Genomic DNA, 55111 nt, shown 5'->3' on the forward strand with positions numbered 1-55111 from the left:
TCACCGTCCCCGCGGCGCACGCCGAGATCGCCCTCGGTGCCATCGGCCACGGCAAGCACGTCTACGGCGAGAAACCACTGGCCGCCGAACTCACCGACGCCCGCACCGTCCTGGAGTCCGCGGCGAAGGCGGCGGTCGCAGTGGGATGCGCGCCGGACACGGTCCTGGGCACCGGCGTCCAGACGGCACGGGCGGCGGTGGAGGCCGGGGCCGTCGGCCGCCCGATGTTCGCCTCGGCCGTCATGGTCACCCCCGGCCACGAACGGTGGCATCCCCACCCGGACTTCTACTACACCGCCGGTGGCGGCCCCCTGCTGGACATGGGGCCGTACTACCTGTCCGCCCTGGTGCATCTGCTGGGTCCGGTGCGTGCCGTGATCGGTGCGTCCAGCCGGCTCCGCACCGAGCGGGTCATCGGGTCCGGCCCGCGTACGGGCGAGCGGATACCGGTCGAAGTGGACAGCCATGTCTCCGGGGTCCTCGAACACGAGGGCGGGGTCCTGACGACGATCACGACGAGCTTCGACGGCGTGGCCGCCACGGCCGCGCCGATCGAGGTCCACGGCGAGAGGGGCACTCTCACGGTCCCGGATCCGAACAACTTCGACGGCGAGGTACGGCTCCTCGAACTCGGCGAGGGCGAGAAGGGGTGGCGCACGCTGTTGCCGTCCGCGGGCTACGTCGGCGCCGCCCGGGGCGTCGGTCTGCTCGACTTCGTCGCCGCCGACGGACCGCGGGCACCGCGCGCGAGCGGTGAACTCGCCCTGCATGTACTGGAGACGATGACCGCCCTGCTGCGTTCGTCGGCCGAGGGGCGGCGGATCGAGCTGTCGACGTCGGTGGAGCGGCCTGTTCCGGTGCCGCTGACGCCTCCCCAGGAATGGCGGTGATCAGTCCACGGGCCAGGTGTGCACGGGTGCGTTGAGGTGCATGTAGTCCATGTATGCCGTCGTCATCCGCCGCAGCGCCTCATGACGGTCGCCCGCGCCTGCCTTCTCCAGGTGGTGGACCGTCTCCGCCTGCCACAGGGCGCCGTTGCGGGCGGTGACGCAGCGCTGCTCGATGACGCCGAGCAGGGGCTCACGCCACTGAGCGTCCATGCCGGCCAGCTCCAGGCCCCGGTGGGCCAGGGGCAGCAGTCGTCGCAAGACCAGTTCCGTGACCGGCACTTCGCCCGCTCCCGGCCAGTACAGGCGGGCGTCGATGCCGTCACGGGCGGCGGTGTGCAGGTTCTCCTCGGCGACCGAGAAGGACATGCGCGTCCACACCGGCCGGTCCTCGTCGACCAGGGCGCGCGTCAGGCCGTAGTAGAAGGCGCCGTTGGCGATGATGTCGGCCACCGTGGGCCCGGCGGGCAGGACCCGGTTCTCGATGCGCAGATGCGGGCCGCTGTCGGTGACGGCGTAGACCGGGCGGTTCCAGCGGTAGATCGTGCCGTTGTGCAGGGTCAGTTCGCCGAGTTCCGGAACACCGCCGCTGTCCAGTGCTTCCTGCGGGTCCTCGTCGTCGCAGATCGGCAGGAGCGCGGGGAAATAGCGCACGTTCTCCTCGAAGAGATCGAAGACGCTGGTGATCCACCGTTCCCCGAACCACACCCGGGGCCGTACGCCTTGTGCCTTGATCTCCTGGGGGCGGGTGTCGGTGGCCTGCTCGAAGAGCGGGATGCGGGTCTCGCGCCACAGCTCCTTGCCGAAGAGGAAGGGCGAGTTGGCCGCGAGGGCGATCTGCACGCCCGCGACGGCCTGTGCCGCGTTCCAGTAGTCCGCGAACTCCTTGGGGGCGACCTGGAGATGGAACTGCGTGCTGGTGCAGGCGGCCTCGGGAGTGATCGCGTCGGCGTACATCGCGAGGCGGTCCACGCCCTCCACCTTGATGCGCAGGTCCTCACCGCGCGCCGCGAAGATCTGCTCGTTGAGCAGCCGGTAGCGCGGATCTCCCGACAGGGCGGCCTCGCCGACGTCCGCCTCGCCCAGCGTCGGCAGGATGCCCACCATGATCAGGTGCGCGCCGACGGCCGAGGCGCGTTCCTCGGCGTGGTTGAGGGCGTCACGGATCTCCTGCTCCCAGGAGCCGGGCCCGCCGGACAGGAGCCGGCGCGGCGGAATGTTGATCTCCAGGTTGAAGCGGCCCAGCTCGCTGGACCAGGCGGGGTCGGCGATCGCCTGGAGCACCTCGGTGTTCCGCATCGCCGGGAGGCCGTCCTCGCCCACCAGGTTGAGCTCGATCTCCAGCCCCACCTGCGGCCGCTCACTCTCGAAGCCGGACTCGCGCAGCATCTGCGCGAGGACGTCCAGGCAGGTGTGCATCTTGTCCCGGTACCGTCGGCGGTCCTCCCGCGTGAACACCAGGGCCGGCACGTCACGTCCCATCGGGCCCTCCCGAGTCCCCTCGGCGGATGCCTCTCCCGTCCCAGAGTCCCACCTCGGAAGCGCCCCGGACAGTCGGCGCACGCCGCCGGGGCGGTGTGCGACCTCTTGCTCACGGAACGTGCGCCCCGGCCCGTAGCCAGAGCGGGGCGGCGGTGAGGGGGATGCGGACCCGACGCCAGGCAGGGCCGGTGATCGGCCCTCCGGAGCCCGCGTACGGCAGCCACTCCCCCGGCGGGAACCACACCTGTCTGCGTCCACCGGGCGCGTACAAGGGGGCGACCAGCAGGTCGGGGCCCAGCAGGTACTGGAGGTCGGCCGCGTGGGCGTCCGGGCGGTCGGCGTGGTCCAGGGCCATGGGGCGGGCGAGCGGTTCCCCACTGCGGACCGCGTCGGCGGCGGCACGGCGGACGTACGGCAGCAGGCTCGTGCGCAGCCGGGCCGCGTGCAGGACGGCCGTGTACGCCTCCTCGCCGAAGTCCCAGGGCAGCCGGGAGGTCATGCCGTGGAACCGGCTGAGGGGTGACAGCAGGCCGAACTGCGCCCAGCGGACGAAGAGTTCGGGATCCGGTGCGCCATGGAAGCCGCCGATGTCGTGGCTCCAGAAGGGGTGACCTGAGAAGGAGAGCGAGAGGCCCGCGCGCAGGGTCGACGCCAGGTCCTGCCAGCTCGCGTTGGAGTCGCCGGTCCACTTGGCGCCGTGTCGCTGGCCGCCGGTCCAGGTGGAGCGGCCCCAGGTCAGGCCGTGGCCCGCGGTCTCCTGGGTGACCTCGGCGACCAGGTCGTTGAAGAGCAGGGGGTAGAGGTTGTGCAGCCGGTCGCCGGTCATGCCGTCGTATGCCACCGCCTCCGCGGGAACCGCCTCACCGAAGTCGGTCTTCAGGACCGAGACTCCGGTGGCCAGGACCTGGCGGACGCGCTCCTGGAACCAGTCGACGGCGCCGGGATGGGTCAGGTCGAGGACGGCCGAGTCCGGGTGTGCCCCGCCCCAGAGCTGACCGGTCCAGGTGGTGCCCGAAGGGGAGTGCAGGAACCAGCCGTTGCGGTCCGCCTCGGCGAAGTACGGGCTGTCGACGCTGATGTACGGGTTCATCCAGAGCGAGACGTGGAAGCCCTGTCCGGCCAGGTGGGTCATGAGCCCGCGGGGGTCCGGGAACGCCTCGGTGTCCCACTCCATGTCCGACCAGCAGCCGGGCCGCTGCCAGTAGGTGTCGATGTGCAACACGTCGCAGGGGAAGTCGAGTTCGCGGATACGGCGGGCTCGTTCGCGTACTTCGGCCGCGCTGTCCGGGCGGAATCCGCCGGAGATCCAGGGGCCGAAGGCCCAGTCCGGGGGCAACAGGGCGGGGCCTGTCAGGTCGTGGTAGGTGCGCAGGCACTCGGCGGGGGTGCCGGTGATCAGGTAGTAGTCGAGTTCCTCGTCGGGGACGGTCAGCGACCAGGCGCCGGTGTTGCTGTGCGCGAGGTCGAAGGAGGCCGCGGTCGTGGTGTCCACGAGGATGGCGTAGCCCCGGCTGGAGAGCAGGAACGGGACGGCCTTGTAGGAGCGGGTGCCGGTCGAGCCCTGGGCGTCCTCGACCCAGCAGTCGACGCGTTGGCCGCGCAGGTCGGGGCCGGTGAAGCGCTCTCCGAGGCCGTAGAAGTGCTCGTCGGGTTCGGCGAACCAGCTGTCGTGGTAGGCGAGTCGGCCGTCCGCGAGTTCGGTGACGCCGAGGGGCAGGACGGTCCTGCGGCCGCTGGGGTCGCTCACGTCGGTCGCCTGTCGTAGGTGACGATCCGTCAACTCCATTGCGAACGGCGTCAGACGGGCTTCGAGACACAGCGACTCGAGGTGCAGGGTGAAGGCGTCCGGTGACTGCTCGACCGTGCAGCGGGTGTCCGTCGGCGCGGTGACGACGGACACCCGAGGGGCCATCGGTACGCCGTCCAACCGCAGCGTGATCCGTAGGCAGTTGCCCGTCGCGGGGCGCAGCCGGAGGATGCCGGTACGTCCGGCCGCGGTACGTACGTCGAGGGTCACGCCGTCCTTGTCCGCGGCGGCGACGGAAGCGCCGGCCAAGGGATCCGGCGCGGCCGGGACCAGGGGTGGGGGCGGTGCCACCCAGGGCGCGCGGTCACGGGGATGCATGGCGTTCAGCCCCTCACGCTGCCCGCGGTGAGCCCGCCGACGATGAAACGCTGGAAGAGGGCGAAGACGCAGACCACCGGGATGCTGATGAGGGTGGCGGTGGCCATCAGGGCGCCCCACGACGTCCCGTGCTGCCCGATGAAGGCGTTGAGCAGGACGGTGACGGGCTGGACGCCGGGCCCCTCGGCAAGCGTGAGCCCGAACAGGAACTCTCCCCAGCCGATCAGGAAGGACAGTCCGGCCGCCGCGACCACACCGGGCACCATGAGCGGCAGGACGACTCGCAGCAGCACACCGGGCAGTCCGCAGCCGTCGACCAGGGCCGCCTCCTCCAGCTCCGGGGACACGCTGCGCATCACGGGACGCAGCACGATCACCGTGAAGGGCAGCGTGAGCGTGGTGTCGGCGGCGATGAGGCCCAGGTAGGTGTCGGTGAGACCGGCCCGGCGTTCGAGGATGAACAGCGGGGCCGCCAGCACGATGGCGGGCGGGAGCTGGGCGACGAGGAGGGCGAGCACCATCGCGCCCGAGCCCCGCATCCGGACGCGGGCGAGGGCGTAGGCCAGCGGGACGCCGAGAAGCAGCGTGAGCGCGACCACCCCGCAGGAGATGACCAGACTGTTGAGCAGGGCCCGGGTCAGGCCCTCGTACCCCAGGGCGGTCGAGTAGTTCTCGCCGGTGACGGGGCTGGGTGCCCACTGCGGGTCCGGCGTCTGGATGCGGTCCGGCCGGGTGAGGCCGGTCTTCACCATCCAGTACACCGGCAGCAGGAAGGCGGCGGTGATGAGCGTGGCGGTCGCGGTCAACAGCCAGGGGTGGCGCGGTGATCTCATGCGGCGCCTCCCGCCTGCGCCTCGTCCTCGCGCCGCAGCCGTCGTACGTACCAGACACCCGCCAGCAGGGGTACGACGAGCAGCAGCAGGCCGGCCGCGGCTCCCTGGCCGAACCGGAAGAACGTGAAGAACACCTCGTAGACGTAGAGGGAGAGCACGCGGGTGGCGTCGACGGGGCCGCCGCCTGTCATCACGAAGACGAGGTCGAAGACCTTGAAGGTGTAGAGAAGGCCGAGGAGGAGGACGGTCACCGAGACGGGCCGCATCAGCGGGAGGGTGATGTGGCGGAAGCGCTGCCAGGCGCTCGCTCCGTCGATGGCGGCGGCCTCGTGGAGTTCGGGGTCGACGGTGTGCAGTCCGACCAGGAGCAGCAGCATGTTGAAGGGCACGCCGACCCAGACGTTGGCGAAGACCACCCCCGCCATCGAGGTGGACGGGTCGGTGAGCCAGTCGTGGGAGAGACCGCTCAGGCCGACGGCTTGGAGCAGGGCGTTGTAGGCGCCGGACTCCGCGTCCAGCATCCAGCGGAAGAGGGTGCCGCTGACCACCGGGGGCAGCAGCCAGGCGACCAGCAGGAGGGAACGCAGCAGGCCGTTGAGGGGAAACGGGCGGGCGAAGAGCAGGGCCAGGGCGAAGCCGATCGTGAACTGGAGCAGCAGCGAGGCGAGGGTGAAGACCAGGGAGAGGCGCACGGAGTGCCAGAAGCCCGGGTCGTCGGCCACGGCACGGTAGTTGTCGAGCCCGTTGAACCGCTCGGCCCCGCCGAGGAGTTGGCCCAGGTCGACGTCGTGGACGGACGTCCACACGTTGTAGAGGAGCGGGTAGGCCAGGAAGAGGGCGAGGAAGGCCATGCCCGGCAGGCAGAAGAGGTAGCCGGTGCGGCGGCGGCGCGCGGAGGGCTGGTTCATTGCTCGCTCAGAGCTTTGTCGATCTTCCCGGCCGCGGTCCTCGCAGCGGCGGACGGGGACGCGGATCCGGTGAGCACGGCCTGCTCCGCCTCCGCGACAGCCTGCGAGGCCTCGGCGTAGTGGGCGCCGTACTGGCGCGGCCGGGCCAGGGGCAGCTGGCTGAGGAAGAGCCGCAGGGCCGGGTCCGAGGCCCAGCTGCCCCGGTCGGCGAGGTCCTTGCGGGCAGGGAGTTCACCGAAGGCCACCAGGTACGGCACCAGGACCGAGGGGCGCTGCGTGTACTCCAGGACCTCCCACGCCTTGTCCACGTGCTTGCTGTTCGCCATCACGACCCAGTTCTCCCCGCCCAGGCAGGTGGCGGCCTCCTTGTCGCGGGGCAGGGCGACGACGTTCCAGTCGAAGTCGGCCTTCTTCAGGGTGGGGATCTGCCACGGGCCGTTGATCTGCATCGCGGCGCGCTGGTTGAGGAAGCGGGTGTTGACGTCCTGCTGGGTCCAGCCCACGCACTGTTCGGACAGGGAACCCTTGGCGATCAGTTCGTCGAGGAAGGTGAGCGCGGTGGCGCCGTACGTGCTGAAGGTGTCCAGGTCGCCGCCCGCCTGCCAGAGGAAGGGCAGGAACTGGAAGACACCTTCCTCGGTCTTGATCGCGCTCAGCGCCAGGCCGTAGCGGTCGCCGCTGGTGAGTTTCTGGGCGGTGGAGGCCAGTTCGTCCCAGGTGGTGGGGGGTTCGACGCCGGCGGACTTGAGCATGCGGGTGTTGCAGTAGAGGGCGAGGCAGTTGCTGTTGTTGGGGATTCCCAGAGTCTTTCCGCCCACCTGGCAGCCTTCCCAGGGCCCCTTGTAGTACTGGTCGGCCTGGCCCCATTTCTCCACTCTGGCGGTGAGGTCGGCCAGCAGATGGCTGCCCCCGAGGGTGTTCATGGCGACGTTGTCGACGATGGCGAGGTCGGGCAGGTCACCGGAGATCGCGCCCAGGGTGATCTGCCGGTCCAGCTCCGCGAACGGGAAGGTCCGCCGCTCGATCCGCACGTCCGGGACGCCGGCCTCGATGTCCTTGATCAGGCGGTTCATTCCGGGCTGGAAGTTGTCCAGAGTGAAGTAGTCCCACCAGGTGAGGGTCACCGGGCCCGACGTGTCCGAGCTGCAGGAGGTCAGAGCCGCGCCTGCGCCGAGGGCGGCAGCGGCCGCTGTCGCGCCCGAGGCGCGGAGAAAACCGCGGCGGTCGAGGGGGTACGACATGTTCTGCTCCCAGGGTTCGGTGATCGGGTCACAGAAACGGACGTATCAGAAGTCCAGGTCCAAATCGGGGAAATCAGGGAGTTCATTCTCGGGTTCCGAGCCCGGCACCGGCCGGCAGCGTCCCGTGCTGCCGCGCAGGGTGATCAGCGGCTTCAGCAGGACGTGCCGGGGAGGCGAGTCCGGTGAGCGCAGCCGCCGCATCATCAGGTCGACGGCGACCCCGCTCATCTCCTTGGCGGGTATCTCGGCGGCGGTCAGGGGCGGGTTCACCTGTTCGGCCCAGGGACTGGCCGCGACGCCGACGACAGAGAAGTCGCGCGGCACGCTGAGGCCGTGCCGGGTGAGTCCGCGGTAGACGCCTTCCAGGGCCGCTTCGTTCATGGTGACCAGCGACGTCGTCGCCGGGTCCTCGCTCAGGATCCGCTCCACGACCTCCTCTCCCGAGGCGAGGTCGTCGCCGCAGAGGTAGGCGTGCGGGGTGAGCAGCAGTTTCTTCATCATCTCGGTGTAGCCCTCGTCCCCGAGCCGCGCGAAGCCGTAGCCGCTGCTGAAGAGCTGCTCGGACCGGTTGACGAAGGCGATTCTGCGGTGACCGAGGTCGGCGAGGTGCTGGACGCAGCCGCCGGCCAGGCCGGCGAAGTCCAGGTCGACCCAGCCGGCCACGTCGGCCCGGTGGTTGCGGCCGATGGCCACGAAGGGGAAGCCCGCCTCGGCCAGGCGCTCGACGCGGTCGTCCTCCCGGCGGATCTCCATGACGATCACGCCGGCCACCCGCCGGTCGTCGATCATCCGCAGGAAAGAGGGGTCGTCATGGGTGCCGGCGGGGGCGAGCAGCAGGTCGTAGCCCTGCTGGGCCGCGGCCTCGGCCACCCCGCCCACGAAGGAGAGCTGCATGGTGGTGTAGTCACGGAGGCGGCCGGCGGGCGGGTAGAGGAGCCCCAGCGTGTGCGTGCCGCCGCCGGAGTCGTCGGTTCTGGGTCGCGCTGCCATGGTCAGCCGGCCGGGAGGGATTGTTCGGCCCAGATGGTCTTGCCCAGGGGGGTCTGGCGGGTGCCCCAGCCCTGGGTGAGCTGGGCGACCATGTGCAGCCCGCGGCCGCCCTCGTCGTACGTACGGGCGCGGCGCAGATGCGGGGCGGTATTGCTGGCGTCGGAGACCTCGCAGATCAGCGTCCGGTCGCGGATGAGCCGGAGGCCGATCGGAACGGCGCCGTAGCGGATGGCGTTGGTGACCAGCTCGCTCACCACCAGCTCGGTGACGAACGCCGCCTCCTCCAGCCCCCACGCCGTGAGCTGGCGGGTGGTCTGGGCGCGGGCGTCGGCCACGATCGACGGGTCGGAGGGCAGGGACCAGGCGGCGACCTGGTCTGCGTGCAGGGCCCGGGTGCGAGCGAGGAGCAGGGCCACGTCGTCGGAGGGGCTCTTGGGCAGCAGGGCCTTGAGAATGGTGTCGCAGGTCGTTTCCAGCGAGGCGACCGGACCGGCCAGGGACTCGCAGAGCCGGTCGAGCCCGAGGCCGACGTCGCGGTCGCGCGCCTCGACCAGACCGTCGGTGCAGAAGGCCAGCAGACTGCCCTCGGGCAGCTCCAGCTCGGTGCACTCGAAGGGCAGCCCTCCGACACCGAGCAACGGCCCCGGCGTCAGCTCCACCACCCGGGCCGTGCCGTCGGGGAGCAGCACGACGGGCGGGACGTGACCTGCGCTGGCGAAGGTGCACACGCGGGAGACCGGGTCGTAGACGGCGTACAGACAGGTCGCACCGATCTCGCCGCTGACGACGTAAGGCTCGTCCGGAGCGATGTCCTCCTCGTCCGTGGACAGGTGGGTGACCAGATCGTCCAGGTGGGTGAGGAGTTCGTCCGGGGGAAGGTCCACGTCGGCGAGGGTGCGCACGGCGATGCGCAGCCGGCCCATCGTGGCGGAGGCATGGATGCCGTGCCCGACCACGTCCCCCACGACCAGGGCCACGCGGGTGCCCGACAGGGGCACGACGTCGAACCAGTCGCCGCCCACGCCCGCGCCGGTGCCGGCCGGCAGATAGCGGTACGCCACCTCGACGGCCGCCTGTTTGGGCAGGTCCCGGGGCAGCAGGCTGCGCTGGAGGGTGAGGGCGTTGGTGCGCTCACGGGTGTAGCGGCGGGCGTTGTCGACGCCGACCGCGGCCCGGCCCGCGAGTTCCTCGGCGAGGATCAGATCGTCCGGTTCGAAGGGCGGGGAGCCGCTGCTGCGGGTGAAGACCGCGACGCCGAGGGTGATGCCCCTTGCCCGCAGGGGGGTGGCCATGACCGAGTGGAACCCGTACTCCGCCACGCGTGCGGTGCGTGTCTCGTGTCCGGCGATCCAGGCGGCGAAGTCGGGGTCGTCCGCGCCGCTGAGCACCGGTTTCCCGTCGGCCAGACAGCGGGCGGGCGGCGAGAACGGCGGGTAGGTGTCCATCCCGCCGAGGTCGATGGCCGCCTCGGGGACGTCCTCCCCCTCGGCGGCGGACTGGTGGGCGACCCTGCGGAGCACCACGGCCGCGTCGACCGGTCCCGGCACGGGTTCGTCCCCGCGCAGCACGGAGTCGAGGAGGTCCACACTGACGAAGTCGGCGAGGCGCGGGACGGCGAGATCGGCGAGCTCCTGGGCGGTGCGGGTCACGTTCAGGGTGGTGCCGATGCAGCTGCCGGCCTCCTGCAGCAGGGCGAGCCGCTGCCGGGCCGCGTGCTGGTCGCTGCTGTCGAACGCGGCGGTGCCCACGCCGACGACCTCACCGGTCGCGGGGTCGCGGACGGGCCAGAGCTCGATGACCCAGGCGCGGTGGTGGGTGGAGCCCCGGGGGGCGGCGGCGCCGGGGGCGCAGGCCGGCTCCGGGGCCAGACACTCGTAGCGCATCGGGGCGCGTTCTTCGGCGACTCGGCGGACACACTGGAGGAAGCCTTCGTCGGCGGGGGCGGGCGCCTGCGGTTCGTATCCGGTGTCGAGAGGCACCTCGCGTACGGCTCGGCGAACCACCGGTTCACCCCCGCCCCTGGCGGCCGGCTCGTCTCCACCCCATGCCGACGGCTCCTCGCCCTCGGCTCCAACGACCCGCGCTCCGCCGTCGCCCCCTACTGCTCGCTCCTCGGCTCCTACCGCTCGCGCTCCACCCTCGACCCCAGCCGATCGCGCTCCACCCTCAACCCCAGCTGATCGTGCTCCGCTGTCGGCCCCAGCCGATCGCGCTCCACCCTCCACCCCAGCCGATCGCCCTCCACCCTCAACCCCAACCGGTCGCCCTCGGCCCTCGGAACCAACCGGCCGCGCTCCACCCTCGCCCCCTGTCCCCCGCTCCCCACTCTCCGCCGTCGCGTTCCGGCGCCACGAGCCGGATGTCACGCTGTGGGTGGAGAGCGCGATCGAGGCCTGGTCGAAGGCCCACTCCACCATGGATCGGTCGGGGCCCGGGGAGAGGGCCACGACGAAGGAGTGGGCCGTGCCGTCGCCGCCCAGCGACGGCTGGGCGTGCAGGGCCGTTTCGACGCGGTGGCCGTCCCGATGCCGCAGTGCCGCCGTGCCCCTCCATTCCTGGGAGCCGGCGAGGGAGAGCCCGGTCGCCCCGGGAGCTCCCTCACCGAGGAGCAGATCCGTCGCGGCGCGCCCTACGACCTCCGGGGCTCGGTGGCCCAGCAGTCGTCGAGCGCCCTCGCTCCACCCGGTGACCACGCCGTCCAGGCTGAGGGTGACCGTCGCGACATCGGATGACCACCCACTGCGACCGTTCCCTTGATCAAAAGTGGCCATTCTTGCTCAATTCACGCGGTGAGGTGCCTCACAGACCCAGAGTGCGCGCCGCACAGGAATCGGACAAGTCAGACCCAGGGGCCCGTAGGCGTCCAGCCGTCAGACCCGCGTCGCTCCGTATCTCTCACAGCGCGGTCCCCGGATCACAGCATCCCTCACGCCGCATCTGTTCGCTCACCCCGAGCCATTCCGCCTCGGAGGACGCGTCGGAGGTCGCCTCGGAGGACACGCCGGAGCGCCGCACGGAGTCGAAGGCGTCCACGAGGTCCGCCTGCTCGAAGGGCACCCCTCCGCGCAGTACCGCCACCGTGCGGATCAGGGTGTCGAAGTCGGTGAAGGGGTCACCGTCCACGACCGTGAGATCGGCGAGCTTGCCCTCCTCCAGCGTCCCCAGGTCGGCATCGGCGCCGAAGACACGGGCGGGCAGCAGGGTGGCGGTGCGCAGGGTCTCTGCGGGAGACAGCCCGCCGCGGTGCAGCGCCCGCAGGGCGAGGTGCAGATGCAGACCGACCGGCACGAGCGGCTGGTCCGTGCCGAGCGCGATCTGACCGCCGTCGGCCAGGATGCGCCGGTACACGGCCAACTCACGGTCGAGAGTGGCCAGTTGGGAGGCCGTGGGCGGCTGTCCGGCCTGCTGGCGGACCAACACGGTGTCCCACGGCGGCATCAGGGAGGTGACACGGCGGTCCTCCGCGAGCGCGGGGTCCGTTCCCAGCAGGACGAGCGCCGTGAACGGGGTGGCGACGAGATGGAAGCCCGCCTTGGTGTAGATCTCCTGGACGTCCTCGTGGACACGGCCCGTGGCGGTCGTCGCGTGCCCGAACTCCAGCCGCTGCGTGGCCTGCAGATGGGTCGTCAGGTCCTGCCCGAGCTGCACGCCCGGTGTACAGAGATGGCTGCCGCTGCGCACACCGAGCCGCTCGTGCGCGAAGTCCGCGGCCTCCTTCATCACCCAGCCAGGGGCGCGGACGTACGTCTTCACGAAGTCCCAGTCCAGCGCCGCCCCGCGCTCCAGCGAGCGCCGCAGCCCCTCGGGGGTGCGGTGCGCGCGGCCCATGCTGTAGGCGACGCGGGCCCCGTCGAGCAGTTCACCGGTGGCCAGCAGCCGCGGCCCGGCGAGTGCTCCGGCGGCGACCGCCTCCCGGATCCGGGCCTGCTCGTAGGCGAAGCCGCCCAGGGAGACGGCGGTCGTGATGCCGTAGGCGAGTTGGAGCGCGGTCTGGCGTCCGCCGTAGGTGCTCTGCCAGGGGTGGGTGTGCGCGTCCCAGAGTCCTGGGAGCACGGTACGGTCGCTCGCGTCGATTCGGCGTGCGGCCGATCGCCCGGTGCGGTGCGGGGAGACCTCCGCGATACGACCGTCATGGATCAGGATGTCGATGTCCTCGCGGACGTCCGGTCCGGTGCCGTCCCAGAAGCGGCCGGCGTGCACGAGGGTGTCGGCGGGGCGGGGACGCCGGTAGTCCAACGGCACCTTGACGGTACGGGCCTTGCCGCTGCGGACGTCGATCAGGCGCAGGGTGCCGGCGGAGAGGTAGAGCAGGGTGTGGGCGTCGGCGGACCAGGAGGGGTGGTCGGCGGGCTCGGTGGTGAGGCGGCGCGGCTCACCGTCGGGGGCACCGTCCGAGCGGACCGGCAGCAGCCACAGAGCGGACTCGGCGACCACGGCCATCCAGCGGCCGTCCGGCGACCAGACCGGGCCGGAGTCGTAGCGGTCGGAGAGGGAGGTGTGCGGGGCGAGGGCGTGCAGGGCGGCGGTGCCGGTGGTGGTGTCGACGACCCGGATGAGGTTGTAGCCCTCGCGGAAGCGCTGGTTGAGCCGGTTGCGATCGCACAGGGCGATGTACCGCCCGTCGGGAGACCAGCTGGGGCGGCCGGGCAGTCCGCCCGCGCCGAGCGGTGCGACGAGGGACCGTTCGCTGCCATAGGGCAGGTCGCGCACGACCAGGTTGCCGGACATGTCCAGGCAGGCCAGCCGGGTCCCGTCGGGCGAGAGGGCGGGGAAGACCCGGCCGCCGTCGGCGAGCACGGTCTCCTCGCCGGAGTCGAGGTCCCGGCGCCGTACGGCGAACAGTCCGTCCCGGTCGTCGGCGAAGATCAGCCCCGTGCCGTCGGGTGTCCAGGTCGGGCCCAGCACATAGCGGGTGCGCGGGACTTGGAGCTCCTTGCGTGGTGCGCGCCCACCCGAAGTCCCGGCGGTCCACAGGGAGTTGAGCGCGGCGAAGGCGACACTGCGGCCGTCGGGCGAGAGGGCGGGCAGATGCAGGGCGCGCACAGGCCGGGGGCCGGCGCCCTCGAAGTCGTACGCCTTGCCGCGGTAGCGGGGCCGTTGCACGGGCATCGCGGCCGTGAACGGGATCTTCTCCCCCGCCGCGGGCGCCTCGGGGTCCACGACGCGGAAGTGGCCGTCCACCGCGAGCAGGAGGAGTTCGCCGTCGGTCCAGCGGGGCGGCGCCGGAAGGACGTCTCCGTCGACGGCGATCGGCGTGCCGTCCACGACGAGGGTGCACGAGGCGCTGGGGGCGGGCGTGGTGCGCAGATACGCGAGGCGGCCGCCGGGTGAGACGGCCGGGGTCATGAGCTGGGCGCCGGAGTCGTCGGTGTGCTCGACGGTGACAGGTCCCGAACCGTCGGCGGCCACCGAGGCGACGGTGTCGGCGCGCAGCGTGCCCGTGGCAGTGACCGCCGCGCGCACGAACAGCACGCGCTCGCCGTCCGCCGACCAGGTGGGGTCGAAGTCCTCCCAGGCACCGCCCTGCGCCGGGCCCTGCTGGGCGGCGCGTCCGGTGAGCCGGGTCAGCGCGCCGGAGCGTACGTCGACGACCCAGATGCGGTACGGGCTGCCGGTCACGGTGTCGCCGCCGCGCTCGGAGGCGAACGCGATCCGGGTGCCGTCCGGCGACCAGGCGGGGCCACGGTCGTCCCAGGGCCCGTCGGTGAGCTGCCGTACTTCAGTGCCGTCGGACCGCAGCGTCCAGAGGTGGAAGCCACCGCCGCGGTAGGCGCACACGACGAGGCGGCCGCCGTCGGGCGAGAACTGCGGGCGGGTGGGTTCGAGGCCGGGCGAGGTGAGCGCGACGGCGGTGCCACCGGCACGCGGAATCGACCAGAGCACGTTCTGTACTTCGGCGACGAGCCGGTCGCCGGCCGGGGAGAGCGTCGCGGAACCGCCGGTGGCGGCGGTCAGGGAGAGGGTGACCGACTGGGAGGGGGCGGCCGAGGCAGGTGTACCGGCGGCCGCGACGGCGGTGGCGGTGGCAGTGACACCGGCGGCCTGGAGGAATCTGCGGCGGGAGAGCGGACCGGGCCGGAAGGTGTCATGTGTGCCGTGGGCGTCCAAGGGAGCCTCCAGTGCGCGGGAGAGGTGCCGGTCGACAAGGGCCCTTCCCCGCAGGGGACGGTCCTGCGCCCGAACACCGTGTCCGGGAGCGGTTTTTCGCCCCCGGACACCAGCCCCTCAGCTCACAGACCGTCACGCACCATCGCGGCGACGATCTGCACGTGGCGGTCGGCCGCCGTGCCGGAGAACTCGTTCTCGTAGTTGAGGCCGTACGGCCAGAAGTGCCCGCCGCCGGTGGACAACTTGGCCGAGGAACCGTCGAACTGCCGGACGAGAGCGGTCGCCTGAGCACCCGTCCAGGTGCCACTGCCACCGAGAGTGGACCAGCCCGAGCTCGTGCCCACGCCGATGGTGTGGGCTATCTCGTGCAGAGCGGTCCGCTCGGTCATGTAACTGCGGTTGCTGCCGAAGCGGATGGTTCCGTTGAGGTTGCCGTCCGCGGTGGGCACGCTCGTGTCGTAGCGGACGGTGATGGACTTCCCCAGGTCGCTGAGGTTGTTGTAGCGGGTCACCGCGGCGTTCATCGCCGAGGTGATGAGGGTGTACGCCGCCTGCTGGTCCGCGGTGGGGTTGCTCGCCCGCTCCAGGGTCCAGGTGATGGTGGCCGCCGCGACCTGTTCCTGGGGTGCGGGCGCGGCGGGCGGGGCGGCCTGGGCGACGCCGGGGCCGGCCAGCAGCAGGGCGGCGAGCGCTGCTGCCACTGCGGTCTTTCGTGGGTTCATGTGGGGGTCCTCTTGTGGGGGTGGATCCTGTGGGGGGTGGATCCCGTGGGGGGAAGTCGAGGCATGAACTGGAAAGCGCTTTCCAAGGCGTCACGGATGCTAATGAGCTGTCTTGACCATGTCAACGACTTCGGCGCGCGCGGAACTCAGCGCCCGGCAGTCAGCGCACGCGGGACTCAGCGCACCAGGCACGGACGCTTCGCGTCGAACGTCCAGCCCTTGATCAGGTACTGCATCCCGGCGGCATCGTCACGGCCCGCCGAGGCCACCTCCTCGTGCAGTTCCTGAGCGGCCCGGAGCCGGTCGCGGTCCAGGCGAACCCCGAGGCCGGGCGTGTCCGGGACGGCGACCTCGCCGCCGGTGATCCGCGGCGGTTCGACGGTGAGCCGTTCCAGGCCTTCCTGCCAGATCCAGTGGGTGTCGAGGGCGTTGTACTCGCCCGGGGCGGCGGCACCGCAGTGCGCCATCATCGCGAGCGAGATGTCGAAGTGGTTGTTGGAGTGGCAGCCCCAGGTCAGCCCCATGGCATGGCACAGCTGGGCGACCCGGACCGAGCCCTGCATGGTCCAGAAGTGCGGGTCGGCGAGCGGGATGGACACCGACTGCAGGGCCAGGGCGTGGGTCAGCTGCCGCCAGTCCGTGGCGATCATGTTGGTCGCGGTGGGCAGTCCGGTGGCCCGGCGGAACTCGGCGAGGATCTCCCGGCCCGAGTAACCGCCTTCCGCACCGCACGGATCCTCGGCATAGGCGAGCGTGCCGACGAGCGGACGGCACAGCTCGACCGCCTCGCGCAGGGACCAGGCACCGTTCGGATCGAGGGTGATCCGGGCCTCGGGGAAGCGCTCCTTGAGCGCGTGTACGGCCTTCACCTCCTCGCTGCCCGGCAGGACACCGCCCTTGAGCTTGAAGTCGCGGAAGCCGTAGTGGTCGTAGGTGGCCTCGGCCTGGCGGACGATGGCCTCGGGGGTCAGGGCCTCCTCGCGCCGGATGCGGTACCACTCCGCTTCCGCGCCGGGCTCACGGACGTAGTCGAGGTCGGTACGACCCGGGTCGCCGACGTAGAAGAGGTAGCCCAGGACCCGTACGGCATCGCGCTGTCGGCCGTCGCCGAGCAGCGCCGCGACCGGGACGTCGAGATGCTGTCCGAGCAGGTCCAGAAGCGCCGACTCGACGGCGGTGACCGCGTGGACGGTCGTCCGCAGATCGAAGGTCTGGGCGCCGCGGCCGCCCGAGTCACGGTCGGCGAAGGTGTCGTGGATGGTGCCCAGGACGCGCTTGTAGTCGCCGACGCGGGCACCGACGACCAGGCGCTCGGCGTCGCGGAGGGTCCGTGTGATGCCGTCGCCGCCCGGCACCTCGCCGAGGCCGGTGCGTCCCTCGGAGTCCTCGAGGACGACGACGTTCCGGGTGAAGTACGGGGCGTGGGCGCCGGAGAGGTTCAGGAGCATGGAGTCCCGGCCGGCGACGGGGTGGACGGAGAACTTCGTGACGACGGGTTGGCTCATGGCGAGCAGTGTCCTTCTGATGGGTGATGAGGGGAGGTCAGACCTTCAGGGCGTCCAGCACCTGCTCCAGGACCAGGACACCGCCGAGGCCCAGGATCGCGAGCACCGTCGTGTACGTGGTGCGAGCCTTGATCGCGTCGATGACGGACAGGTTGAAGTACTCCTTGAACATCCAGAAGCCCGGGTCGTTGACGTGCGAGAAGGCGATCGACCCGCAGGAGACGGCGAGCACCATGACCTCGGCGTGGACCCCGCTTCCCGCGAGCAGCGGCAGTGCCACGCCGGAGGCGGTGACGACGGCGACGGTCGCGGAACCGAGGGCCACGCGCAGGATCGCGGCGATCAGCCAGGCCAGGATGATCGGCGAGATGGACCAGCCGTCGGTCGCGTCCTTGATGTAGTCGGATATCCCGCCCTCGACGAGGACGTTCTTGAAGGCCCCGCCCGCGCCGATGACCAGCAGGATCATCGCCATCGCCTGGGCGGCCTCCTTGCACGAGGTGCTGACCTCGGCCAGGCTGCGCCCCATGCGCGGTCCAAAGACCCAGACGGCCACGAGCAGCGTCAGCAGCAGGGCGATCGGCGCGGAGCCGATGAAGGCGACGAAGTGCAGCCCGGCGTTGTCCCCCGAGGTGGCCAGGTCGGTCACCGCGGCACCGGCGATCAGCACGACGGGCAGCAGGGCCACCGCCAGCGACCAGCCCATGCCGGGCATCTCCTCCTCCTCGAAGACCCGTTCGCTGACCAGGCCCTTGGGGATCTCGGGGTTCATCCGCCGGACGAACGGCAGACGCGGCCACAGCAGCGCGATGAACGCGCCGACCGGGACCGCGATGAACAGGCCGTAGAAAAGGGTCAGCCCGACGGAGGCGTGGAAGGTGGCGGCCACGGCCGTGGGGCCCGGGTGGGGCGGCAGGAAACTGTGCATGGTGGACAGGGCGATCGACATCGGCAGCCCCACCCAGAGGAGGTTCACCCGGGTGACCCGGACGAGGGTGAAGGCGACCGGCACGATGATCACGAACGCGACCTCGTAGAACATCGTCACGCCGATGAGCATCGCGGACAGCACCATGGCGACCTGCACCCAGCGCGGGCCGCACACGTCGAGGAGCTTGCCGGCGATCCGTTGCGCGGCGCCGGAGTCCCCCATCACACGGCCGACCATGGCGCCGAGCCCGATGGTGAGCATCGTGTCGCCGATCTGGTCCCCGATGCCCTCGGAGAGCACGTCCGGGATGTCCTCGAGGCCGATGCCGCGTACCAGGGCGACACCCACGGCGACCAGGAGGAGGGCGGCGAAGCCGTTCAGTCTCAGCTTCGTCATCAGAAAGAGCAGGACGAGGACGCTGATCCCGACCACGACGAGCGGCATGTGTCAGTTCTCCTTTGAACTGGCAGTGCGGTGAGGTGAGTTCACCGGAGCACCCCTACGAGTCACTCCACTGAACGCGATCCTCATACAAAGACGTTGTCTACATATGAGGACGGAGGCTAGATCTAGAGAGCACCGGGGGTCAATGGGGTACGCACGAATCGCCTTACGATCGGCCCATGTCGCAGCGCGCAGGCGTACCCGAGGTGAAGTCGGCGGTCCGTACCGTCGCGGTGCTCGAACTGCTCGCCGCGCGGGGCGAGCGGCCTGCGCGGCTGCGTGAACTCTCCGAGGCGTTGGGGGTGCCGCGCAGCAGCATGTACGCCCTCCTCCAGACCCTCGTGGAGTGCGGCTGGGTCCGCACCGACGCGACCGGATCCCTCTACAGCGTCGGGATCCGCGCCCTGCTCACCGGGACCAGCTATCTGGACAGCGACCTGTACGTCCGCGCGGTACGGCCATACCTCGACGAGGCGTCGGACGCGCTCGGTGAGACCATCCACCTTGCGCGACTGGACGGTTCGGACGTGGTCTACCTGGCGACACGGGAGTCGCACGAGTACCTGCGCACGATCAGCCGCGTGGGCCGACGGGTGCCCGCGCATGCCGGGGCGCTGGGCAAGGCCCTGCTCGCGGAGCGCGCGGACGACCAACTCCCGCTCGTTGAAGAGCCGTTGAGGACACTCACGGCCAACACGCATACCACTCGGGCCAGTCTGCTGGCCGATCTCGCGGAGGTACGGGCGCGCGGTCACTCGGTCGACCGGGAGGAGACGGTCGTCGGTATCGCCGGCTTCGGGTTCGCCCTGCGGTACGACGCGCCGGCCACCGATGCGATCAGTTGCTCGGTGCCGGTGTCTCGGCTCACAGCGGAACATGAGCGGGTCATTGTGGCGGTGATGCGGGAGGTTCGTTCGAAGATCGAATCGGCGGTGCCGTTCCGCGGGTAGGGGGTGCCCGTTGACTGCGCTCGTCTTCGCGCAGGACGCCTTACGGCCTCCGTGGTCGGCACAGTGAACGCCTGCACGGGTTCTCAACCGCCCCGCTGTCACAGGGCGATGGCGATCCGTAGCGGCCTCTCGGGAGTTGCCGTACGACGATCGGGCGATGGCGGCGGTCACATCACCGTACGCCGAGAGCCCGCCGGGCAGGATCTCGTCGTCACCCGTCCCCAGCAGGTCCTGACCCACACCCCGCAGCCCGCGAGGAACTCGGGACGACCGGCGGAGCTTGTCGATACGTCCTGACAAATCTATTGACATCACCTGCGGGGCATTTCATAGTACGACCACCTAGCGCGCACTAGTAACGCGCTCTAGTAACCCGATGCGCGGTCCACACCCACAGCTGCCGCGACCACATCTCCCGCCGCACAAGGCGCTCCAAGCCGCCTGCCCGCGCTCTCCGGACCGGGCGGAACCCTTTGTCGACGCCGGATCCTCATTCCCATTCGAACAGCACAGCGAGGTGCAAGGGACATGCACAGAAACCACCGAGCCGCCGCCCTGGCCGCGACCGTCCTGGCGGGCGCCCTGCTCGCCGCCGGCTGTTCCAGCAGCTCCGGCGGCAAACAGTCCGAGGACAACAGCGCGGACGGCGCCTCCGCGGGCAAGGCGAGCACCCCCAGGATGACCATCGCCATGATCACCCACGCCGAGCCCGGCGACACCTTCTGGGACATCGTCCGCAAGGGCGCCCAGGCCGCCGCCGCCAAGGACAACATCAAACTCGTCTACTCCGCCGACCCCAGTGCCGGCGCCCAGGCCAACCTCGTCCAGAACGCCATCGACCAGAAGGTCGACGGCATCGCCCTGACCGCCGCCAAACCCGACGCCATGAAGGCCGTCGTCGCCAAGGCCGAGAAGGCCGGCATCCCGGTCACCGGCTTCAACTCCGGCCTGGACGACTGGAAGAAACTGGGCATGCTGGAGTACTTCGGCCAGGACGAGAACATCGCCGGCCAGGCCTTCGGCGAACGCCTCAACACCCTCGGCGCCAAGCACGCCCTGTGCGTCGTCCAGTCCCAGGGCCAGGTCGCCCTGGAATCCCGCTGCGCAGGCCTCGCCAAGGGCTTCACCGGCAAGACCGACAAGATCTACGTCACCGGCACCGACATGCCCTCCGTGCAGTCCACCATCACCGCCAAACTCCAGCAGGACTCCAGCATCGACCAGGTCGTGACGCTCGGTGCCCCCTTCGCCCTCACCGCCGTCCAGTCCGTCAAGGACGCCGGCAGCAAGGCCAAGGTCGCCACCTTCGACCTCAACAAGGACCTCGTCGCCGCCGTCCAGAACGGCTCCGTCGAGTTCGCCGTCGACCAGCAGCCCTACCTCCAGGGCTACCTGGCCGTCGACGCCCTGTGGCTCTACAAGAACAACGGCAACGCCAGCGGCGGCGGAACAGCTCCGGTACTGACCGGCCCCGCCTTCATCACCAAGGACAACGCCGACTCGGTGGCGGCGTTCGCCGCGAAGGGCACCAGGTGATGGGTATGACCCAGCACGCCGAGCCGGCGGTGACCTCACCGCCGGCCTCCGGCCCGGGCAAGGTCAAGGACGGCCGGATCGCAGAACGACCGCTCGCGTTGCGTCTGTCGGCGCGTCCCGAGGTCGGCGTGTTCCTGGGTGCGGTGGCGGTGCGGGTGTTCTTCCTGATCGCCGCTCCGCCGGTGCGGGACGGCAGTTCGAACTGTCGTCGGGTGTCGCGGTGATCACGACTGCGCTGACCGCATCCAGGAAGCCTACGAGAGCTCTCGGCTCTTCCTGACGAGTTGGAAACCGGAGACGATCCGGTGGATGCCGTAGAACATCGGCACCCAGACCACGAAATAGACGCCCTCGCCCCGGGCCTGCCCAAAGGTGACGACGGCGACGAGCAGCCCCCCGATGAACCAAGCCGCACCGAACTCGATGGAGCGCCTGCCCCTCGTCTCCAGTACGACCCGCTGCTCCGGGGAGACGCCGTGGGGCGCGGCGGGTGAACTCCTGTACGGCCTTGTGCCGTTGTCGGTCAATCCGGTTCCTGAGTCGATGGACGTGTCCTGGCCGGCCGGCATCCTCTGCGGTCCGGACAGCGTGGTGCGACCGGTCGGACGGTCCCCCGCGCCATCCGACCGGCCGTCGGTGGTACAAGCGGGCACGCTATAGGCCCGCAGTCGACGCGGTCTTGGACAAATTTGCACTCGTGGTGAGAGCCACGGCCCCCTCCACGCGTCGCGAGGCCACCATCTGTCCGGGCGTGGTCCCGGCGATCGCCCGGAACTCGCGGTTGAGGTGCGCCTGATCGTAGAAGCCGCAGGCCATGGAGATCTCGGTCAGACTCGTGGCCCCGCGACCGAGCAGCGCCACGGCGTGACGGAAGCGCAGCACCCGGGCGGACGTCTTGGGGGTGAGTCCGATCTGCTGGGTGAACCGGCGGGTCAAGTATCCCTGGCTCCAGCCCACTTCGGCGGCGATACGGGCGATCGGGACCGCCCCCGCGCTGCCGGCGAGCAACTGCCAGGCGTGTCCCACCTCGGGCGTGGGCTGCGGGCCGTGCTCGAGTCGGGCGAGCAGCGCCGCGTCCAGCAGGTCGAACCTGGCGGCCCAGTCGGGCGTGGCTGCCATCCGCTCCACCAGCACCCCGGCTTCCGGCCCCAGTACGTCCCGTATCCCGACGGCCAGATTCGTCAACTCGCTCATCGGCAGGCCGAACAGCCGGTACGCACCCAGTGGCGTGAACTCCACCCGGATCGCCTCCTGGCCGCCGGGATGCGTACAGATCGCGGGCCGGTCCTCCAGCCCCACCACCAGCGACCCGATGTTCCCGCTGCCCGCGTCCGGCACGCCCAGCCGCCGCACCTGCGAGAACGGCTCCGCGAGACTGATCAACAGGGTCGCGCGCCCCGTCGGCACCAACCGTGCCTCGTACGGTGTGGCCACGGCTTCCCAGTAGCCGACATAACTGCGTAAGTAGGGCCGTAACCCCGTATGCCAGGGCCGGGTCACCCGCCACAGCCCACCGAGCCGCGCGATCTCGACCGGACCCGCCCCGGTCATGACACCCCGTGCACCAGGCACCACCAGGAGCGCTCCTCTCGCCCTCGAGGAAATCGACGGGTGCGTTTCCCACGTCCGCCGCGGCCACCCCCTACCCTCCCGCGCTCACCCGAACACCCTTGCCGACAATCGAGCACACGCCTAGGCTTACTTTGTGCCGCTAATAAACAAAATGCGAACGCGCGTCTCCGTGCCGGACGACTCCCTCACCCGACTCCGTATCGCCCTCACCGTCTTCTTCGCCCTCGACGGCTTCGTCTTCGCCGGGTGGGTCGTCCGCATCCCCGCGATCAAGGAACAGACCGGAGCCTCCGCCAGCGCCCTCGGCCTCGCCCTCCTCGGTGTCTCGGCCGGAGCGGTGATCACCATGATGCTCACAGGCCGCCTCTGCCGCCGTTACGGCACCCACCGGGTCACCGTCGTCTGCGCCGTCCTGCTCTCCCTCAGCGTCGCGCTGCCGCCGCTCACCCACTCCGCCGTGGCGCTCGGGGCCGTACTGCTGATCTTCGGCGCGGCGTACGGCAGCATCAACGTCGCGTTCAACAGCGCCGCGGTGGATCTCGTGGGCGCTCTGCGGCGGCCCATCATGCCCAGCTTCCACGCCGCCTTCAGCCTGGGCGGAATGCTCGGTGCCGGGCTCGGCGGGCTGGTCGCCGGGGCCCTGTCCCCCACACGGCACCTGTTCGGCCTCACCGTGATCGGGCTGCTCGTCACCGCCTTCGCAGGCCGGACCCTGCTGCGCATCCCGGCCCCGACACCCTCGCAGGATGTGCCCCGGCAGGCGTCCGCACCCCGCCGCCAGGGCACCCGCACCCGGGGTCTCGTCATCACCTTCGGCCTGATCGCCCTGTGCACGGCCTACGGCGAGGGCGCGCTGGCCGACTGGAGCGCCCTGCATCTGGAGCACGACCTGGAGGCCACGCCCGGCGTCGCCGCGGTCGGTTACTCGTGTTTCGCGCTCGCCATGACCATCGGCAGGCTGACCGGTACCAGGCTGCTCGAACGACTCGGCCAGACCCGCACGCTCGTGGGCGGCGGCACCACGGCCGCGCTCGGCATGCTGCTCGGCGCCCTCGCCCCGTCCGTCTGGGCGGCACTGCTCGGCTTCATGATCACCGGGCTCGGTCTCGCCAACCTCTTCCCCGTCGCCGTCGAGCGCGCGGGCAGGCTGGCCGGGCCCGACGGAGTGGCCATCGCCTCGACCCTTGGCTACGGCGGCATGCTCCTCGGCCCGCCCGCCATCGGCTTCATGGCCGACTGGTTCTCCCTCCCCGCCGCCCTCACCAGCGTCGCGGCGCTCGCCGCCACCGCCGCGGTCATCGCACTGCTGACCCGACGCGCGGCGGGCTGAAGGCGCGCACCGGGCGTAGACCCACCGGATCACTCCGGATGGGCCACCGCCTCCTTCTGCAACTGAACAGCCGCCAACAGGCTCAGCTTCGGCTCCGCCTTGCGCAGTGCCCGCACCGCCGCGACCGAGGTGACGTCACCCGTGAAGCCGACGGCGGCCCAACGGGAGCGGACCCAGCGGGCGCGCAATCCGGCCTCGGTGGCGGCGGCGGTCGACTCGACGAGCGCCATGGCGCGTTCCAGCCCGGGGCGCTCCTCGGGCGGGGCCTCGGCCAGCGCCTGGCGCAGGGCCGCTCCGACGACGTCCGCGTCCCGGACGAGCAGCACGAAGTTGTGTTTCTTGTTCAGTCCCGCGATTCCCGACATGCGGCTCATCGTGACGGTCACGTTCCGTGCCCGCCAAGCGACTTGAGGAGCCTCAGAGGCTCGGCCCCTGTCCTTTCTGACAGCCGTGGGGATAACCTGTTTGTGTACGAAACTGTTTCGTTTGGATGAGGCGCGCATGGATGGCAACGGCGGCGGACGTACGACCTCGGCGAGCGCGGTGGAACCAGGCTGTACCCCCCGTCGGCGGCGCAGCCGTTTGACGCCGACACGCGAGGCGGAGCTGTACACGACCGTCCTCGATCTGGTGCGGGAGGTCGGCTATGACAGCCTCACCATGGACGCCGTAGCCGCCCGGACCCGGTGCAGCAAAGCCACCCTCTATCGCCAGTGGACAGGAAAGCCGCAGCTGGTCGCCGAGGCACTGCGCCACGAGAAGCCCGCCACCCTCGCCGGCATCGACACCGGGTCCCTGCGCGGTGACTTCGCGGCGGTGGTGGCCCAGATGAACGAGCTGCGGATGGAACAGGACACCGCCCTGATGCGGGGTGTCCTCCAGGCCGCTCACGCCCACCCCGATCTCCTCGCGGCACTGCGTGAACTGCTCGTCATTCCCGAACTGAGCAGTCTCGACGCGCTGTTGGGACAGGCCGTCGAGCGCGGCGAGGTCCCCGCGGACACCGCCGCCCTGTCCTACGTCTCCTACGCGCTGCTGGGCAGCGTGATCGCCCACCAGCTGCTGGAGGACAAGGCGGCCGACCCGGCCTTCGTCGGGAACTACATCGACGCCGTCGTACTGCCCTCTCTCGGCGTCTGAACCCGCGGAATCAGCCCAGCTTCTTCAGCAGTTCGACGGCGAGGGGCGCGGAGGACGACGGGTTCTGCCCGGTCACCAGGTTGCCGTCGACGATCACGTGCGGAGCCCAGGGCTCGGCCACGTCGACCTGGACGCCGGCCTCGGTGAGCCGGTCCTGGAGCAGCCACTTGGCCTTGTCGGCAAGGCCCGCCTGGGTCTCCTCGGCGTTGGTGAAGGCGGCCACCCGGCGCCCGGCGAACGCGTTGGAGCCGTCGGCCTTCGTCGCCGCGAGCAGGGCGGCGGGGGCGTGGCAGACGACGCCGAGGGGCTTGCCGCTCTCCAGGGCGAGGGTGAGCAGTCGGCCCGAGTCCGCGTCGACCGCGAGATCCTCCATCGGCCCGTGGCCGCCGGGGTAGAAGACTGCCGCGTAGTCGTCGAGGTTCACGTCCTCAAGACGTACCGGCTGCTGGAGTTCGGCGGCCGAGGCGAGCACCCCGGCGATGCGGTCGGCGTTCTCCTGGCCGCCGTTGGCCTCGGCCGCGAGGCTGCCCTTGTCCACGGTCGGCACGACACCGCCAGGGGTGGCCACCACGATCTCGTGTCCGGCGGCCTTGAAGGCCTCGTAAGGGGCGACGGCCTCCTCGGCCCAGTAGCCGGTGGGGTGCTGGGTGCCGTCGGCCAGGGTCCAGTGGTCGGCACCGGTCATCACAAAAAGAATCTTCGACATGGTAAGACCGTAGTCCTGCCCCGCCATAGAAATCCAATAGGCTCACGCATATGAGGGATAGGAACACCAATGGCTCCGAGGAGCCGGGGCAGACCGTCGGCGCCCCGCTGGACCTGAACCTGCTGCGGACGTTCCTGACGGTGTACCGCACCGGCTCCTTCACCGCCGCCGCCCGTCTGCTCGGCCTGTCCCAGCCCACGGTCACCACCCAGATCCGCACTCTGGAACGGCAGTTGGGCCGCGAGCTGTTCGAGCGCCGGGCGCGGGGCGTGACCCCGGCACCCTACGCGGACGAGCTCGCCGCCAGGATCGTGCAGCCCCTGGACTCGCTCGCCATGGTGGCCGGGCCCGCCGGGGGCGCGGAGGACGCCCCGGCCGAGCCGGTGCATCTCGCCGGTCCGGCCGAGCTGCTGTCCCGGTGCGTCCTGCCCGGCCTCGCGCCCCTGGTGGACAAAGGGGTACGGCTGCGCATCACGCCGGGTCTGACCGAACCGCTCCTGGACGACCTGCGCGCGGGCCGCCACGACCTGGTGATCGCCACGTTCCGGCCGCGCGGCCGGACCCTCACGGCCGTGCCCCTCAACGACGAGGAGTTCGTGCTGGTCGCCTCTCCCACCTGGGCACAGCGGCTGGGCGCGCCCGCGTCCGTCGCGGCCGCCCTGCACGGCGTCCCGCTCGTCGCCTACGCCGACGATCTGCCCATCGTGCGCCGCTACTGGCGGCACGTCTTCGGCCGACGCCTGGTCCGGCAGCCCGCGGTCACCATGCCGGACCTGAACGCGGTCAAGGCCGCGGTCGCCGGCGGCGCCGGATTCACCGTGCTCCCCCGTTATCTGTGCGTCGAGGAGCTGCGGTCGGGGACGCTGGTCCTGCTCCACGAACCCGACGACCCGCCCCTCAACACGAGCTTCCTGGTGCAGCGGCCCGGCACCTCCGGCATCCCGCATGTGGCGCTGGTCCGCGATCACCTGCTTCAGACGGCCCGTGACTGGTGACTCCGTCGATGTCATCCCTTGACGACGAAGTGCTGAAGGCGTGCGAGCAGGGCATCGCCCTGGGGCACACTCGCTCCATGGAGACTGCCGAGTTCATCCACATCCTGGACCGGGAAGGCCTGTTGCTCGCGTCGGCCGCCGAGCAGGCGGGACCGGACACGAAGGTGCCGACCTGCCCGGACTGGCAGGTGCGGGACCTGTTGAAACACACGGGAACAGTGCACCGCTGGGCGGCCGCGTTCGTGGCCGAAGGACGCTCCGACCGCGTTCCGTTCCCCGATCGACCCGATCTCGACGGTGGGGAGTTGCTCGCCTGGTTCCGCGAGGGACACCGCCTCCTGGTGGCCGCCCTCGGCTCCGCCGACCCCGGCCTGCAGTGCTTCCAGTTCCTGCCCGCCCCGTCGCCGCTCGCGTTCTGGGCCAGGCGGCAGGCGCACGAGACAGCCGTGCACCGCTTCGACGCGGAGGCGGCCAGCGGCGGTACCCCCGAGGAGCTCGGTCGGGACTTCGCGGCCGACGGCATCGACGAGTTGCTGCGTGGCTTCCACGCCCGCCCGAAGAGCAGGGTCCGCACCGAGGAGCCCCGGGTGCTGCGGGTGCGGGCGAGCGACACGGACGGCGCCGTGTGGACCGTACGACTGACGCGGGAACCACCCGCGGCCGAGTACGGCGACGCGGGGGACGCCGACTGCGAGGTGTCCGGGCCCGCCGCGCGGCTGTATCTGGCGCTGTGGAACCGGCTGCCGTTCCCGCGGGTGACCGGGGACGTGTCGGTCGCCGGCCTGTGGCGGGAGAAGTCCGCCGTGGGCTAGGACGGCTCCAACATCCTTGTCAGGACCGCGCGTTGCACCGGCAGGGCGTCGCCGTGCAACGCGCGTCCCTTCGATGTGAGGGACACCCGCACGCCCCGCCGGTCCTCCGCGCACATTCCGCGCTCGACGAGCCCGTCCTTCTCCAGCCGGGCGATCAGCCGCGACAGCGCGCTCTGGCTCAGATGGACCCGCTCGGAGATCTCCTGCACGCGGTAGTCGCAGCCGCCGTCGGCCAGGACGTCCAGCACCTCGAAGTCACTGCCGCACAGGCCGTGTTGATGAAGAGCACGGTCCAGCTCGCACTGCGTGCGCGCGTGCAGCGCCAGCATGTCCCGCCACTGTTCCGCGAGCTCCTGCTCGGGCTTCTTCGCCGCCATGGGCGGCACCGTAGCAGAGAAGAAGAATTATTGCATCAGAATTAAATGCGCTTGCATTTGATGCATGCGCATGTAGTGTCTTCGGCATGACCTCTCCGCTCACCACCCCCGCGGACCCTTCCTCAGTGGTCCGCTGGACACCCAGGCTCTGGGGCACCCTGCTGGTGCTGTGCGCCGCGATGTTCCTGGACGCGCTCGACGTGTCGATGGTCGGCGTCGCTCTGCCGTCCATCGGCGCCGACCTGGGCCTTTCCACCTCCACGCTGCAATGGATCGTCAGCGGCTACATCCTCGGCTACGGCGGTCTGCTGCTCCTGGGCGGCCGGGCCGCCGACCTGCTGGGCCGGCGCCAGGTCTTCCTGGTGGCCCTCGGCGTGTTCGCCGTCGCCTCCCTGCTCGGCGGCCTCGTCGACTCGGGCCCGCTGCTGATCGCCAGCCGGTTCATCAAGGGCCTGAGCGCGGCCTTCACCGCGCCCGCGGGCCTGTCCATCATCACCACGACGTTCCCGGAGGGCCCGCTGCGCAACCGCGCGCTCTCCATCTACACCACCTGCGCCGCCACCGGCTTCTCCATGGGCCTGGTGCTGTCCGGCCTGCTCACCGAGGCCAGTTGGCGGCTGACCATGCTGCTGCCCGCGCCCATCGCCCTGATCGCGCTCGTCGCCGGACTCAAGCTCCTGCCGCGCAGCGCCCGCGAGAAGGACCACAACGGCTACGACATCCCCGGCGCCGTTCTCGGCACCGCCTCGATGCTGCTGCTGGTCTTCACCGTCGTACAGGCTCCGGAGTCCGGCTGGGCCTCGGCCCGCACCCTGCTGTCCTTCCTCGCCGTGGCCGTACTGCTGACGGTCTTCGTCCTGGTCGAGCGGCGTTCGCCGGGCCCGCTGGTCCGGCTCGGCGTGCTGCGTTCCGGCACCCAGATCCGCGCCCAGCTGGGTGCCATGGCCTTCTTCGGCTCGTACGTGGGCTTCCAGTTCCTCGTGACCCTGTACATGCAGTCGCTGCTCGGCTGGTCGGCGCTGCACACCGCGCTCGCCTTCCTGCCCGCGGGCGCGCTGGTGGCGGTGTCCTCGACGAAGGTCGGCTCCATCGTCGACCGGTTCGGCACCCAGCGGTTGATCCCGGCGGGCTTCGCACTGATGGTCGTCGGATACGCGCTGTTCCTGGGTGTCGACCTGGACCCCGGGTACGCCGCCGCGATCCTGCCGTCGATGCTGCTCATCGGTGCCGCCTGCGCACTGGTCTTCCCGTCGCTCAACATCCAGGCCACCAACGGCGTCGAGGACCACGAGCAGGGCATGGTCTCCGGACTGCTCAACACCTCGGTCCAGGTCGGCGGTGCGATCTTCCTGGCCGTCGTGACCGCCGTGGTGACGGCGGGCGCCCCCGAGAACGCGACCCCTCAGGCCGTCCTCGACAGCTACCGCCCCGGCCTCGTCGTGGTCACGGCCATCGCCGCGGCCGGGCTGCTGATCACCCTCACGGGACTGCGCACCCCGCGCCGCCCGCAGCGGTCCGTCGTGGTCGTCAAGTCCACTGTGCAGGAGGCGGAGCGCGTCACCGTACGCGACTAGGGGGACGCCTCCGACACCGTGTGCCCGGCCGAGCTCCTTGCTCCGCCGGGCACACGGCTGTGAGACTTCAAGGATGGAGACTTACGGGGGACGCCGGAACCAGGCCGAGCGGGACGCCATCACCGTCGAGATCGGATACGCCCTGTGCAGTGCGCTGTTCGCGGCAGCCGTGCTCTTCGGTGCGGTGGCCGGACCGGCACTGCTGTTCGAACTGCCGGGAACGGTCGAGAAGTTGCTGCTGCACATCGGGCTCACGATCGCGCCCGTGGTCTTCGTCGCCCGGGTGATCAGTGTGCTCGTGCGCTTCCGGCAGCAGGGCCCTCAGCCCAGCCAGCCCGGCCGCACCAACCCCGACTCGTAGGCCAGCACCACCAGTTGGGCGCGGTCGCGGGCGCCGAGCTTGACCATCGTGCGGCTGACGTGGGTCTTGGCGGTCAGGGGGCTGACCACCAGGCGGCGGGCGATCTCCTCGTTGGACAGGCCGATGCCGACCAGGGCCATCACCTCCCGTTCCCGCTCGGTGAGTCCGGCGAGGGCGCCCTCGGCCGCGGGTTCCTTGGAGCGGGCCGCGAACTCGGCGATGAGGCGGCGGGTCACTCCTGGCGAGAGGAGCGCGTCGCCGTCGACCACCGCCCGTACGGCGCGCAGGAGTTCCTCCGGTTCGGTGTCCTTGACCAGGAAGCCGGAGGCGCCGGAACGGATCGCCTCGAAGACGTACTCGTCGAGTTCGAAGGTGGTGAGCATGACCACCTTCACGTCCTTCAACGTGTCGTCCTCCGTGATGCGCCGGGTCGCGGCGAGGCCGTCGAGCAGCGGCATCCGGATGTCCATCAGGACGATGTCCGGCCGCAGTTCGCGCACCTCGGCCAGCGCCTCCTCGCCGTCGGAGGCCTCACCGGCCACCTCGATGTCCGGCTGCGCGTCGAGCAGGGCCCGGAAGCCGGCCCGCACGAGTGACTGGTCGTCGGCGAGCAGTACGCGGATCACCGGTCGTCCTCCTTGGCCTTCACCTTGAGCGGCAGCACGGCGAGCACCCGGAACCCTCCGTCGGGACGCGGGCCCGCCTCGATCGTGCCACCGAGTGCGGCGGCCCGCTCCCGCATTCCGGCCAGACCGTTGCCGCTGCCGCCCGCGTCGGTGCCGGTCGCGGGTCCGTCGTCGTCGATACGCAGCCGTAGCGCACCGCCGTCGTGATCGAGCCGCACGCGCGCGTGCCGCGATCCCGAGTGCCGTACGACATTGGTGAGCGCCTCCTGGACGATACGGAAGGCGGCGAGGTCGGCGCCGGGAGGCAGACCCGGCGCCGATCCCTCCAGCTCGACCGTGAGGCCCGCGCCCGCCGCCTGGGACACCAGCTCGGGCAGCCGGTCGAGGCCCGGCGCGGGGGCGCGAGGCGCGTCACCCGGCGTGCGCAGGGTGTCGAGCACCTGGCGCACCTCGCCGAGCGCCTCCTTGCTGGCGGCTTTGATGGTGGTGAGCGCGGTGCGGGCCTGTTCGGGGTCGGTGTCGAGAAGAGCGAGGCCGACGCCGGCCTGGACGTTGATGACGGAGATGCTGTGCGCGAGCACGTCGTGCAGCTCGCGGGCGATCCGCAGCCGCTCCTCGTCGGCGCGGCGCTGTGCGGCGCGGGCACGTTCGGCGCGGTCCCGGGCCCACTGTTCGCGCCGGGTGCGGGCCAGCTCCGAGACGGCGACGATCGCGACGACCCAGGCGGCGATCACCCCCTCCTGCCCCCAGGGGGCGGCCGGGTCCCCGGAGGGCGGCAGCCACTGGTAGAGCCAGTGGGCCACCAGGACGTGCCCGGCCCAGAGCATCCCGAGCGCGGTCCAGGCGGCCTTGCGGTGCCCGGCCACGATGGCGTTGAAGCAGGCGAGGGCGACGGCGAGGAACACGGGACCGTACGGATACCCGGCCCCCAGGTAGACCATCGCGGCGGCCGCCGTACCGAAGACGACGAGCACCGGCCGCCGGTGCCGCCACAGCAACAGCCCGGCGCCGATCACGAGCAGCACCCGTGCGAACGCATCGAGGTCGGCCCGCTCGGCCTGCTGGCGTGCAGCGTAGTTCGACCCCGCCAGGACGAAGAACGTGAGCAGCAGGGTGGACGGCCACGGCCAGCGGGCCCCCTGCCCCTCCTCGGAACGCCGCCACCACGACGCCCCGCGCCACCGCCACCGCGGCGGCTCGTCCCGGCGCACGCCCTGCTCACCGTCCATGACAGCCACGCTAGACGCCCCGACCCGGCCAGGACGTCCCCCGAGCGCGGTGATCACGCGTACTCCCGGCGAAGTACGACGGCCCGCGGCACCCAGCGTGTCGGCGGCCGGGCCCCGCGCCCTCTACCGCAGCCCCACGCCCCGTCCCAGCTGGCGCACCGCGTGCCGGAAGAACGGCTCCCGCTCCTCCACCACCCGGTTGAACTGGCCGAAGAGCTCGAAGCCGACCAGTCCGAAGAGCTGGGCCCAGGCCACCACCAGGGCCGTGATCACCTCGGGCGGAAGATCCGGGGCGAGGTCGGCGGCGATACGGTCGGCCTCGGCGTGAAGGTCTTCGGGAACCGGGGGCAGTTCCTCCAGGCCCCCCGGGCCGTGGTGGGCGTCGCGCACAATGCCGATCAGGAGGAGGCCCACGCGGGCGGCGGGCGGGACGGTCGTCTGGGGGGCGGTGTAGCCGGGGACGGGAGAGCCGTAGATGAGCGCGTACTCGTGTGGATGCTCCAGTGCCCAGTGGCGCACGGCCTCGCACACCGTGACCCAGCGCTCCAGGGGGCCCGCCCCCGCCACCGCCTCGTGCGCCCGCTCCGCGCTCTCCCCCAAGGAGTCGTAGGCGTCGATGATCAGCGCGGTGAGCAGGTCGTCGCGGCTCGGGAAGTAGCGGTACAGCGCCGAGGAGACCATCCCCAGCTCACGCGCCACGGCCCGCAGCGAGAGCTTCGCCGCGCCGTCCGCAGCGAGCTGCCGGCGCGCCTCGTCCTTTATGGCGGCGGTGACTTCGATCCGGGCACGGGCCCGGGCGCCTTGTGCGGTGCTCATAGGACCAGTGTCGCACAGAAGCAGAGCAGTGCACACAATCGAGAGCACTGCTCTTGCTTTGCGCCACCGATCCGTGCAGACTGGTCCCACGAAAGCGAGAGCACCGCTCTCGCACATCCGATGGGGGTCACCATGTCGCAGCCGTACTACCTCAAGGGCAGCCCGCTCAACGTCCGCCTCAACAGCGTCATCGGCTGGCTGGCCCGGCACGGCTTCAGCCTGGCCGGTACGGCGGAGATGTCGGTGCGCGGCCGCAAAAGCGGGCAGATGCAGCGGATCCCGGTCAACCCGCACACGTACGAGGGCGGGCAGTACCTGGTCTCGGCGCGCGGTCACTCCCAGTGGGTGCGCAACATGCGTGCCGCCGGCGGTGGGGAGCTGCGGGTGGGCCGCAAGGTGCGCGAGTTCACCGTGGTGGAGCTCCCCGACGCGGAGAAGCTCCCGATCCTGCGGACCTACCTGGAGAAGTGGGGCTGGGAGGTCAACCAGTACTTCCAGGGCGTGACCGCCAAGTCCTCCGACGAGGAGATCATCGCGGCCGCCCCGGACCACCCGGTCTTCCGGCTCACGGTCAAGAAGTGACCGGTGAGGAAGTGACCGGTCAGGACGTGGCCTCGCCGCCCGCCCCGCGCTCGGCAGACCGCGGGTCCAGCGCGGCCAGCGCCCGCTGGGCCATCGGCCGGCCCCGGACGAGCTCGCCCAGCGAGGTCGAACCCTGGGTGATATCCCTGAACGCGTTCCACGCGGGCCGGAAGCCCGTCAGCGCCGCGTGGAACAGGCCGGGACGGCGCTCGAAGGCGGTCAGCAGCCGCTTGCCGACGCTCATCTCCACGCCGAGCCCCGCCTTGACGGCGAACGCGTAGTTCAGCGCCTGGCGCCGGGCGTCCACCGCGTCGTGGGCCTCCGCGATCCGCACCGCCCACTCCCCCGCGAGCCGCCCGGAGCGCAGCGCGAAGGAAATGCCCTCGCGGGTCCACGGCTCGAGCAGCCCCGCCGCGTCACCGCACACCAGCACCCGCCCGCGCGAGAGCGGCGAGTCCTCGGCACGGCAGCGGGTCAGGTGGCCGGAGGAGATGCTGGGTTCGAACCCGGCGAGACCGAGCCGCGCGATGAAGTCCTCCAAGTACCGCTTGGTGGCCGCGCCTTCACCACGTGCCGAGATCACCCCGACCGTCAGGGTGTCCCCCTTGGGGAAGACCCAGCCGTAACTGCCGGGCATCGGGCCCCAGTCGATGAGCACCCGCCCCTTCCAGTCCTCGGCGACGGTCTCCGGCACCGGGATCTCCGCCTCCAGGCCGAGGTCCACCTGGTCGAGCTTCACCCCGACGTGAGCTCCTATCCGGCTGGCGCTGCCGTCGGCCCCGACGACCGCCCGCGCGAGCAGTGTCTCGCCGCCCTGGAGGACCACGGCGACCGTGCGCCGGTCGGGCACCGACGAGCCGTGCTGCTCGACGCGCTGGACGGTGACGCCCGTGCGCAGCTCGGCGCCCGCCTTCTGCGCGTGCTCGACGAGCTGCTGGTCGAACTCGGGCCGGTTGATCAGCCCGAACAGCATCTGCTTGGAGCGCCGGGTGCGGGTGAAGCGGCCGTTGTTCGAGAAGGTGACCGCATGCACCCGGTCCCGGAACGGCAGCTCGAAACCGGGCGGCAACGAGTCCCGTGAGGGGCCGATGATGCCGCCGCCGCACGTCTTGTACCGCGGCAACTCGGCCTTCTCCAGCAACAGCACCCGCCGCCCGGCCACCGCCGCCGCGTAGGCGGCCGAGGCCCCCGCGGGTCCCGCGCCCACCACGACGACGTCCCACACCCGCTGTCCGTCGTCCTGCACGCCGTCCGCCGAAGAATCGTCCGCCGAAGAGTTCTCGCTGCTCACGATGGTCTGCTGCTCCCGATCAAGCCATTGCCGCACCTGTCTCCCGCATCCTACGGCGGGCCCGCCCACAGACCACTGTGGGAGGATCTACGGCACTCACAGATACAACGTCGCACCCACCAGGAGCGTGCCCATGTCGTCGAATCCGGTCGCCGAGACCGTCGCCTCGCTGATGCCCAGGGCGCAGGCGGAGCTCACCGAACTGGTGGCGTTCAAGTCGGTGGCGGACTTCGACCAGTTCCCGAAGAGCGAGAGCGAGGCCGCAGCCCGCTGGGTCGCGGACGCGCTCACCGCCGAGGGCTTCGAGGACGTGGCGCTGCTCGACACCCCGGACGGCACCCAGTCGGTCTACGGCCACCTGCCCGGTCCCGCGGGCGCGAAGACCGTCCTGCTGTACGCCCACTACGACGTGCAGCCGCCGCTGGACGAGGCCGGCTGGACGACCCCGCCGTTCGAACTGACCGAGCGCGACGGCCGCTGGTACGGGCGCGGGGCCGCCGACTGCAAGGGCGGCCTGCTCATGCACCTGCTCGCGCTGCGCGCCCTCCAGGCCAACGGCGGGCTGCCGGTCCACGTCAAGTTCATCGCCGAGGGCTCGGAGGAGCAGGGCACGGGCGGCCTGGAGCGGTACGCCGAGGCGCACCCCGGGCTGCTGGACGCGAACGCCATCGTCATCGGCGACGCGGGCAACTTCCGCACCGGTCTGCCGACGGTCACCGCCACCCTGCGCGGCATGACCATGCTGCGCGTCCAGATCGACACCCTCGAGGGCAACCTGCACTCGGGCCAGTTCGGCGGTGCGGCCCCCGACGCGCTGTCCGCGCTGATACGCGTGCTGGACTCGCTGCGCGCGAAGGACGGGACGACGACGATCGACGGGCTCACCCCGGACGCGTCCTGGGACGGCCTGCAGTACGACGAGGAGCAGTTCCGCAAGGACGCCAAGGTCCTGGACGGCGTCGAACTGATCGGTGACGGCACGGTCGCCGACCGCATCTGGGCCCGCCCGGCCGTGACGGTCCTCGGCATCGACTGTCCGCCGGTCGTCGGCGCCACCCCGTCCGTACAGGCGAGCGCCCGGGCGCTGGTCAGCCTGCGGGTGCCGCCGGGCATCGACACCGACGAGGCGACCAAGCTGCTCCAGGCCCACCTGGAGACGCACACTCCGTGGGGCGCGCGCGTGAGCACCGAGCGGATCGGCCACGGCCAGCCGTTCAGCGCGGACACCACCAGCCCGGCGTACGCGGCGATGGCCGACGCGATGGCGGTGGCCTACCCGGGCCAGGAGATGCAGTACGCCGGCCAGGGCGGCTCCATTCCCCTGTGCAACACCCTCGCGGCGCTCTACCCGCACGCCGAGATCCTCCTGATAGGCCTGAGCGAGCCCGAGGCCCAGATCCACGCCGTGAACGAGAGCGTCTCCCCGCAGGAGCTGGAGCGCCTGTCGGTGGCGGAGGCGCTGTTCCTGCGCAACTACGCGGCGAGCTGAACCTCCGGGGCTGCTGTCGGCAGAAGGCCCTCGTCCGCGGACGGGGGCCTTCTGCGCTTCCCGGTGGGCCAGGCCTCTCTCTGGCGAGACGGCGACGTGACGACACCGAAGCCGGCCCGGCAGGATCCGCCACGTCGATCGCCGCCTGTCTTCAAGGGCGGCGATCGACGGATCGTGCTCACCCGCTTCCACGAGGACCATGTGGGCGGAGCCAGCGAGTTGGGCGCTCTGACCGGCGCCGAGGTGTTGGCGCACCCGCTGGACACGCCCGTCGTACGAGGCGAAGTACCGGGCCAGCCGCCGATGTTCTAGGACTGGGAGCGCCCCCTGCACGCGGGAGCCCTACGGCACCTGCCGCAGGGCGCGTTCGCGAGGCCGTCGGCTTCGGCGGTGGGGCGCGGGTCGTCCATGTCCCGGGTCACACGCCCGGCAGTGTCGCGCCGCATCTCCCCGAGCACGGACTGCTGCTCACCGGGGACGCCGTGGCCGTCTCGCCTGCCGACGGGAACGTGTTGCTCAGCGTGTTCAACGTACCGGGCCCAAGCCGGACCTCGCATGCTTCGGCCGCGGGGGACCGATCATGGGTCCATGGTCTCCCCCACCCGTCTCAGCACCCACGCCGACACCGCCGCCTCCCTCGCCCTCCTGAGCGACGACGCACTCGCCGACCTGGTGGCATCCGGCACACCCGCAGGCACCGGCATCGGCGGACGGGCGAGCCTGCTGGAGGTGGACGGTGTAGGGATCTTCGTGAAGCAGGTGCCGCTCACCGCCATCGAGCTCGAGCCGGACCACGTCCGCTCCACGGCGAACCTCTTCGGCCTGCCGCCCCACTTCCACTACGGCATCGGCGCGATCGGCAGCCCCGGCTTCGGTGCCTGGCGTGAGCTGGCCGTGCACGAGATGACGACCGACTGGGTGCGCTCAGGCAGCTTTCCGGGCTACCCGCTGCTGCACCACTGGCGGGTGCTGCGCGACCTCCCCCAGCCGCTCCCCGGTGAACTCGCCGACGTGGAGCGCTGCGTGGCCTACTGGGGCGGTGGCCGCGAGCGCGTCGAGGCCCTGCGCACGGCGTCCGCGAGCCTGACCCTGTTCCTGGAGTACGTGCCGCACACCCTGCACGACTGGTTCTCCGCCCAACTGCGCACGGAGAAAGCCGAGTCGGCCTGCGCCCTCGTGGAGCAGGGTCTCGAATCCGTCACCGGCTTCCTCCGTGAGCAGCGGCAACTGATCCACTTCGACGCCCACTTCGGCAACCTCCTCACCGACGGACACCGGCTCCACCTGACCGACTACGGGCTGTCCTTGTCGAGCCGCTTCCAACTCAACTCGCAGGAACGCGACTTCTACGACCGCCACCGGGACTACGACCGCGCCTACGCCCTTTCCTATCTGGTGCACTGGCTGGTCGTCGACCAGTACGGCCTCGGCCGGGACGAACGCGAGGAGTTCATCCGCGCATGCGCCGACGGCAGGCGCCCCGAGCAGATCCCCGCGGCGGCGGCCGCACTCATCTCGCGGCACGCCCGACTGGCAGTCGCGGTCGGCGACTTCAACCGGCGACTGGAACAGGAGAGCAGGCTCACCCCGTACCCTCACGACGAGGTCGAGGCGCTGTCCTCCAGTGCGGTCAGGGCCGGATCGAGCACGATGTCCTCCTCGCGGGCCTCGACGCTCGGCTCCTCCGGGAAATGACAGGCCGTCAGGTGCCCCTCCGCGTTCCCCGCCACCCGCACCAGCGGCGGCTCGTCGGTCGCGCACCTGTCCTGGGCCTTCCAGCAGCGGGTACGGAAGCGGCAGCCGGACGGCGGGTCCACCGGCGAGGGCACGTCCCCGGCGAGCCGGATGCGCTCGCGCCGGCGGACGCCGTCCGGATCGGCCTCGGGCACCGCGGACAGCAGGGCGTGGGTGTAGGGGTGCCTCGGCCGCGTGTACAGCGTCTGCCGGTCGGCGACCTCGACGATCTTGCCGAGGTACATCACCGCGACGCGCTCGCAGAAGTGCCGTACGACAGCGAGGTCATGGGCGATGAAGACGAACGCGATGCCGAACTCCCGCTGGAGGTCCTGGAGCAGGTTGACGATCTGCGCCTGGATGGAGACGTCCAGCGCCGACACCGGTTCGTCGGCCACGATGAGCTTGGGCCGCAGCGCGAGCGCGCGGGCGATCCCGATGCGCTGGCGCTGGCCCCCGGAGAACTCGTTCGGGTAGCGGTTGTAGTGCTCGGGGCTGAGGCCGACCGTCTCCAGCAGTTCCTGGGCGCGCTTCTTGTGGCCCTGCGGCGGGTTGATGCCGTTGAGCCGCATCGGCGTCTCGACGATCGTGCCGACCGTGTGCCGGGGGTTCAGTGAGGAGTACGGGTCCTGGAAGATCATCTGGAGGTTCCGGCGAGCCTCCTTCATCCGGTTCTCGGGGGTGTGGGAGATGTCCTCGCCGTCGAACACGACCTTCCCGGCCGTGGGTTCCAGCAGCCGGGTGATCAGGCGGCCGGTTGTCGACTTGCCGCAGCCGGACTCGCCGACCAGACCGAGCGACTGGCCCGCACCGACCGTGAAGTCGATGCCGTCGACGGCGTGCACGGCGCCGATCTGCCGCTGGAAGACGATGCCGTGGCGGATCGGGAAGTGCTTGGTGAGGCCGCTGACGTCGAGCAGGTGCTCCCCGGCGGCGGGCTGAGTGGTGCTCACGGCATGCTCCTGTTCGTCCGCCGCGGTCACTGCGCGGTCCCGGCGGCCGTACGCAGGCGGATCTCTTGCCTGGTCTCGGAGGTGAGGTGGCAGGCGGCGAGGTGCCGGCCGGTGCCGGGGACGGCCACCAGTTCGGGCCGCTCCGTCGCGCAACGCCCCTCCGGCACCCAGCCCTTGTAGGTGCAGCGGGGGTGGAAGGCGCAGCCTCCGGGAGGGTTGATGAGGCTGGGCGGTGACCCGGCGATCGGGTTCAGCCGCTGTTCGACGTCCCCGGTGATCTGTGGCATGGACTCCAACAGCCCCCAGGCGTAGGGGTGCTGGGGTTCCTTGAGTACGTCGCGCACGGTGCCGTACTCGATACGGCGGCCGCCGTACATCACCAGGATGTCGTCGGCGATGTCGGCCACCACGCCGAGGTCGTGGGTGATGAGGATGACGGCGGAGCCGAACTCCTCCTGGAGATCGCGGATCAGGTCCAGGATCTGTGCCTGGACGGTGACGTCCAGGGCCGTCGTCGGCTCGTCGGCGATGAGCAGTTCGGGGTCGCAGACCAGGGCCATGGCGATCATGGCGCGCTGTCGCATGCCGCCGGAGAACTGATGGGGATAGTCCCGTACCCGGCGTTCGGGCTGCGGGATGCCGACCCGTTTCAGCATCTCCACGGCACGCTCCCGGGCCTCCTTCTTCGAGACCCTGTGGTGGACCCGGTAGGCCTCGGCGATCTGGGCGCCGACGGTGAAGTAGGGGTGCAGGGCGGACAGCGGGTCCTGGAAGATCATGGAGACGGTCCGGCCGCGCAGCGCGCGCATGTCGTGCTCCGGAAGGGCGACCAGGTCCCTGCCGTCCAGCCGGATCTTCCCGGAGACGACTGCGCGCGTGCCCTTGTGCAGCCCGAGCAGGGCCAGCGAGGTGACCGACTTCCCCGAGCCGGACTCGCCGACGATGCCGAGGGTGCTGCCCTTGTCCAGGGTGAAGGAGACTCCGTCGACGGACTTGACGATCCCGTCCTCGGTCGGGAAGTGCACGCGCAGGTCCCGTACGTCGAGGAAGGGGGCGGCCGCGGGATCGACGTCCGCCGGTTGCGCTGAGGTCTGGAGGGACACGGGTTTTCCTTGCTGCGGTGAGGGGGCTCAGGCGAGGCGGACACGGGGGTCGACGAGGCCGTAGACCACGTCGACGACCACGTTGGCGAGCACGACGAAGGTGGCCGCGAAGAGCGTGGTGCCGAGGATGACGGGCAGGTCGGAGTTCTGCACCGAGTCGACCGCGAGCTTGCCGATGCCGTTGATGCCGAACACCGACTCGGTGATGACCGCGGAGCCACCGATCAGCGAGCCGACGTCCATGCCGAAGATGGTGAGGATCGGGGTGATGGCGGCCCGCAGGCCGTGCTTGAGGACGACCTTGCCGCTGGGCAGGCCCTTGGCCCGGGCGGTGCGCATGTAGTCCTCGGCGAAGACCTCCAGCATGGAGGAGCGGGTGAGCCGGGTGTACAGCGCGAGGTAGACGATGACCAGGGTGGCCCACGGCAGGATCAGGCCCTCGAACCAGGCGCTCGGGTCCTGGGTGATCGGGGTGTAGCCGGAGGCGGGCAGGATCTGCCACTTGTCGACGAACAGGTACAGCAGCAGCAGCCCGACGAAGTAGATCTGCACGGAGACACCGAGCAGGGCGAGTCCCACCGCCGCCTTGTCGGCGGCCTTGCCCCGGCGGACGGCGGCGAGCGTGCCGAGGCCGACGCCCAGGATCAGGAAGAACACCGCGGCGCCGAGTCCGAGCGAGAGGTCCGCGGGGAAGTCGCCCAGCAGGGTGCTGAGGACGGGGGTGTCGGTCTGGAAGGAGATGCCCAGGCAGGGCGCGCCGCAGTGCACGCGCAGGCTCTGGTCTCCGTAGTCACGGCCGACGAAGAGGCCCTTGAAGAACTCCCAGAACTGGGTGAGGAAGCTCTTGTCGAGCCCGAGCGAATGCTTGATCTCGGTCAGCCGGGAGGGCGAGCAGGTCTTGCCGCAGGCCAGGAGTGCGGGATCGGACGGCAGCGCGAAGAAGATCACGAAGGTGATCACGGTGATCACCAGCAGGATCGCGGCCGCTGCCAGCAGGCGCCGGATGAGGTAACGAACCATGTCGTGCTGGACCTGACGTGAGAGGGGGTGCCCGCCGGCCGGGGAACCGCCGGCGGGCCGAGGAGGGGTGCGTCAGTTCTTGACGTACACGTGGACGAGGCTGGGCTCGGCGAGGATGGGGTCCGGGATGACCCCGCCGACCTTGGAGCCCGCCAGTTCGCTGAAGTTCATGTACATCAGCGGGACCACCGCCGCGTCCTTCATGATCTGCTCGTCCAGGGCGCCGTAGGCGGCGTTCGCCTGCTTGACGTCGGTCATCTTGGCGATCTTGTCGATCTGGGTGTTGACCGCGGGGTCGTTCAGGTACGCCTGGTCCTGGTTGGACTGCGGCAGCTTGGCGATCTGCCGTCCGTCGAAGAGCACGGGCAGCACGGTGGAGGCGTTCGGCCAGTCCGCGATCCAGTCGACCCAGGTCAGGTCGTACTGGTTCTTCACGTTGTCGACGTTGCTGAAGTAGTTCGCCGCGTCGATCGGGGTGATGTTCACGGTGATGCCGATCTTCCCGAGCGACGTCTTCACCGCGTCACCGAAGTGCTCCAGGGTCGGTGTGTTCTCCACCGCCAGCGACATGGTGAGCTTGGGGTTCCCGGCCTGCTTCATCAGCGCCTTGGCCTTGGTGAGGTCGCCCGCGGGGTTGGTGCTGTAGAGGTTGAACTTCTGGTAGCCGCCGATACCGGGGCTGATCATGGTGCTCGCGTAGTCGCCGTACGCCGAGCCGCCGAACGCGCCGCGGACGGTGGTCTTGTCGATCGCGTACTCGATGGCCTGACGGACCTTCAGGTCCTTGGTCCGTGTGGTGTTGATGGCGAGGTAGTTGATGCCGGGAGCCGGAATGTTGTAGAGACGGGACTTCAGTGACGGGTCACTGGAGATCGTCGTCAGGTCGGAGCCCGCGATCGGCCACTGCATGATCGAGGTCTGGGCGGCGCCGGCGTCGGACTTGATCTGCTGGTCGATCGCCGACTGGTCCTGGCCGAGTTTCACGTCGATCTCATTGACGTTCTGCTGCCGGATCGGGTCGGTCGACTGCTTCCAGTGCGTGTTCTTGACGAGGACGACTTCCTTGTTCTTGGTGTACGACTTGATCATGTACGGCCCGTCGGACCAGACGTGTGTGTCGTACGTGGAACCCGTGTCGTGGGCCTTGGGCACCCCGGACCAGCCGGGCATGGCGGTCGTCTCGTTGAAGTCCGCGACGGGCTGGCCGAGATGGAACACGATCGTGGACGCATCGGGCGTCTGGATGGAGGCCAGCTCCTTGCCCGAGTAGGGCCCCTTGTAGGAGGAGCCGCCGACCAGCCACTGACTGGCGTACGGCGGACCGCCGTTGATGTCGGGCGAGAAGGTCCGCTCGACGCCGTACTTGACGTCCTGCGCCGTGACGGGCGTGCCGTCCTGCCACACGACGCCCTTGCGCAGGTGGAAGGTCCACACCGTGTCGCCCTTGCTGGGCGTTCCCGTGTCGGTGGCCAGATCACCGACGAGCTTGGGCTGGGAGCCCGTCTCGTCCCATCCGGTCAGGGTGCGCACGATCTCCTGGTCCATGCTCGAACCCTCGGTCGTGTAGGTGCGCTGGGGGTCGAGATGGTCGAAGTCGGCGTGGTCGAGGACGGTCAGCGTGCCGCCCTTGGTCGGGGAGCCGCTCCCGGTGGTGCTGGAGGAGCCCCCGCATGCGGTGGCCCCCAGGGCGATCGCCACGGCGGTGGCCGTGAGCGCGATCGAGCGCCTTCTGCGCGTCATTGGGTGATACTCCGTTTCTTTTACGGCTCGGCGATGCGACCCGAGTGGGGCCGTGCGTGCCGGTGTTGAGGGGGACCGCGTCAGCTGCGGGCCGCGCGGGGATCGAGGGCGTCCCGGACTCCGTCTCCGAGGAGGTTGAGCCCGAGGACGAGGACCAGGAGCAGGACGCCGGGGACGAACAGGTACATCGGGTCCTGGAGGAAGTACTCGGAGGCGTCCGACAGCAGCGCCCCCCAGTCCGGGTTGGGCGGGATGACACCCACGCCGAGGTACGACAGGGCCGCCTCGGTGGTGATGTTCTGCGGGACGGCCAGCGCGAAGGAGATCAGGACCGGCGCCCACAGGTTCGGCAGCAGTTGCCGGAAGAGGATGTGCCACCGGCCGGCGCTCATGATCCGCGCTGCGTCGACGAACTCCCGTTCACGCAGCGACAGGACCTGCCCGCGCACCAGCCGGGCGGTGTAGGCCCAGGCGAACACCGCGATGTTGAGGACGAGGACCAGCAGCCGGAGGTTCTCGTCGGTGCCGCCGTGGCTGTTGGTCTGCATCGCGTTCTGGATGACCGGGGTCAGCGCGATGATGAACAGCAGCTGCGGGAAGGCCAGCATCACGTCCATGATCCGCGACAGCACGGAGTCGACCCAGCCGCCGGAGTACCCCGCCGCGAGGCCCGCCACGACACCGACGACGGTGGACAGCACGGCCGAGGCGAAGCCGACAAGGAGCGAGGTGCGCAGGCCGTAGACGATCCGGGCGAACAGGTCGTAGCCCGTGCCCGGTTCGACCCCCAGCAGGTGGGTGAGGCTGATGCCGCCCAGCGCACCGCGCGGGAAGTTGCCGGTGTCCGGGTCGATCGCCTTGCCGTCGGGGGTGATCGGCCCCCAGCCGGTGATCGCCGTCAGGACCGGAGCCAGCAGCGCGACCAGGATGAACAGGACGGTGATCACGAACGCGATCAGGGTGACCTTGTCCCGTCTGATGCGCCGCCAGGCCATACGGGCGGGCGAACGCCCGGTGATGACCGCGGCGTCGCTCCGCGGGTGCGGCGACGGTTCACCGGCTTGCGTGGTGCCGGTGTCGGCGGGCATCGGCTGCTGTTGCGTCGTCATCGTGCGGACGTCCCGGGTATGTGCTGGGGCTGGCGCGGAGTTTTCGCCGTCGCCGGCGGACAGGGTCTCGTCATGGGGCTGTTGGTTCCCTGAGGGAAAGACGTCGGTCGCCGGCCGTTGTCGGCGCCGTGAGACTGAGCGGACTGTCGCAACACGCCGAGAGGCCGGTCAAGGCGGAAAATGCCCGAAAAGGGGATTGTTTGCGCTCGTTGCCAAGAGTTGACGAGGGCGGGACGTTTCGTTAGCTCTGACATGGAGGTATCGCGACGATTCCCTTGGCTGGTTCTCGCCCTCCGCTTGCCTGAGTCGAACATGCCTCGAACATGGCGAGGCCCCGTCGGCACCGAATGCCGACGGGGCCTCCCCCGGACGTCAGCCGATCGGAACCCCGGCTTCCAGGTACAGCGCGGCCCCGCGTTCCCGGGCCCGCAGCGCCCACCGCAACCGCTCGTAGCGCACCGGCGGCAACAGGTCGGCGGCCTCCTCCTCGCTGGCGAAACACCAGCCGCGCAGCTCGGGACCGGGCAGCAGCACCGCCCGCGCCCGGTCGGAGTCGAGCCGGCCGCCGTCGAAGAGGAGGCGCAGTCCGCCGTATCCGGGAGGCGCGGGCGGCTCCCAGTCGATGACGAGGAGACGCGGTACGTCCTCCAACTGGATGCCGGTCTCCTCGGCGACCTCGCGCACACCGGCCCGGGCAGGCGCCTCGCCGGGCTCGACGACACCGCCGGGGAACTCCCAGCCGGCCTTGTAGGTGGGGTCGACGAGCAGCACCCGGTCGTGCTCGTCGAAGAGGAGGACCCCGGCGGCCACGGTCTCGGCGGTGGGCTCGGGGGTCTGCACGATGTCGCACACCGGGACGGTCCCCGCGCCGAGGTCCTCGGCGATGCGGGCGGCCGTCTCGTACGGGGTGAGCGCGCCGGTGTCGATCAGGTGGGCGTCGGCGGTGAGCCAGGAGGCGAGGGCGGCCCGGTAGGGCTCGAGGTGGTCGTACGCCCAGTGCCCCTGCCCCATCTCGCCGGGCGGAAGTGTCGGCGGGGTGTCCCGCCCGGCTATTCGCTCGCGCAGGATCGTTTCCGCCGGAGCGAGGAGAACATGCCGGACGGCGATCCTTCGGGCGGCGAGGCCGCCGAAGATCTCGTCGCGGTACTCCTGGCGCAGCAGGCTCATGGGGACCACGAGGGTCCCGCCGAGCTCGGCGAGCATCGCGGCCGCCGTGTCGATCACCAGACGTCGCCAGATCGGCAGGTCCTGGAAGTCGCCGACCTCGGTGAGGTGCTTGGGCGGCAGCAGACGCACGACCGCCGCGCCGATGTCCTCGGGGTCGAAGAGCGTGCTGTTCGGGATCAGTTCGATCAGTTCCCGTGCGGCGGTGGTCTTCCCCGCACCGAACGCGCCGTTGATCCAGACGATCACGGACTCCCCCTCTTCTGTTTGGCCCCCTGAGGCTTGCCCGCTCCACCCTGCCACGGAAACCAGCCGCAGATGAGGGCGCACAAACGCGGCACCGGGGCCCCTCGTCCAGAGGGGCCCCGGTGCCGCGGTCCGCGCAGGCCTCGTCAGCCGTTCCCCCCGAGGGCGGACCCGTCCACACCGTCCAGACTGTCGCTGGCGACGGTGTGGTCGAGGCTGCTGAGGGTCTTGTCGACGTCGACGCGGTCGAGGTCCTCACCCACGGCGTGCGAGGGAGTGACCGCCGCGACGACGAAGCCGGTGGCGAGGGAGGCGAGGGCGAGCATGCTGCGCTTCTTCATGGCCTGATCAACGTCGCCGGACGCAATGGGTCACGCTGCCGTACGCCGTGCCGCTCTCTTCCACCACAGTCCAACACGTCCTACCTTTAACCCACACCGAATGACGCGTACATGCCGTCATCGCACCTTCTGCCGGTTCGGAGGAACGTAACGATGCGTCACCTTCACACCCGCACAACCCGCCGAAGGACGGTCGCCGCACTCACCGTGCTGCTGTTCGCGGTGCCCGGGGCTCCCGCCGTCGCGGACGAGGAGGGGCCGGCGTCACCCGCCCTGGCCGACGGCCTGGCCCTCACCCCGCCCATGGGCTTCAACAACTGGAACTCCACCCACTGCCGGGCCGAGTTCGACGAGTCCATGGTCAAGGGGATCGCGGACATCTTCGTCGAGAAGGGCCTCAAGGACGCCGGGTACCAGTACGTCAACCTCGACGACTGCTGGGCCCTGCCGGCCCGGGACGCGGACGGCAAGCTCGTCCCTGACCCGGCCCGCTTCCCGAACGGGATCAAGGCCGTCGCCGACTATGTTCACTCCAAGGGCCTCAAGCTCGGCATCTACACCAGCGCGGGCACGAAGACGTGCAGCAGCGTCGGCTTCCCGGGCGCGCTGGGCCACGAGTACAGCGACGCACAGCAGTTCGCCGACTGGGGCGTCGACTACCTCAAGTACGACAACTGCAACAACCAGGGCGTGGACGCCAGACTGCGCTACACGACCATGCGCGACGCCCTCAAGGCGACCGGCAGACCCATCGTCTACAGCATCTGCGAATGGGGCCAGAACAAGCCCTGGGAGTGGGCCGCCGACGTCGGACACCTGTGGCGCACCACCGGGGACATCAGCGACACCTGGGGCTCGATGCTGTCGATCCTCAAGCAGAACCTCCCCCTCGCGTCCCACGCGGGCCCCGGCCACTGGAACGACCCCGACATGCTCGAGGTCGGCAACGGCGGCATGACGGCCACCGAGTACCGCTCGCACTTCTCGATGTGGTCGGTCATGGCGGCCCCCCTGCTCATCGGCAGCGACCTGCGCACGGCCTCCGACGAGACCTTCGAGATCCTCGGCAACAAGGAGGTCATCGCCGTCGACCAGGACCCGCTGGGCAAGCAGGGTTCTGTCGTCTCCTCCGAGGGCGGACGCTGGGTCGTCGCCAAGGAGATGAAGGACGGCAGCCGCGCGGTCGCCCTGTTCAACGAGACGGGCAGCCCGCAGCGCATCGCCACCACCGCCGCGGCCGTCGGCCTGCCCGACGCCGCCGCCTACACCCTGCGCGACCTGTGGCAGCACAGGAGCTACAACACCGCGGGCACGATCTCGGCGACCGTCCCGGCGCACGGAACGGTCCTCGTGCGGGTCGCTGCCGACCGCAGGTGGAACCAGCACCCGCCCGCCGTCGAACTCGGCCTGGACGGCAGTCCGTTGGTCCAGGCCGGCACGCGGGCCCGGCTGACGACGACCGTCACCGACCTGGGTCGCACCCCGGCCGGGCAGGTCTCCGTACGGCTGTCCGGCCCCGAGGGCTGGGCCGTGAAGCCGACCTCGCCGACCACCTCCAAGGCCCTGTCCACGGGCCGCTCGCTCCGCACGACGTGGACGGTCACCGCGCCACAGGGGACGCCGACGGGGTCGTACGACCTGACACTCAAGGCGAGTTACCGCTCACCGGCCGGTGAGCGGGTCGAGAACGTGCTGCCGTTCACCGCGACCGTGGTGGTGCCGCCGCCGTCGGGGTCCTCAGATCTCGGTGACCTTCCGTGGCTGTCGGCCGCCAACGGCTACGGTCCCGTGGAACGCAACACCAGCAACGGAGAGAGCGCCGCGGGCGACGGTCATCCGATCACCATGGGCGGGGTGGTGTACGCCAAGGGGCTCGGGGTGCACGCGGAGAGCGCCGTCGAGTACTACACCGGCGCGGCCTGCGAGACCGTCACCGCCGACGTCGGTGTCGACGACGAGAAGGGCGCGAACGGCACCGTCGCCTTCGAGGTCTGGGCGGACGGCACCAAGGTGGCGTCCACCGGTGTCCTGACCAATGCCATGCCGGCCGAGCCGCTCACCGCGGACATCACCGGTGCCCGGCTGGTCCGGCTCGTCGTCACCGACGGCGGGGACGGCATCGACTCGGACCACGCGGACTGGGCGGACGCGCGGTTGAACTGCTGACGGCGCCTGGCGGCCGGGTCCTCGGAGCCGGCCGCCAAGTGAACGTTTCTGCCGACATCGCCGGCGCCTCGCACCGTCCCGGCGTCAGACCGCCGCTGCCGTGTCCTGCTTCGCGAGCGCCGCCGCGGCCGCGCCGACCAGCCCCGCGTCCGTGCCCATCTGGGCGGGCACGATCGTCAGGCGCTGGACGAAGGAGAGGGTCGCGTAGTCGCCGAGCGCCTTGCGCAGCGGTCCGAAGAGGACGTCACCCGCCTTGCCGACCCCGCCGCCGATGACGGCGATGTCGATCTCGACGAGGGTCGCGGTGGCGGCGATACCGGCGGCGAGCGCCTGGGCGGCCCGCTGGAAGGAGGCCACGGCGACCGGATCCCCGCCCCGGGCCGCGTCGGCCACCGCGGCGGCGGACGTGTCGCCGTCAGGACCGGGCCGCCAGCCGTTCTCCAGCGCGCGCCGGGCGATGTTCGGACCGCTGGCTATGCGCTCCACACAGCCGCGCGCGCCGCACGGGCACGGGTCGCCGTCGAGGTCGACGCTGATGTGCCCGATGTGCCCGGCGTTGCCGGTGGGCCCGGCGTGCAGTTGGCCGTTCAGCACCAGCCCGCCTCCCACACCGGTCGACACGACCATGCACAGCGCGTTGTCGTGCCCGCGGGCAGCGCCCTGCCAGTGCTCCGCCGCCGTGATGGCCACACCGTCGCCGATCAGCTCGACAGGGAGCCCGCCGGCCGCCTCGCGGACCCTGCTGACCAGCGGATAGTCGCGCCAGCCGGGCACGTTCACCGGGCTCACGGTGCCGGTGGAGGCGTCCACCGGGCCCGCGCTGCCGATGCCGAGGGCGCCCGCGCGCGCCCACAGCGGTGAGCCCGTGAGCTCGCCGAGGGTCTCCTCGACGGCGCGCATCACGGTGTCGCCGTCCTCCTGCGCGGGCGTGGCGCGCTGTGCCCGGAGCAGGATCCGGCCGTGGCCGTCCACCAGCGCTCCGGCGATCTTGGTGCCGCCGATGTCGAGCGCAGCCACGAGGTCGGTGTGCATCAGTGTCAGTTCTCCCCGGTCAACCTTGAGGAATGGACAGGCGGTCTCGCGGTGGGGCGCAGGCCGACAGATTGCGGTGGACAGTGTCTCCCGCTTCTGACAACGTTGTCCAGGCTCTATGCTCGACGCCACATCCTCATACAAAATCATGGACCGTCGCATCCCCGTCGACGACAGGACAGGACGCCGTATCGTGCCCGACACCCACAGCCGAGCAGACCGCCTCGCCACGACCCGGTACGGCAACCGTCCGACCATGAAGGACGTGGCCGCGCGGGCCGGCGTCGGGCTCAAGACGGTCTCCCGGGTGGTCAACGGCGAACCGGGGGTCACACCCGAGACGGAGCACCGGGTGCGGGAGGCCATCGAGGCCCTCGGCTTCCGCCGCAACGACAGCGCGCGCGTCCTGCGCAAGGGCCGTACCGCCAGCATCGGCCTGGTCCTGGAGGACCTCGCCGACCCGTTCTACGGCCCCCTCAGCCGCGCGGTGGAGGAGGTGGCCCGGGCCAACGGCGCCCTGCTCATCAACGGCTCCAGCGCCGAGGACCCGGAGCGCGAACAGGAACTGGTGCTGGCGCTGTGCGCCCGGCGTGTGGACGGCCTCGTGGTCATCCCGGCCGGTGACGACCACCGTTATCTGGAGCCGGAGCTGAAGGCGGGCGTGGCCACGGTGTTCGTGGACCGTCCGGCGGGCCGGATCGACGCCGACGTCGTCCTCTCCGACAACTTCGGCGGCGCCCGCGACGCCGTGGCCCACCTCATCGCCCACGGCCACCGGCGGATCGGCTTCATCGGCGACATGCCCCGTATCCACACGGCCGCCGAGCGGTTGCGCGGGTACCGGGCAGCCATGGAGGACGCCGGCATCGAGGTGGCGGACGCCTGGACGTCGCTGGGCGTCACCGACCCGGTGCGGGTGCGCGGGGCGGCCGAGGGGATGCTCTCCGGCCCCTCCCCCGTCACCGCGATCTTCACCGGCAACAACCGGGTGACGGTCACCGTGGTCCGTGTCCTCGCCGAACACACCCGCCGAGTCGCCCTCGTCGGCTTCGACGACATCGAACTGGCCGATCTGCTGCAGCCGGGCGTCACGGTCGTCGCCCAGGACGCGGCTACGCTGGGCCGTACGGCCGCCGAGCGGCTGTTCCGCCAGCTGGACGGCACACTGCTGACGCCGGAACGGATCGAACTGCCGACCCGGCTGATCACCCGGGGCTCGGGCGAGCTGCCGCCGGCGGACTGAGCTGCCATGGACGACTTCACGCTGGAGACCCTCGGCCTGGCCGAGGCACCTCGCGAGCACCCGCTGCGGTATCCCGGCGCCTGGCCGGCGGACTCCGCGCTGCTCGACGGTGACCGGCTGGTGCCGCTGCCCCACGACCAGCTGGTGCACGAGGAGCGCGCTCCCCTCCTCGCGGTCGGCTCCAACGCCAGCCCGGGACAGCTGCGGCACAAGATGGCCGAGTTCGGGATCACCTCGCCGATCCCGATGGTGAAGACACGGGTGACCGGCGTCGACGTGGGCGTGTCCGCGCACGTGAGCCGCATGGGATACGTGTCGGCGTCTCCCTTCCACGCCCCGGACGTCGTACGGGAGCTGTTCGTCATCTGGCTGGACGCCGAGCAACTGGCGATCATCGACGCGAGCGAGGGGGTGCCGCTGCCGAACGGCAACTATGGGCGCGCCTGGCTGCCCGCGCCCGAGGTGCGGGTCGAACTGCCCGGCGGCGTGACCCTGCCGGGTGTCCACTCGTACGTCAACCGCCATGGCGTCCTGCACGACGGCACCGGCGCTGCGCGCACCCACCCGGGCCAGCGGGAGCTGCTGACCGAACTCCTCGTGGGGTCGGCCCGGTTGCGTGAGCTGTTCGGCGTCACGCCGGAGGAGTTCGTGGCACGGGCCCGCGCCGACCGGCGGCTGTGTGCGGCGGGCACCCGGCTGTTCGCCGACGAGAAGCGGGTCACCGAGTCCGGCCTTGAGCGGTACGTGATGGTTCAGCAGACCGGGAGTCCCGGCACCGGCTCGTCGTTGTTCCCGCCCTTGAGGTAGACGTCGCTGACGTACACGCCGGTGTTGCCGCTGTCGTCGTCGGTCTTCGCCCACCAGACGTTGGTCCACTCGCCGGACGTCTCCCGGCGGCCCAGGTTCGACTGGCAGTAGAAGTAGTTGGTGCCCGCGTTGAGGACACCGGCCTCGGCGCCGGAGGCGGTGTAGGACGTGGCGGTCTTCCAGACGGTGCAGTTGTACTTGCCGCCGCCGATGGCGGTGCAGGCCGGGGCCGGGGTGCCGGCGCCGCCGTCCCCGGTCGTGCCGCCGTCCCCGGAACCGCCGGAGCCGCTGCCGCCGGACGAACCGTCCGAGCCGCCGCCCCCTGAGGTGCCACCGCCGGAGGAGTTGGCCGTGGAGGACGCGGAGGCCCGGCTCGTGGGCTTGGAGCCCCCGTCGTCGCCGGATGTCTCCTTCGCGCTCGGGGTCTTCTTGTCGTCCCCGTCCGTGGGCTCGGGACTGCTTGACCGGTCGGCGTCGGTGCGGGCGGAGGTGGAGGCCTTCGCCGTGGTGGCGGTCGGGGTGGGACGGGCGTCGGCCTCGGCGTCACCCGAGTTGTTCAGCACGGCGACCGCTGTTCCGGCCACCGCGAGAACGACGGTGACCGCCGCGGCGACGAGCAGGACGCGGAACTTGCGGCGGGACCGGGGCGCGGTGGTCATGGGGCCCGTCGGGAGCGGGTCGTGGAGCCCGGACGGCCCGTGACCGTGAGCGGGAGATCCGGGCTGTCCCGGAGCGGCGACGAACGCTCCGGAGCCGTGTTCCGAGGGCCCGGGTTGCCCCGGACCACCGGTCTGAGAGGCGGACGCCACCCACCAGGGCGCCGGGGCCCCGGCCTGCCCCGCAGCACCCGCAGCACCCGCAGCACCCGCAGCACCCGCAGCACCCGCAGCAGGCTGCCCCTGACCGTGCTGTCCGAGGGCACCGCTGTCCTGAGCACCCGGCGTGCCCTGCCTGGGAGTCCCGGGGTCTACAGCCGCCGCGGGCGGGGGCGGCTGCGCGGCCACGGTCCCCGCCGTTGCGTGGTCACCGGGGCCCTGGTCCTGCGCAGCCCCCTGCGCCGCCCCCGGCCTCGTCGGGTCCGTCGGCCCGAGACCTGCCGATGCCACCGGCGTCGCCGGAACGTCCGCTGCCGTCTCGGCCTGCCCCGCCGAACCCGCCGAACCCGCCGTACCCGCCGCACCCCGCAAGGTCGTCGTGGGGCTGTCCGGTCCGGCCCCGTCCGCCACCGCCTGCAGCAGCCCGCGCGCCTCCCCGGCCCCCGGGCGCGCCTCGGGACGCTTGTCCAGCAGGCGCTGGAGAACCGGGCCGAGGGGGCCGGCACGGCGGGATTCGGGGAGCGGTTCGCCGACGATCGCGGTGAGCGTGGAGAACGTCGACGTACGGCGGAACGGCGAGGCCCCCTCGACCGCCGCGTACAGCGTGGCGCCCAGACCCCACACATCGGAGGCCGGTCCCGGATCGGCACCCTGGGCGCGCTCGGGGGCCATGTAGTCCAGGGAGCCGACGAGATGGCCGGTGCGGGTGAGGTTCGTGGCCGAGCCGTCGCCCGGATCGTCCATGGTCGCGATGCCGAAGTCGGTCAGCAGGACGCGGCCCGAGCGGTCGAGCAGGATGTTGCCGGGCTTGACGTCCCGGTGCAGTACGCCGGCCTCGTGGGCGGCGGCCAGCGCGTCCATGACCTTGGCGCCGATGCCGGCCGCCTCCCGCGGGTCGAGGGGGCCGCTCTTGCGCAGCACGGCGTCCAGGGACGGCCCGTCGACCAGCTCCATGACGATCAGCGGACGCCCGTCGACCTCGGCCACGTCGTGCACGGCGACGACGCCGGGATGCCTGACCCGGGCCGCCGCACGGGCCTCGCGCTGCATCCGCAGCCGCAAATCCGCGAGTTCGGGGCCGTCGGCGTCGGTGTAGGTGCGCAATTCCTTGACGGCGACCTCGCGGCCGAGGACCTCGTCGACGGCCCGCCAGACCACACCCATGCCGCCGCGACCGAGCTGGGCCACGACACGATAACGCCCGGCCAGCAGCCGACCGGCGTCGTCCTGGCCCTTTCCGTTGGTCTCCCCCGAAGACACCGCTGCCCCGTTCCTGTGAACACGTCAATGCGTGCCGTACAGCCTACGGGGCAGGAGTGACGACTTCAGCCGGTGGTTGCGACCGTGACAGGGCCGCTACTTCTCCGCCTCCTTCGTGCTACTTCGTGGAGACGGTCAGGTCGCCGCGCCGGGGCGCCGCGTACCCCTCCAGGTCGGCCCGGGTCAGACCCGTCAGCCGGGCCACCTCGGCGATGTCGAGGGCGCCGCAGTCGAGACCGCGCAGCAGATAGCCGCTGAGCGCCTTGGCGGTGGCCGGCTCGTCCATGACGTCGCCGCCGACCCGGCCCGCGTACCTGGCGAGTCGGCCGGCGGCCTGCTCGAAGCCCTCTCGGTAGAAGGCGAACACGGCCGCGTACCGGGTGGGGATGTGGCCGGGGTGCATGTCCCAGCCCTGGTAGTAGGCGCGGGCCAGCGCCCGGCGCGTCAGGCCGTAGTGCAGTCGCCAGGCGTCGTGGACCTTCGCCCTCGGGCCGATCGGCAGGACGTTCGTGGAGCCGTCCGAGACCCGTACGCCGGTGCCCGCGGCCGCGACCTGCATGATTGCCTTCGCGTGGTCGGCGGCGGGGTGGTCGCTCGCCTGGTAAGCGGCGGAGACGCCGAGGCAGGCGCTGTAGTCGAAGGTGCCGTAGTGCAGTCCGGTGGCACGACCCTCCGCGGCCTGGATCATACGGGCGACGGTGGCGGTGCCGTCGGTGGCGAGGATGGACTGACTGGTCTCGATCTGGATCTCGAAGCCGAGTCGGCCGGAGTCCAGTCCGTGCGCCTTCTCGAAGGCCTCCAGGAGCCGGACGAACGCGGTGACCTGCTCGGCGTAGGTCACCTTCGGCAGGGTCAGCACCAGCCCCTCGGGCAGGCCTCCCGCCGCCATGAGACCCGTGAGGAAGACGTCGAGGGTCCGGATGCCTCGGTCCCGGACGGCCGCCTCCATGCACTTCATGCGGATGCCCATGTACGGGGCCGCCGTGCCGTTCTTGTACGCCTCGGCGATCAGTCGTGCCGCGCGGGCCGCCGTCTCGTCCTCCTCCGCGTCCGGGCGCGGGCCGTAGCCGTCCTCGAAGTCGACGCGCAGGTCCTCGATCGGTTCGTGCTCCAACTTGGCGCGCACGCGCGCGTAGACGGGCTCGGCGAGGTCGTCGGACAACCCGAGGACGGCGGCGAAGGACGCGGCGTCCGGGGCGTGTTCGTCGAGGGCGGCGAGGGCCTTCTCGCCCCAGGAGCGGATGGTGTCGGAGGCGAAGGCGTCACCGGGGACGTAGACGGTGTGCACGGGCTGGCGGGTGCCTGGGTCTCCGGGGTAGCGGCGCTCCAGTTCGGCGTCGACCGGCGCGAGGGAGGCGCTGATCTCCTCGCTGACGGCACCCGCGAGGCTCGTCGCCACCTGCTCCTGCTGGCCCTGGCCCATCCCACACCCTCCTGTTTTCCGCTCTACGGAATCAACAATCCGTAGAGCGAAGTTATCCATGAAGCTTCCGGACGGTCAACACCCCGTCCACAGCATGAGCCACCGCGTTCATTCAAGGCGCCGAGAACCCCTACGCCCTCTACCGCACTCCGGTTCGAACATTCATCCTGTCCCGTCGGGAGGGAACAACATGTCGGACACCCACAGAATGACGCGTCGCATGGGCCTCAGAACCGCCATGGCCGCCGCCGTCACCGTGCCGCTGATGGGCACGCTGCCGGCCTCCGCCGCCAAGCCGTCCAACCGCCGACTCGATGTCATGACGTTCAATCTCCGCTTCGCCAGCACCTCCGAACCCAACAGCTGGGCCGCCCGCCGTCCGGTGATGCGCCGGCTGTTACGTCAGGAGGCCCCTACCCTGGTGGGCACCCAGGAAGGCCTCTACCAGCAACTGCGCGACATCCACGCCGACCTCGGACCGCACTACGACTGGATCGGCACCGGCCGCGAGGGCGGCAGCCACGACGAGTCCACGGCGATCTTCTACGACACCCGGCGCCTCGCTCCGGTCGAGCACGACACGTACTGGCTCTCCGACACGCCCAGGGTCATCGGCTCGAACACCTGGGGTGGAGCGCTCCCCCGGATCGTCACGTGGGTCCGCTTCCGCGACCGGGCCGTCGGCGAACGGGAGTTCCACGTCCTCAACACCCACTTCGACCACCTGGGCCAGTACGCGCGCGAGCGGTCCGCCGTGTTCCTCGGCCAGAAGATCGCCGAGTTCGACCGCTCGTCACCGGTGGTGGTGACCGGCGACTTCAACGCCGCGGCCCACGACAACCAGGCGTACGACGCCCTGCTCGCCACGGGTCTCGTCGACACCTGGGACGCGGCCGTGGAACGCGGCAGGCAGTACGCCACCTTCCACGGCTACCAACCCCTCATCCCCGACGGCGACCGCATCGACTGGATCCTCACCTCGCCCGGCGCCACCGTCCACCGGGCCTCGATCAACACCTTCGAGATGAACGGGCAGTTCCCGAGCGACCACCTGCCGGTGCAGGCCACCGTCACCCTGGGATGAGCCGAGGCCCCCGCGACCGCGTCGGCGGTCACGGGGGCCTCGTACGCCCGGAGCGGGATCAGCCCTTGCGGGTGTTGATCTCCTCGGTGAGGGCGGGGACGACGTCGAAGAGGTCGCCGACGACGCCGTAGTCGACGAGGTCGAAGATCGGGGCCTCGGCGTCCTTGTTGACCGCCACGATGGTCTTGGAGGTCTGCATGCCGGCGCGGTGCTGGATCGCGCCGGAGATGCCGTTGGCGATGTACAGCTGCGGCGAGACACTCTTGCCGGTCTGGCCGACCTGGTTGGTGTGCGGGTACCAGCCCGCGT

At 70.9% G+C, this 55111-nt stretch carries 48 protein-coding genes and 3 pseudogenes (1 of these 51 only partly in view); 19 read left to right on the forward strand and 32 right to left on the reverse strand.

The window, feature by feature from the left end:
* Positions 1-890 carry the 3' portion of a Gfo/Idh/MocA family protein gene (locus RNB18_RS38920; RefSeq protein ID WP_311718804.1) on the forward strand. The gene continues 214 nt to the left of window position 1, outside the view, so only the last 890 of its 1104 coding nucleotides appear in the window; the start codon falls outside the window, past its left edge; the stop codon is at positions 888-890.
* On the opposite strand, the gene RNB18_RS38925 is transcribed toward RNB18_RS38920, so the two are convergent.
* From RNB18_RS38925 to RNB18_RS38980, 12 genes and pseudogenes are all read right to left on the reverse strand, one after another.
* The gene (locus tag RNB18_RS38925) at positions 891-2369 is read right to left on the reverse strand and encodes a glutamate--cysteine ligase (RefSeq protein ID WP_311718805.1); all 1479 of its coding nucleotides are present in this window, start codon (positions 2367-2369) and stop codon (positions 891-893) included.
* A 109-nt stretch (positions 2370-2478) separates the two neighbouring features.
* A complete protein-coding gene (locus RNB18_RS38930) occupies positions 2479-4494 on the reverse strand; it encodes a glycoside hydrolase family 31 protein (RefSeq protein ID WP_311718806.1) in 2016 nt (671 codons plus the stop codon).
* 5 nt (positions 4495-4499) lie between these two features.
* Positions 4500-5327, reverse strand: coding sequence for a carbohydrate ABC transporter permease (locus tag RNB18_RS38935; RefSeq protein WP_311718807.1), 828 nt, complete (start codon positions 5325-5327; stop codon positions 4500-4502).
* On the reverse strand, positions 5324-6235 hold the full coding sequence (locus RNB18_RS38940) for a carbohydrate ABC transporter permease (RefSeq protein ID WP_311718808.1): 912 nt from the start codon (positions 6233-6235) through the stop codon (positions 5324-5326). Before RNB18_RS38940 ends, RNB18_RS38935 begins: the two co-directional genes overlap by 4 nt.
* Positions 6232-7476 carry a sugar ABC transporter substrate-binding protein gene (locus RNB18_RS38945; RefSeq protein WP_311718809.1) on the reverse strand — a complete coding sequence of 415 codons (1245 nt, stop codon included), beginning with the start codon at positions 7474-7476 and terminating at the stop codon, positions 6232-6234. Before RNB18_RS38945 ends, RNB18_RS38940 begins: the two co-directional genes overlap by 4 nt.
* A gap of 45 nt (positions 7477-7521) precedes the next feature.
* Complete coding sequence (locus tag RNB18_RS38950) at positions 7522-8466, reverse strand: LacI family DNA-binding transcriptional regulator (RefSeq protein WP_311718810.1); 945 nt, start codon at positions 8464-8466, stop codon at positions 7522-7524.
* Positions 8467-8468: 2 nt separating this feature from the next.
* Positions 8469-10469 carry an ATP-binding SpoIIE family protein phosphatase gene (locus tag RNB18_RS38955; RefSeq protein ID WP_311718812.1) on the reverse strand — a complete coding sequence of 667 codons (2001 nt, stop codon included), beginning with the start codon at positions 10467-10469 and terminating at the stop codon, positions 8469-8471.
* A gap of 495 nt (positions 10470-10964) precedes the next feature.
* Positions 10965-11237 (reverse strand): annotated as a pseudogene (locus RNB18_RS53900) (PAS sensor protein); the annotation flags it as partial.
* A gap of 124 nt (positions 11238-11361) precedes the next feature.
* A complete protein-coding gene (locus RNB18_RS38965; RefSeq protein ID WP_311718814.1) occupies positions 11362-14574 on the reverse strand; it encodes an amidohydrolase family protein in 3213 nt (1070 codons plus the stop codon).
* 122 nt (positions 14575-14696) lie between these two features.
* A complete protein-coding gene (locus RNB18_RS38970; protein ID WP_311718815.1) occupies positions 14697-15296 on the reverse strand; it encodes a hypothetical protein in 600 nt (199 codons plus the stop codon).
* A gap of 176 nt (positions 15297-15472) precedes the next feature.
* Entirely contained in the window at positions 15473-16801 is a 1329-nt protein-coding gene (locus RNB18_RS38975) for an enolase C-terminal domain-like protein (RefSeq protein WP_311718816.1), read from the reverse strand.
* Positions 16802-16838: 37 nt separating this feature from the next.
* Positions 16839-18176 (reverse strand): gluconate:H+ symporter, encoded by a 1338-nt coding sequence (locus RNB18_RS38980; protein ID WP_311718818.1) that lies wholly within the window; start codon positions 18174-18176, stop codon positions 16839-16841.
* Between the two features lie 179 nt (positions 18177-18355).
* Here RNB18_RS38980 and RNB18_RS38985 point away from each other — a divergent pair, with 179 nt between their 5' ends.
* The 3 genes and pseudogenes from RNB18_RS38985 to RNB18_RS38995 all read left to right on the forward strand — a co-directional run.
* Positions 18356-19126, forward strand: coding sequence for an IclR family transcriptional regulator (locus RNB18_RS38985; RefSeq protein ID WP_311718819.1), 771 nt, complete (start codon positions 18356-18358; stop codon positions 19124-19126).
* 528 nt (positions 19127-19654) lie between these two features.
* Positions 19655-20662: a sugar ABC transporter substrate-binding protein gene (locus RNB18_RS38990; protein ID WP_311718820.1), complete on the forward strand. Its 1008-nt coding sequence runs from the start codon at positions 19655-19657 to the stop codon at positions 20660-20662.
* Positions 20662-20862, forward strand: a pseudogene (locus RNB18_RS38995) (ABC transporter permease); the annotation flags it as partial. The gene RNB18_RS38990 and the pseudogene RNB18_RS38995, both read left to right, overlap by 1 nt.
* Positions 20863-20916: 54 nt before the next feature.
* Here RNB18_RS38995 and RNB18_RS39000 read toward each other — a convergent pair.
* Positions 20917-21189 carry a hypothetical protein gene (locus RNB18_RS39000; protein ID WP_311718821.1) on the reverse strand — a complete coding sequence of 91 codons (273 nt, stop codon included), beginning with the start codon at positions 21187-21189 and terminating at the stop codon, positions 20917-20919.
* Positions 21190-21316: 127 nt separating this feature from the next.
* The gene (locus tag RNB18_RS39005) at positions 21317-22237 is read right to left on the reverse strand and encodes a helix-turn-helix domain-containing protein (RefSeq protein WP_394817741.1); all 921 of its coding nucleotides are present in this window, start codon (positions 22235-22237) and stop codon (positions 21317-21319) included.
* Positions 22238-22385: 148 nt separating this feature from the next.
* Here RNB18_RS39005 and RNB18_RS39010 point away from each other — a divergent pair, with 148 nt between their 5' ends.
* Positions 22386-23564 (forward strand): MFS transporter, encoded by a 1179-nt coding sequence (locus RNB18_RS39010; RefSeq protein ID WP_311718822.1) that lies wholly within the window; start codon positions 22386-22388, stop codon positions 23562-23564.
* A 29-nt stretch (positions 23565-23593) separates the two neighbouring features.
* On the opposite strand, the gene RNB18_RS39015 is transcribed toward RNB18_RS39010, so the two are convergent.
* Positions 23594-23929 (reverse strand): hypothetical protein, encoded by a 336-nt coding sequence (locus RNB18_RS39015; RefSeq protein ID WP_311718824.1) that lies wholly within the window; start codon positions 23927-23929, stop codon positions 23594-23596.
* A gap of 217 nt (positions 23930-24146) precedes the next feature.
* On the opposite strand from RNB18_RS39015, the gene RNB18_RS39020 reads away from it, so the two are divergent.
* Positions 24147-24704, forward strand: coding sequence for a TetR/AcrR family transcriptional regulator (locus RNB18_RS39020; RefSeq protein WP_311718825.1), 558 nt, complete (start codon positions 24147-24149; stop codon positions 24702-24704).
* Between the two features lie 10 nt (positions 24705-24714).
* Here RNB18_RS39020 and RNB18_RS39025 read toward each other — a convergent pair whose 3' ends face one another.
* Positions 24715-25410 carry a type 1 glutamine amidotransferase domain-containing protein gene (locus tag RNB18_RS39025; RefSeq protein ID WP_311718826.1) on the reverse strand — a complete coding sequence of 232 codons (696 nt, stop codon included), beginning with the start codon at positions 25408-25410 and terminating at the stop codon, positions 24715-24717.
* A gap of 50 nt (positions 25411-25460) precedes the next feature.
* On the opposite strand from RNB18_RS39025, the gene RNB18_RS39030 reads away from it, so the two are divergent.
* Both RNB18_RS39030 and RNB18_RS39035 read left to right on the forward strand, forming a co-directional pair.
* Positions 25461-26405: a LysR family transcriptional regulator gene (locus RNB18_RS39030; protein WP_311718827.1), complete on the forward strand. Its 945-nt coding sequence runs from the start codon at positions 25461-25463 to the stop codon at positions 26403-26405.
* 77 nt (positions 26406-26482) lie between these two features.
* Positions 26483-27217 (forward strand): maleylpyruvate isomerase family mycothiol-dependent enzyme, encoded by a 735-nt coding sequence (locus tag RNB18_RS39035; protein WP_311718867.1) that lies wholly within the window; start codon positions 26483-26485, stop codon positions 27215-27217.
* On the opposite strand, the gene RNB18_RS39040 is transcribed toward RNB18_RS39035, so the two are convergent.
* Positions 27214-27594, reverse strand: a complete 381-nt coding sequence (locus tag RNB18_RS39040) for a MarR family winged helix-turn-helix transcriptional regulator (protein WP_266523958.1) — start codon at positions 27592-27594, stop codon at positions 27214-27216. The two genes, RNB18_RS39035 and RNB18_RS39040, sit on opposite strands and share 4 nt — an antisense overlap.
* Positions 27595-27680: 86 nt before the next feature.
* Between RNB18_RS39040 and RNB18_RS39045 the strand changes: the two genes are divergently transcribed.
* Together RNB18_RS39045 and RNB18_RS39050 are read left to right on the forward strand one after the other, a co-directional pair.
* Positions 27681-29168: an MFS transporter gene (locus RNB18_RS39045; RefSeq protein WP_311718828.1), complete on the forward strand. Its 1488-nt coding sequence runs from the start codon at positions 27681-27683 to the stop codon at positions 29166-29168.
* A 73-nt stretch (positions 29169-29241) separates the two neighbouring features.
* Complete coding sequence (locus RNB18_RS39050; protein ID WP_311718829.1) at positions 29242-29529, forward strand: DUF6332 family protein; 288 nt, start codon at positions 29242-29244, stop codon at positions 29527-29529.
* Here the strand turns inward: RNB18_RS39050 and RNB18_RS39055 are convergent.
* The 3 genes from RNB18_RS39055 to RNB18_RS39065 form a co-directional block, all read right to left on the reverse strand.
* Positions 29490-30155, reverse strand: coding sequence for a response regulator transcription factor (locus RNB18_RS39055; protein WP_311718830.1), 666 nt, complete (start codon positions 30153-30155; stop codon positions 29490-29492). The two genes, RNB18_RS39050 and RNB18_RS39055, sit on opposite strands and share 40 nt — an antisense overlap.
* Entirely contained in the window at positions 30152-31384 is a 1233-nt protein-coding gene (locus tag RNB18_RS39060; RefSeq protein ID WP_311718831.1) for a sensor histidine kinase, read from the reverse strand. The genes RNB18_RS39055 and RNB18_RS39060 overlap by 4 nt, the downstream gene beginning before the upstream one ends.
* A gap of 123 nt (positions 31385-31507) precedes the next feature.
* Positions 31508-32200 carry a TetR/AcrR family transcriptional regulator gene (locus RNB18_RS39065; RefSeq protein WP_311718832.1) on the reverse strand — a complete coding sequence of 231 codons (693 nt, stop codon included), beginning with the start codon at positions 32198-32200 and terminating at the stop codon, positions 31508-31510.
* Positions 32201-32332: 132 nt separating this feature from the next.
* On the opposite strand from RNB18_RS39065, the gene RNB18_RS39070 reads away from it, so the two are divergent.
* Positions 32333-32782, forward strand: coding sequence for a nitroreductase family deazaflavin-dependent oxidoreductase (locus RNB18_RS39070; RefSeq protein ID WP_311718833.1), 450 nt, complete (start codon positions 32333-32335; stop codon positions 32780-32782).
* A gap of 19 nt (positions 32783-32801) precedes the next feature.
* On the opposite strand, the gene RNB18_RS39075 is transcribed toward RNB18_RS39070, so the two are convergent.
* Positions 32802-34073 carry a geranylgeranyl reductase family protein gene (locus RNB18_RS39075; protein WP_311718834.1) on the reverse strand — a complete coding sequence of 424 codons (1272 nt, stop codon included), beginning with the start codon at positions 34071-34073 and terminating at the stop codon, positions 32802-32804.
* A 133-nt stretch (positions 34074-34206) separates the two neighbouring features.
* Between RNB18_RS39075 and RNB18_RS39080 the strand changes: the two genes are divergently transcribed.
* The 4 genes and pseudogenes from RNB18_RS39080 to RNB18_RS39090 all read left to right on the forward strand — a co-directional run bounded on the left by RNB18_RS39080 (position 34207) and on the right by RNB18_RS39090 (position 37257).
* On the forward strand, positions 34207-35562 hold the full coding sequence (locus RNB18_RS39080; RefSeq protein ID WP_311718835.1) for a dipeptidase: 1356 nt from the start codon (positions 34207-34209) through the stop codon (positions 35560-35562).
* A 96-nt stretch (positions 35563-35658) separates the two neighbouring features.
* On the forward strand, positions 35659-35874 hold the full coding sequence (locus RNB18_RS39085) for an MBL fold metallo-hydrolase (protein ID WP_311718837.1): 216 nt from the start codon (positions 35659-35661) through the stop codon (positions 35872-35874).
* A gap of 2 nt (positions 35875-35876) precedes the next feature.
* Positions 35877-35999, forward strand: a pseudogene (locus tag RNB18_RS53905) (hypothetical protein); the annotation flags it as partial.
* A gap of 151 nt (positions 36000-36150) precedes the next feature.
* Complete coding sequence (locus RNB18_RS39090) at positions 36151-37257, forward strand: acyl-CoA synthetase family protein (RefSeq protein WP_311718838.1); 1107 nt, start codon at positions 36151-36153, stop codon at positions 37255-37257.
* Here RNB18_RS39090 and RNB18_RS39095 read toward each other — a convergent pair.
* From RNB18_RS39095 to RNB18_RS39125, 7 genes are all read right to left on the reverse strand, one after another.
* Positions 37158-38279 carry an ABC transporter ATP-binding protein gene (locus RNB18_RS39095; RefSeq protein WP_311718839.1) on the reverse strand — a complete coding sequence of 374 codons (1122 nt, stop codon included), beginning with the start codon at positions 38277-38279 and terminating at the stop codon, positions 37158-37160. The genes RNB18_RS39090 and RNB18_RS39095 overlap by 100 nt on opposite strands.
* A complete protein-coding gene (locus tag RNB18_RS39100; protein ID WP_311718840.1) occupies positions 38276-39352 on the reverse strand; it encodes an ABC transporter ATP-binding protein in 1077 nt (358 codons plus the stop codon). The genes RNB18_RS39095 and RNB18_RS39100 overlap by 4 nt, the downstream gene beginning before the upstream one ends.
* A gap of 27 nt (positions 39353-39379) precedes the next feature.
* Positions 39380-40372, reverse strand: a complete 993-nt coding sequence (locus RNB18_RS39105) for an ABC transporter permease (protein WP_311718842.1) — start codon at positions 40370-40372, stop codon at positions 39380-39382.
* Between the two features lie 72 nt (positions 40373-40444).
* Positions 40445-42112, reverse strand: coding sequence for an ABC transporter substrate-binding protein (locus RNB18_RS39110; RefSeq protein ID WP_311718843.1), 1668 nt, complete (start codon positions 42110-42112; stop codon positions 40445-40447).
* Between the two features lie 80 nt (positions 42113-42192).
* The gene (locus RNB18_RS39115) at positions 42193-43221 is read right to left on the reverse strand and encodes an ABC transporter permease (protein ID WP_311718844.1); all 1029 of its coding nucleotides are present in this window, start codon (positions 43219-43221) and stop codon (positions 42193-42195) included.
* A 372-nt stretch (positions 43222-43593) separates the two neighbouring features.
* Positions 43594-44634: an NUDIX hydrolase gene (locus RNB18_RS39120; protein WP_311718845.1), complete on the reverse strand. Its 1041-nt coding sequence runs from the start codon at positions 44632-44634 to the stop codon at positions 43594-43596.
* Positions 44635-44777: 143 nt separating this feature from the next.
* Complete coding sequence (locus tag RNB18_RS39125) at positions 44778-44972, reverse strand: hypothetical protein (protein ID WP_311718847.1); 195 nt, start codon at positions 44970-44972, stop codon at positions 44778-44780.
* Between the two features lie 153 nt (positions 44973-45125).
* Between RNB18_RS39125 and RNB18_RS39130 the strand changes: the two genes are divergently transcribed.
* Entirely contained in the window at positions 45126-47138 is a 2013-nt protein-coding gene (locus RNB18_RS39130) for an NPCBM/NEW2 domain-containing protein (protein ID WP_311718848.1), read from the forward strand.
* Positions 47139-47222: 84 nt separating this feature from the next.
* Here the strand turns inward: RNB18_RS39130 and RNB18_RS39135 are convergent, their stop codons facing one another.
* Entirely contained in the window at positions 47223-48170 is a 948-nt protein-coding gene (locus tag RNB18_RS39135; protein WP_311718849.1) for an ROK family protein, read from the reverse strand.
* 193 nt (positions 48171-48363) lie between these two features.
* On the opposite strand from RNB18_RS39135, the gene RNB18_RS39140 reads away from it, so the two are divergent.
* Entirely contained in the window at positions 48364-49413 is a 1050-nt protein-coding gene (locus RNB18_RS39140; protein WP_266568179.1) for a LacI family DNA-binding transcriptional regulator, read from the forward strand.
* A gap of 6 nt (positions 49414-49419) precedes the next feature.
* Positions 49420-50220, forward strand: coding sequence for a hypothetical protein (locus RNB18_RS39145; RefSeq protein WP_311718850.1), 801 nt, complete (start codon positions 49420-49422; stop codon positions 50218-50220).
* On the opposite strand, the gene RNB18_RS39150 is transcribed toward RNB18_RS39145, so the two are convergent.
* Together RNB18_RS39150 and RNB18_RS39155 are read right to left on the reverse strand one after the other, a co-directional pair.
* Complete coding sequence (locus RNB18_RS39150; RefSeq protein WP_311718851.1) at positions 50166-52295, reverse strand: serine/threonine-protein kinase; 2130 nt, start codon at positions 52293-52295, stop codon at positions 50166-50168. The genes RNB18_RS39145 and RNB18_RS39150 overlap by 55 nt on opposite strands.
* Positions 52296-52413: 118 nt before the next feature.
* Complete coding sequence (locus tag RNB18_RS39155; RefSeq protein WP_311718853.1) at positions 52414-53718, reverse strand: DUF6986 family protein; 1305 nt, start codon at positions 53716-53718, stop codon at positions 52414-52416.
* 190 nt (positions 53719-53908) lie between these two features.
* On the opposite strand from RNB18_RS39155, the gene RNB18_RS39160 reads away from it, so the two are divergent.
* Positions 53909-54802, forward strand: a complete 894-nt coding sequence (locus tag RNB18_RS39160) for an endonuclease/exonuclease/phosphatase family protein (protein ID WP_394817742.1) — start codon at positions 53909-53911, stop codon at positions 54800-54802.
* 58 nt (positions 54803-54860) lie between these two features.
* On the opposite strand, the gene RNB18_RS39165 is transcribed toward RNB18_RS39160, so the two are convergent.
* Positions 54861-55111: electron transfer flavoprotein subunit alpha/FixB family protein (locus RNB18_RS39165; protein WP_311718855.1), on the reverse strand; the 251-nt coding region annotated here is incomplete at its 5' end.

This window comes from Streptomyces doebereineriae (assembly GCF_031845645.1).
Taxonomy (GTDB): Bacteria; Actinomycetota; Actinomycetes; order Streptomycetales; family Streptomycetaceae; genus Streptomyces; species Streptomyces canus.

What these genes read in the sequence shown, in the direction of transcription:
- RNB18_RS38925 (WP_311718805.1), bottom strand. Translation starts at nt 2,369, where the DNA reads ATGGGACGTGACGTGCCGGCCCTGGTGTTCACGCGGGAGGACCGCCGA.
- RNB18_RS38930 (WP_311718806.1), bottom strand. Translation starts at nt 4,494, where the DNA reads ATGCATCCCCGTGACCGCGCGCCCTGGGTGGCACCGCCCCCACCCCTG.
- RNB18_RS38935 (WP_311718807.1), bottom strand. Translation starts at nt 5,327, where the DNA reads ATGAGATCACCGCGCCACCCCTGGCTGTTGACCGCGACCGCCACGCTC.
- RNB18_RS38940 (WP_311718808.1), bottom strand. Translation starts at nt 6,235, where the DNA reads ATGAACCAGCCCTCCGCGCGCCGCCGCCGCACCGGCTACCTCTTCTGC.
- RNB18_RS38945 (WP_311718809.1), bottom strand. Translation starts at nt 7,476, where the DNA reads ATGTCGTACCCCCTCGACCGCCGCGGTTTTCTCCGCGCCTCGGGCGCG.
- RNB18_RS38950 (WP_311718810.1), bottom strand. Translation starts at nt 8,466, where the DNA reads ATGGCAGCGCGACCCAGAACCGACGACTCCGGCGGCGGCACGCACACG.
- RNB18_RS38970 (WP_311718815.1), bottom strand. Translation starts at nt 15,296, where the DNA reads ATGAACCCACGAAAGACCGCAGTGGCAGCAGCGCTCGCCGCCCTGCTG.
- RNB18_RS38975 (WP_311718816.1), bottom strand. Translation starts at nt 16,801, where the DNA reads ATGAGCCAACCCGTCGTCACGAAGTTCTCCGTCCACCCCGTCGCCGGC.
- RNB18_RS38980 (WP_311718818.1), bottom strand. Translation starts at nt 18,176, where the DNA reads ATGCCGCTCGTCGTGGTCGGGATCAGCGTCCTCGTCCTGCTCTTTCTG.
- RNB18_RS38985 (WP_311718819.1), top strand. Translation starts at nt 18,356, where the DNA reads ATGTCGCAGCGCGCAGGCGTACCCGAGGTGAAGTCGGCGGTCCGTACC.
- RNB18_RS38990 (WP_311718820.1), top strand. Translation starts at nt 19,655, where the DNA reads ATGCACAGAAACCACCGAGCCGCCGCCCTGGCCGCGACCGTCCTGGCG.
- RNB18_RS39010 (WP_311718822.1), top strand. Translation starts at nt 22,386, where the DNA reads ATGCGAACGCGCGTCTCCGTGCCGGACGACTCCCTCACCCGACTCCGT.
- RNB18_RS39015 (WP_311718824.1), bottom strand. Translation starts at nt 23,929, where the DNA reads ATGTCGGGAATCGCGGGACTGAACAAGAAACACAACTTCGTGCTGCTC.
- RNB18_RS39025 (WP_311718826.1), bottom strand. Translation starts at nt 25,410, where the DNA reads ATGTCGAAGATTCTTTTTGTGATGACCGGTGCCGACCACTGGACCCTG.
- RNB18_RS39030 (WP_311718827.1), top strand. Translation starts at nt 25,461, where the DNA reads ATGAGGGATAGGAACACCAATGGCTCCGAGGAGCCGGGGCAGACCGTC.
- RNB18_RS39035 (WP_311718867.1), top strand. Translation starts at nt 26,483, where the DNA reads ATGGAGACTGCCGAGTTCATCCACATCCTGGACCGGGAAGGCCTGTTG.
- RNB18_RS39040 (WP_266523958.1), bottom strand. Translation starts at nt 27,594, where the DNA reads ATGGCGGCGAAGAAGCCCGAGCAGGAGCTCGCGGAACAGTGGCGGGAC.
- RNB18_RS39045 (WP_311718828.1), top strand. Translation starts at nt 27,681, where the DNA reads ATGACCTCTCCGCTCACCACCCCCGCGGACCCTTCCTCAGTGGTCCGC.
- RNB18_RS39050 (WP_311718829.1), top strand. Translation starts at nt 29,242, where the DNA reads ATGGAGACTTACGGGGGACGCCGGAACCAGGCCGAGCGGGACGCCATC.
- RNB18_RS39060 (WP_311718831.1), bottom strand. Translation starts at nt 31,384, where the DNA reads ATGGACGGTGAGCAGGGCGTGCGCCGGGACGAGCCGCCGCGGTGGCGG.
- RNB18_RS39065 (WP_311718832.1), bottom strand. Translation starts at nt 32,200, where the DNA reads ATGAGCACCGCACAAGGCGCCCGGGCCCGTGCCCGGATCGAAGTCACC.
- RNB18_RS39070 (WP_311718833.1), top strand. Translation starts at nt 32,333, where the DNA reads ATGTCGCAGCCGTACTACCTCAAGGGCAGCCCGCTCAACGTCCGCCTC.
- RNB18_RS39080 (WP_311718835.1), top strand. Translation starts at nt 34,207, where the DNA reads ATGTCGTCGAATCCGGTCGCCGAGACCGTCGCCTCGCTGATGCCCAGG.
- RNB18_RS39090 (WP_311718838.1), top strand. Translation starts at nt 36,151, where the DNA reads ATGGTCTCCCCCACCCGTCTCAGCACCCACGCCGACACCGCCGCCTCC.
- RNB18_RS39105 (WP_311718842.1), bottom strand. Translation starts at nt 40,372, where the DNA reads ATGGTTCGTTACCTCATCCGGCGCCTGCTGGCAGCGGCCGCGATCCTG.
- RNB18_RS39110 (WP_311718843.1), bottom strand. Translation starts at nt 42,112, where the DNA reads ATGACGCGCAGAAGGCGCTCGATCGCGCTCACGGCCACCGCCGTGGCG.
- RNB18_RS39115 (WP_311718844.1), bottom strand. Translation starts at nt 43,221, where the DNA reads ATGACGACGCAACAGCAGCCGATGCCCGCCGACACCGGCACCACGCAA.
- RNB18_RS39125 (WP_311718847.1), bottom strand. Translation starts at nt 44,972, where the DNA reads ATGAAGAAGCGCAGCATGCTCGCCCTCGCCTCCCTCGCCACCGGCTTC.
- RNB18_RS39130 (WP_311718848.1), top strand. Translation starts at nt 45,126, where the DNA reads ATGCGTCACCTTCACACCCGCACAACCCGCCGAAGGACGGTCGCCGCA.
- RNB18_RS39135 (WP_311718849.1), bottom strand. Translation starts at nt 48,170, where the DNA reads ATGCACACCGACCTCGTGGCTGCGCTCGACATCGGCGGCACCAAGATC.
- RNB18_RS39145 (WP_311718850.1), top strand. Translation starts at nt 49,420, where the DNA reads ATGGACGACTTCACGCTGGAGACCCTCGGCCTGGCCGAGGCACCTCGC.
- RNB18_RS39155 (WP_311718853.1), bottom strand. Translation starts at nt 53,718, where the DNA reads ATGGGCCAGGGCCAGCAGGAGCAGGTGGCGACGAGCCTCGCGGGTGCC.
- RNB18_RS39160 (WP_394817742.1), top strand. Translation starts at nt 53,909, where the DNA reads ATGTCGGACACCCACAGAATGACGCGTCGCATGGGCCTCAGAACCGCC.